Genomic DNA, 56070 nt, shown 5'->3' on the forward strand with positions numbered 1-56070 from the left:
GCCCGATGATCGAGTTCATCTCGCTCATGCCGTTGATCATTCCGCCTGTGGTTCTCGTCTTCGGTTATATCCGGCTGTTCGGCTCCAATTCGTTCCTGCCGTTGACGATGTCTGAAACAGGTACGAACGTACTGCTGGTCATCGGCTACGTCGTCTTGTCATTGCCCTACATGTTCCGGGCGGTCGACAACGGCATGGCGGCAATCGACATCAAGACGCTGACGGAAGCCGCCGAAAGTCTTGGCGCATCCCGCTTGCGCACAGTTGCGCAGGTGATTTTCCCGAACATCCGGTCTGCCATCCTGTCCGGGGCTTTCCTGACATTTTCCATCTCGCTCGGCGAGTTCGTGCTTGCCAGCCTTCTGAACAGGCCGGCCTTCGGTCCCTACCTTGTGCAGACCGGGCAGGATCGCGCCTATGAACCAGCAGCACTCGCCATCATGTCTTTCGGGATCATCTGGTTCTGCATGGTGCTGATGCAGTTATTTGCCACGAAAAGACCGGGACAGCGCTGGTTGCCGCGCCTGTCACAAAAAACTGCAAGGAGTGTAGAGCCATGAGCTTCCTCAGGATCGATTCGGTCAGCAAAAGTTTCGGCCCGAACACCGTTGTAAAAGACTTCAGCATGGGCATCGAAAAGGGCGAGTTCGTCTCGTTCCTCGGGCCGTCCGGCTGCGGCAAGACGACGGTTCTGCGGATGATCGCCGGCTTCGAGACGCCGACATCGGGCTCGATCCTGATCGGCGGCAAGGAGCAGCGGGACCTGAAGCCGAACAAGCGCAACATTGGCATGGTCTTCCAGGCCTACGCCCTGTTCCCCAACATGTCGGTGTTCGACAATGTCGCCTTCGGCCTGAAAGTTGCCGGCGCGCCCAAGGCGGAGATCGCAAGTCGGGTCAAGGAGATGCTGGCGCTGATCCGGCTCGATCACCTCTCCGACCGTTTCCCCTATCAGATGTCCGGCGGCCAGCAGCAGCGCGTCGCGCTCGCCCGTGCCCTGGCTGTCAAGCCGCAGGTGCTGCTGCTCGACGAACCGCTGTCGGCGCTGGACGCCAAGATCCGCGTGTCGCTGCGGGAGGAAATCCGCCTCATCCAGCAGAAACTCGGCATCACCACCGTCTTCGTCACCCACGACCAGGAAGAGGCGCTGTCGATCTCCGACCGCATCGTCGTCATGAACGCCGGCCGCGCTGACCAGATCGGTACGCCCTTCGAGATCTACAATCATCCGGCAACGCGCTTCGTCGCCTCCTTCGTCGGCACGCTGAACCTGATCGAGGCGAAGGTCGTCGATCCCGCCACCAACCGGATTTCGATCGGCGATCAAGGCGTGACGCTGAAGCAGTCGGTCACCGCCTTCAAGGCAGGCGACACGGTGTCGCTGGCGTTGCGGCCGGAGGCGGGATCGCTGTCCGAAGGTGCCACGGGCGATACCTCGCTCACCGGCGACGTCACCTCGGCACATTTTCTGGGCTCGGTCATCCGCACCCGCATGAATGTCGGCGGCAACACGATTTCCTTCGACATGTTCAACGCCCCCGGCAAACTGCCGCCGGCCGTCGGCGAACGCGTCACCCTGCGCTTTGCCGCGGAAGACCTCCTGGTCATCAACGACTGATCTCCCTGTCAAGATACAGTGTTCACAAACGCCGGGTATTTCCCGGCGTTTTTGCTTTGATTTAAGTGCTGCAGCGCGGCATATTGGCGACGTTCTCAGGGCGGGGTGCAATTCCCCACCGGCGGTATCAGGATCTGCGCCAATGCAGCGAATGGAGCCCGCGAGCGCCTTTTGCCGAAGAAAGCGGAAGGGTCAGCAGATCCGGTGCGATGCCGGAGCCGACGGTCATAGTCCGGATGGAAGAGAGCAGGCCTGATCGACGACCTTTCCGCGCGAAAGGTCTCGGGATCGGGCGTGTTCGCCCAAGGGATATTTGAAACCCTTGAAAGGCAAGACAGACCATGACCATCTCCACACTACCGCAAAAAGGCAAGATCGCCCTCGTCCGCGCCCGCTGGCACGCCGAAATCGTCGATCAATGCATAGACAGCTTCATCGCCGAATGGAGCAAATACGACGATCGCGGCGCGGCCGCCGTCGAGGTCTTCGATGTGCCGGGCGCGCTCGAAATCCCGCTGCACGTCCAGACACTGGCCCGCACCGGCCGCTACTCCGCCGTGGTCGCCGCCGCCTTCGTCGTCGATGGTGGCATCTACCGCCACGATTTCGTGGCGGGCAGCGTGCTCGACGCGCTGATGCGAGTGCAGCTCGATACGGGCGTCCCCGTTCTCTCCGTCGTCCTGACGCCGCATCACTTCCAGGATACCGAGGCGCATCTCGGTTTCTTCAAGGAACATTTCGTCGTCAAGGGCCGGGAGGCAGCCAGCGCCTGCCAGCACATCCTCAGCGAACGCGCCCGCTTGATGACCTTTGCGGCCTGATAACAACAGGCGGCGTGCACTGCGCGCCGCCATCGCCCGCTGGGGTCATCGATCCGGATGTCGCGGATCCCATGGCTGGATGGACGTGCCATCAAATACCGCTTGAAATGCCCGCCGCGATCCCGCATGCAACCTGTGGAGTTGAGGCCCGAACATTTCAGCAGAGTGCATTGCCATGCCCCCAATGATGACGCCAGCAGCGGCGCCCCGCCGCCTGACCGCCCAGGATTTTCGAACGCTGGGCCTCGCAGCCCTCGGCGGTGCGCTGGAATTCTACGATTTCATCATCTTCGTCTTTTTCGCCACCGTCATCGGCAAGCTGTTCTTCCCGCCCGACCTGCCCGACTGGCTGGTGCTGATCCAGACTTTCGGCATCTTCGCAGCCGGCTATCTGGTCCGCCCCATCGGCGGCATCGTGCTCGCCCATTTCGGCGATCTCTACGGTCGCAAGCGGGTGTTCGCCTTTTCGCTGCTGCTGATGGCGCTGTCGACGCTCGGCATGGCCGCCATGCCGACCTATGCCTCCATCGGCATTGCCGCCCCCATCCTGCTCATCTGCCTGCGCATCCTGCAGGGGGCCGCCATCGGCGGCGAAGTACCGGGTGCCTGGACCTTCGTTGCCGAGCACGTCCCCTTCCGCCGCGTCGGCTTTGCCTGCGGCTTCCTCTGCTCCGGCCTGACGTTCGGCATCCTGCTCGGCTCGTTCATCGCCGCCATCATCAACACGGTCTTTACTCCTGATGAAGTCGCCTCATATGCCTGGCGGATCCCCTTCCTGATCGGCGGCATCTTCGGCCTGATCGCCGTCTACCTGCGCCGGTGGCTGCACGAAACGCCGATCTTTGCCGACATGAAGAAGAGCCGGGCGCTGGTATCGGAACTGCCGCTGAAAGCGGTGCTGCGCGACTACCCGAGGGGCATTGTCATCTCGATGCTGCTGACCTGGATCCTGTCGGCCGGCATCATCGTCACCACGCTGATGACTGCCACCTTCCTCCAAAAGCTCTACCACTACACCGCCCAGCAATCGCTGGCCGCCACCAGCTTCGGCACGCTGTTCCTGATCGTTGGCACGGCAGCCGCCGGCGCCATCGTCGACCGTGTCGGCTCCGGCAAATTCTTCACCGTCGCCAGCCTGTTCTTCGGCGCCGCCACCTTCGTCTTTTACAGCTACGCCGCCACTTCGCTGACAGTCATGTTCATCCTCTACGCAGTGATGGGCCTTTCGGTCGGCCTCGTCGGCGCCGTTCCCTATGTCATGGTCCGCGCCTTCCCGGCCCGCGTCCGCTTCACCGGCCTTTCCTTCTCCTACAATGTAGCCTACGCCATCTTCGGCGGCCTCACGCCGATCGCGGTCAGCACGCTGCTGGCAATCAATCCGATGGCGCATGCCTATTACCTGCTGTTCATCGCAGCCCTCGCCTTTTGCCTCGGGCTCTACCTGATCGCCAAGGGCGACGAGATCGAAGCACAAGCCGGCATCGAGGAACTGACGACGCGGCTGGCAGCAGGTTCCTGAACACCTCCAAACGACCGTCCGGAGACAGCCCATGATCACCTGCCACCTCCGCTACATCATCGATGCCTACAAGATTGCGGAATTCGAGGACTATGCACGGCGGTGGATCCCCATCGTCAACCGCATGGGCGGCACCCATCACGGCTACTTCCTGCCCTCTGAAGGCGCCAGCAACGTCGCCGTGGCGCTTTTCTCGTTCCCGAGCTTCACAGCCTACGAAGCCTACCGAAACCGCATGGCCGCAGACGCAGAATGCCAGGCGACGCTGGAACTAGAGGCGAAAAACCGAAGTATCATCAGCTACGAACGCAGCTTCATGCGGCCGGTGCTGGGGTAGCGACTGCGCGCCTTATTCACGACCACTGCGTGGCAGCAACAGAAGGCCGACAATCCGCCACGGCCGAAGACTATCACGCACCTCGTCGCGCGACATTCCGGCATCACGGAACAAATGATCGTTCTCCCTGCGCGCAATGACTTCCAGCGCGCTGTATCCGGCCAGCCACAACCGAAGTCTTTCCATCCGCGTCACTGGCGCTTTGTCTTCGTCCTTTTGACCCGCGCTCATCCACCGCCCCCCACCATGACAGGCCTTTGGTTTGAGCCGCTGATTGACATCGCACAAACGAATAGTAACGATACCTGACATTGAGAAATCTCATGGCTGGCGACAATGCATCTTCCCCTCGATAGCGATCTGCTGCGCATGTTCCTGGTGGTTGCCGACACCGGCAATCTCACCCGTGCGGCCAGTGATGTCGGAAGGACGCAATCTGCCATCAGCCTGCAACTGAAGCGGCTGGAAGAGAGTGTCGGCCAACCGCTGTTTGACCGGGGGCCGCGCGGTGTGGCGCTGACAGAAAGCGGGCGACAACTGCTGCCCTATGCCCGCCGGATTGTGGGCCTGATGAACGAGACGACCGCCGCTATGCGACGCAAGCCGCTGGACGGCGTCGTCAGAATCGGCATTCCGGAGGAATATGGCGACACCGTTCTTCCACGGGCACTGGCAGCCTTCGCCGAAAGCCATCCTTCGGTCGACGTGACAGTTTTATGCGGCTACACTTCACAGCAGATGGAGGCGCTGGAAAACGACCAACTCGATCTTGCCGTTGTGTTCGATTGGAGCTCCCAGACTCAAGGGGAAGTTCTGTATATCGACCCAACCGTCTGGGTGACCTCGACAGTCCACAGGCTTCATGAGCGCAATCCCATTCCGGTTGCCATCTACGGACGCTCAAACTGGTGCCGTGACTTTGCCATTCGCTCTCTGGAACAGCACAACCTGCCATTCCGCATCGCCTACAGCTGCGACACTTCAAGTGGCCTGAAGATCGCCGTGATTGCCGGTCTGGGCATCGCTCCGCTCTCGCGCAGCAACATACCGCCCGATTGCCGAGAGCTCGGTGTTGGAGATGGCTTCCCACCTATCGACGCCTCCCGCGTCGTGCTGAGGCGCAACGCTTACCATTCGAACCCCGCAGTGGAGAGCATGGCTGAAGTGATCCACCAGTCCTTCCGGCCGATGACGCGGCCCCGCTGATTGAGCCTCTTTAAATACTGCCCACCTTCCCTGCGGTTGAACTGAAGATGATATTCACCGCCTACCGGCTTGCCCGATCGTCCTTGCCGAACCGAACATTTGCGCCCAGTCCCGCGTCGCACAATGTCGCGTCGGAGGGGGTAACAGCGAGAGCGAGAGCTATGGGTAATATCCGCGTCCCTACCGGATAGCCTTATCATCGTCCCCAAACCGATGCATATGCGCCAGATCCGGCGTCGCGTAGACGGTCTCATCTGGCGAATACGGATGCTCGCCGAACAGACGGACGGTCAAAAGGCCAGTCTGGTCGGTTTCGAGGTAGAGGATGGTGTCGGCGCCGAGATGCTCGACATGGACGACCTTGGCAGGCCAGGTGCCGCTCTCGCGTGACAGGGTGATATGCTCGGGGCGTACGCCAATGGTTTTTGCGCTTTCGCCGAGCTTGGCGCCAGGGATCATGTTCATCTGCGGCGATCCGATGAAGCTGCCGACAAAGACGTTGGCGGGACGGTTGTAAAGCTCCATCGGGGTGCCGACCTGCTCGATGGCTCCGGCATTCAGCACAACGATGCGGTCGGCAAGCGTCATGGCCTCGACTTGGTCGTGGGTAACATAGATCATCGTCGCCTTCAGGCTGCGGTGAAGGCGGGCGATCTCGAGCCGCGTCTGGACGCGCAGCGCCGCATCGAGATTGGACAGCGGCTCGTCAAACAGGAACAGCGCCGGTTCGCGGACGATGGCACGTCCGATGGCGACGCGCTGGCGCTGGCCGCCGGACAACTCTGCCGGACGACGGGCCAGATAGGGCTCGAGGGAGAGCATGCCGGAGGCCTTGGCAACCCGCTCCTCGATGGCATCCTTCGGGGTGCCCGCCTGTTTCAGGCCAAGGCCCATATTGTCCTTCACCGTCAGGTGCGGGTAAAGCGCATAAGACTGGAACACCATGGCAATGCCGCGCTTGGCCGGCGGGGTCGTGGTGACGTCGACGCCGTTGATGATCACCGTTCCGTCGGTCACGTCCTCGAGGCCGGCGATGCTGCGCAGCAAGGTCGACTTGCCGCAGCCAGACGGGCCGACGAAGATGACGAATTCGCCGTCCTTGACCTCGAGGTCGATGCCCTTCAGCACCTCATGGGTGCCATAGGCCTTGCGGATGGATTTGAGTTGAAGCGATCCCAAAGCTTTTGTCCTTACAAAGTGACGGTCTTGCCAGTCCGGACGCTTTCGTCCGCGGCAAGGCAGATGCGCAGCGACTGCACGGCGTCGTGCATATGCCGCGTCAGGTCGATATCCTCGATGATGGCTTTCAGCACATAGGCCTGCTCGAAATTGCAGAGCTCCTGATGCCCGGGCTCGCCATCCATATGCAGGTCGCGATCCGGGCGGATGAACCTGCCATCCGGGCCGGTTTCGGCATTGTGCAGCCGGATGACGGATGTCTTGGTGTGCGTGTCGATGTCGTCGGACTTGGCGTTCGGGTCCATGACGATGGATACGGCGCCGTTCGGCGACATCACATCCTTCACGAAGAACGCCGTCTCCGAGATCATCGGCCCCCAGCCCGCTTCGTACCAGCCGACGGAGCCGTCCTCGAACTTCACCTGCAGATGGCCGTAATTATACATGTCGGGCGCGATCTCGTTGGACAGGCGCAGGCCCATGCCACGCACCTCGACCGCCCTGGCATCGGTAATCTGGCACATGACGTCGACATAATGCACGCCGCAGTCAACTATCGGTGAGGTCGTCTGCATCAGCGCCTTGTGCGTCTCCCAGGTCGGGCCGCTCGATTGCTGGTTGAGGTTCATGCGAAAGACATAGGGACCCCCAAGGTTGCGGGCCTCGGCAATCAGCCGCATCCACGACGGATGATGGCGGAGGATATAGCCGATGACCAGCTTCTTGCCCGCCGACTTTGCGGCTGCAACGACGCGCTCCGCATCGGCTACGGTCGTTGCCAGCGGCTTTTCGATGAAGACGTCGCAGCCGGCCTCGAACGCCATGACCGCATAGTCGGCATGGCTGTCGGAGTAGGTACAGATCGAGCAGAGGTCGGGCTTCAGTTCCGCGAGTGCGGTCTCGAAGTCGGGGTGGATCGTATAGCCGTGCAACGCTTCGTCCAGCACTGGCTTGGAGCGATTGACGAGGCCGACGATCTCGAAGCCTGCGTTATTGTGATAGGCGAGCGCGTGGCTGCGGCCCATGTTGCCAAGCCCGGCCACGAGCACGCGGATGGGCTGTGTGACTGCACTCATTTGACCGCTCCCGCAGTGATGCCGCGGATCAGCTGCCGCGAGAAGATGACGTAGAGGACCAGGATCGGAAGAATGGCCAGCGATAGCGCCGCCAGAACGGCATTCCAGTTGGTGACGAACTGGCCAATGAAGATCTGGCTGCCGAGCGTGACAGTCTTGGTCGCTTCACTCGGCGCAAGGATCAGCGGGAACCACAGGTCGTTCCAGATCGGGATCATTGTGAACACGGCGACGGTCGCCATGGCCGGACGGATCAGCGGCAATACCAGCCGGATGAAAATCGCATACTCGTTCAGACCATCGATGCGGCCGGCGTTCTTCAGGTCATCGGAGACTGTTCGCATGAACTCGGACAGGATAAAGATCGCCAGCGGCAGACCTTGGGCCGTATAGACGAGGATCAGTGCCGTCAGCGTGTTGACCAGACCCGCGGCGACCATGCCCTGCAGGATGGCGACGGTACCGAGCCGGATGGGGATCATGATGCCGATCGCCATGTAGAGCCCGACGACCATGTTGCCGCGAAAGCGATATTCGGACAGCGCAAACGCCGCCATCGCACCGAACAGCAGCACAAGCACGATAGAGACGATGGTGACGACGAAGCTATTCTGGAAATACATGGCGAAATTGCCCTGCCCCAGAACCGTCTGGTAGCCGATCAGGCTAAAGGTGGTCGGCGTCGGCACCAGCATCGGTGCGCGAAAGATCGCGCCGCGATCCTTGAACGAATTGATGACGGTCAGGAAGACCGGAAACAAGGCGATCAGCGTGTAGCTGATCAGGGCCAGATGGACGAGACCGGTGCGGATGGTGGATGAGCGTGCCTTGGACATCAGTGCCGCCTCAGAACTGGTAGCGGCGGATGCGCCGCTGAACGATGAAAAGGTAGAACGAGACGCCGGCAAGGATGATCAGGAACATAACGGTTGCGATCGTTGCGCCCATGGAGCGGTCGCCAAGCTGCAGCTGGAAGCCGAAGAAGGTGCGATAAAGAAGCGTGCCCAGAATATCGGTCGAGCCATCGGGCCCGGCGAGCGCACCCTGTACGGTATAAACCAGGTCGAAGGCGTTGAAATTGCCAACGAAAGTAAGAATCGAGATGATCCCGATCGCCGGCAGCACCAGCGGCAGCTTGATCTTCCAGAACTGGCTCCAGCCGGTGATGCCGTCGCATTCCGCAGCTTCGATCACTTCTTCTGGGATGTTGAGCAGGGCTGCGTAGATCAGCATCATAGGAATGCCGACATATTGCCAGACGGAGATCAGGGCGACCGCGATCAGCGCCGACCCCGGTTTGCCGAGCCACGGGCTGAACAATGCCTTGAGGCCAACGAGGTCCATCATCCACGGCGTGACGCCCCAGAGCGGCGACAGGATCAACTTCCAGATGAAGCCGACAATGACGAAGGACAGCAGCGTCGGCAGGAAGATTGCCGTGCGATAGAAGGTGACGAAGCGCAGCTTCGGCAACGACAGCATGGCGGCCAGCGCCACGCCGATCGGGTTCTGCACGCACATGTGGATTACGAAGAAGATGAAATTGTTGCGCAGCGCATTCCAGAAGTCATGCGCCCACCTGATATCGCCGAACAGCACCTTGAAGTTGGCAAGGCCGACGAAGGTCAGTTGCCCGTCGACCAGATTGTAAAAGGACTGCCGCAATGTCTCGATCAACGGCAGGATCATCACCACCGTGTAGACCAGGAACGCCGGAAACAGGAAAACGAGAATATGCCAGCGCCGCTGGCGCTTGATCGAAACCGGCTGCAAGGCCGCTGAAGTGGTGATGTCGCTCATGGCTTTGCCTGTTTTCTTGGGGCTTGCGCGGGCACAGCATGATCACGGCACCTCCCCCTTGAGGGGGGAGGTCGCAGCGAAGCTGCGGGTGGGGGTGACGCCACACGCGCAAGGATCACCCCACCCCGGCCCGTCGGGCCGACCCTCCCCCTCAAGGGGAGGGTAAACTTCTTACTTGGCAGGCTTGAACCAGCTGTCGAGACCGGTCTGGAGCTTCTTGGCAGCAACTTCCGGCGTATCCGTGCCGTTGATGACGTTGGCCGATTCCACCCAGGTTTCGTTCTCGAGGTTAGGCGTGCCACGCGACAGGATCTGGTAGGTCGAGCGAACCGTCGACTTGTACGGGCCGCGCCAGGAGACGAATTCCTGCGCCAGCGGATCGCTCATCTTCACCGGTGTCGAGTTCAGGCTGAAGAAGCCCGGCAGCGAGTTGGCGTAGATGTCTGCGAATTCCGACGAGGCAACCCAGGACAGGAACTTCTTGGCTTCTTCCGGATGCGCCGACTTGGCATTCAGGCCAACGCCGATATCCGGATGATCCGAGATGTAGCCCGTGTCGCCGGCCTTTGGCACCGGTGGCGGGAATGCGCCCATCTTGAACTGGGCTTGGGCTGTGAACAGCGCGATTTCCCAGGAGCCGGCTGGATAGATGGCGGCGCGGCCGAGAGTGAAGAGGTTCTGGCTGTCGGCATAGGTCTGCGCTTCGAAACCGTCGCCGAGGTATGGCTTCCACTTGGCCAGCTGCTTGAAAGGCTCGACCCAGTCGGCGTCGGTCAGCTTCTGCTTGCCTTCCATCAGCGCAACGCGGCCTTCTTCGCCCTTCCAGTAGTTGGGACCGATATTCTGGTAGCCCATGGTAGCTGCTTCCCAGAGATCCTTCGTGCCCATGGCCATCGGGATATAGGTGCCGTCAGCCTTGATCTTGTCGAGCGCGGCATAGAACTCGTCGGTGGTCTTCGGAACGGAGATGCCGAGCTTCGCGAAGGCATCCTTGTTGTAGATGAAGCCGTGGATGACCGAAGCCATCGGTACGCAGAAAGTCGACTTGCCGTCATCCGTCGACCAGGCAGCCTTGGCGACCGGCGAGAAATTGCTCATGCCCGGCAGCGTCGTCAGGTCGGCAAGGTGCTTCTTGTTGAACAGGTCCAGAGAAGCGTCGAACGGGCGGCAGGTGATGATATCGCCCGCAGAACCGGCATCAAGCTTGGCGTTCAGCGACGCGTTGTACTCGGTCGGGGCTGTCGGCGAGAAGGTGATCTTGATGCCCGGGTTTTTGGCTTCGAAAGCCGGGATGATCTTCGTCTGCCAGATCGACAGGTCGTCGTTGCGCCAGCTCTCGACGTTCAAAGTGACGTCGGCCGCATGAACGAACCCGGCTGAGCTCAAAAGGCTGGATGCGAGCAACAAGCCCTTCAGAATTTTCTGTGTCATTTTTTCCCTCTCCTGTTCCTGGCGTCTCAAGACGCCGTTTTCGATCTGAAACGAGCACCGGCCGGCGTAGGCCAGCGGCCACCCACATCCCCGCATGAAAACGCAGCAGGAATACATATCAATCAGGAAAACGCTGCAACGTCACGCCGCACGGATCGACATCGATCCGCCCTTTGCCGTGACATCTGCTGACGAATGTTGTCGTCCGCCTGGCGCTCCGGCTATTTTTGTTTGCCGCTTCCGCCGATGTCCGTCGATGCTGTTCCCTTGGCCGGAATTAAGTCCAAAAAAATACCAATTGTCCAGTCGAATTTAACCTTTTCGTCGCAAAAAATCCCATAAACGAAAATTTACCAACAAAAACAATCGAATAAAAACAAAGAACGCAGATCATCTTCGCACTTGGTAAATGGTATTTTTTTGGTATGGTAGCGAAAAACGCGGGAACAGACGGCATCCGGGGGCTCACATGACGAAGTATGCAATCGGCATAGATGGCGGCGGAACGAGTTGCCGTGCCGCCGTAGCAGATGCGACCGGCAGGATACTCGGGCGCGGCAAGGCTGGCCCTGCCAACATCATGTCGGACCGCACGATGGCACTTGAGAACATCGTTGCTTCCAGCCGCAGCGCCCTGGAGAATGCCGGGATTGATCCATCCTGCCTCGCAAGCAGCAGCGCCGTGCTTGGCGTTGCCGGTGCCAATGTCGGCCCTCACGGCAGCCTCATCCGCGAAGCGCTGCCATTTGCAAAAGCCGAGGTCGTCACTGACCAGCTGATCGCCCTGCAGGGAGCACTTGGCCCCTCGGACGGCGTCGTGGCTTCCTTCGGCACCGGTTCCGTCTATGGCGCAAGGCGTCACGGCAAGGTGACGGAAATTGGCGGTTGGGGGTTCGTCGTCGGCGATCAGGCCAGCGGCGCAAGGCTCGGCCGCGACCTCCTCGAGCTTGCGCTACTTTCCCATGACGGTGTCTGCGCGCCGACGCCGCTGACGCGCAACGTCATGGCGGCATTCAGCGACAATCCGCAAAACGTTGTAGAATTCGCGCACAGTGCCACGCCGGGGAATTTTGCCCGGTATGCGCCTCAGGTTTTCGAGCACGCCGCTGCTGGCGACGCCATCGCCACCCGGATCGTCCGCAAGGCGGCGTCTGACATCGACAACAGCCTAGACGCCCTGCTCTGGCCAGATTGCACCACCGTCTGCCTGCTCGGTGGTCTTGCTCTCGCCTATCGCACGTGGCTGAGCACCGCGCACCAGGCGCTGCTTGTCGACCCCCTCGGCGACGCGCTGCAGGGAGCCGTGTCGTTTGCGGTCGCCCTTGCCTGGAAAGACGAAAGGCGCAGCGCATGACCGGCGACCTGAACCTGATCTTTTCTCCCGCCCGCATGCAGGAAGCAGGCACTGGCCCGCTCTACGTCAAGCTGCGCAGAACGCTGGAAGAAGCCGTCAAGGCCGGTACGCTGAAGCAGGGCGACGCACTGCCACCGGAGCGCGACATTGCCGAATATGCCGCCGTCAGTCGGGTCACCGTCCGCAAGGCCATCGACAATCTGGTAACCGACGGCCTTCTGGTCCGCCGCCACGGTTCCGGCACCTTCGTCAGCAAGCCGGTCTCCAAGGTCGAGCAGAAGCTGTCGCAGCTGACCTCGTTCACCGAAGATATGGCCCGGCGCGGCATGACGGCGCGATCGCAATGGCTGCACAAGGGCATCCACACGCCCTCGCCCGACGAGATGATGATCCTCGGCCTTGCCGCCGACACCAAGGTTTCCCGCCTGAGCCGCCTGCGCATAGCCGACGACCAGCCGCTAGCGATCGAGCACGCCAGCGTCTCCGGCGAATTCCTGCCCGACCCGTCGACCGTTACCGCCTCGCTTTACGCCGAGCTTGAGAAGCGCCAGGTGCGGCCGGTGCGCGCCGTGCAGCGAATCTCTGCCACCAACATGAAGGAGACGGATGCGGAGTTGCTCGGAGTGTCGGCGGGAGCAGCGGGCCTGTCGATCGAGCGCATCTCCTACCTCGCCTCCGGCCGCGCAGTCGAATTTACCCGCTCGCTCTATCGCGGCGACGCCTACGATTTCGTCGCGGAACTGACGATCGGGCCGGTTTGACGTTTACAGATGCGAGCGATCCAGTCTCCGAGATCGTCGAGAGCATCGAACACCACGTCCGCCGAGATAATCGCGATGCGACTGTCCATGGCCGTTGCTGCAAGCAACCGGTCGAAGGGATCGCGGTGGCCCCATTTCATCATCGAAGCATTGACGCATATCGCAGGAGTAAGATCAGCGATTTCACCGCCCTGCTGCTGGAGAAGCGCCGGAAGTTCCTCGACAAACGGCTCCATCTCCGGCCATTTGCCGATGCGGACCTTCTGGCCGATTTCAAACAGGCTGATCGGGCTGACGAAAATATGCTCCGTCTGCTCTATCACTGCGACCGCTCGCGGTGAGAGCCGCTTGTCGCCCGTCAGCGACCATGCCCAAACATGGGTGTCGAGCAGGAATGAACTCACTGCGCGCCTTCCCAGAGCGCCAGTTCTTCCTCATCCATGTCGGTGAGAAAATCTGAAGCATCGCCTGTCAACTTGCCTTTGAGAATACCAATCTTGAACGACCGCTGCTCGATGGGCACAAGCTTCACGACCGGCTTGCTACCCTTGGCGATGATAACCTCTTCGCCGGAAAGCGCAGCATCGATGAGCTTGGACAGATCGGTCTTTGCGGCGTGGACAGTGAATTGCATCTTCTGGCCCTTAGCTAAGTTTCGCCACTATACCACTGGAGGCGCACGGGTTGCCATCGATTTTCCAGACGATCGCTTTGTGCTGCCGGATCAAACACTTAAGGCCGAAAGGTGAATCACCTTCCGGCCGCATCAACATGAATCAAATCGCCAGCTTCAAGCCATAACCACTTGGAAAGACAAACCGATCAAGCAGCCGCGTCGATCTTTTCCTCGCGCTTGTTCGGTACGTAGTTGAGCACCGGGCCGAGCCAGCGCTCGACGTCCTCGACCGGCATTCCCTTGCGGGCGGCGTAGTCCTGGACCTGATCCCGTTCGACCTTGGCCACACCGAAATAGTAGGAGCCGGGGTGGCCGATGTAGACGCCGGACACGGAGGAGCCCGGCCACATGGCATAGCTCTCGGTTAGCTTGACGCCGGTCGCCGCCTCGGCATCGAGCAGCCGGAACAGCGTCTCCTTTTCGGTATGGTCGGGCTGCGCGGGATAGCCAGGCGCCGGTCGGATACCGGCATAGGTCTCGCTGATCATCTCTTCGGGCAACAGCGCCTCTTCGGTCGCATAGCCCCAGAATTCGCGGCGCACCCGTTCATGCATGCGCTCGGCAAAAGCTTCCGCAAACCGGTCGGCCAGCGCCTTGACGAGGATCGACGAGTAATCGTCGTTGGCGCCGGCGAAACGTTCCGAAATCGCCACTTCCTCGACACCCGCCGTGACCACGAAGCCGCCGATATAATCCTTGGCGCCGCTGTCGACCGGGGCCACGAAATCCGACAGCGCCACATTCGGCCGGCCATCGCGCTTCGAGAGCTGCTGGCGAAGTGTGTAGAAAGTCTCAAGCTCCGCAGTGCGCGTCTCGTCGGTAAACAGCTTGATGTCGTCGCCGACGGCACCCGCTGGCCAGAAGCCGATGACGGCGCGCGGACGAAACCACTTTTCGTCGATGATCTTCTTCAGCATCGCCTGGGCATCGGCAAACAGTGCGCGTGCCGCCTCGCCCTGCTTTTCGTCCTCAAGGATGGCCGGATACCGGCCCTTAAGTTCCCAGGTCTGGAAGAACGGTGTCCAGTCGATGTATTTCGCCAGTTCGGCAAGATCGTAGTCCTCGAAGATCTTCGTGCCATAGAAAGACGGCTTCGTCGGCGTATAGTTCGACCAGTCGAGCTTCTCCGGATTTTCACGCGCACGCGACAGCGGCAGGCGCACCTTTTCCAGTTCGTTGCGTGCGTGGGCTGCAGCGACCTTGGCATACTCCTCGCGGATCGTATTCAGGTACCCCTGCTTGCCCTCCGGCGAAAGCAGCGCCGAGACGACGCCGACGGCGCGTGATGCATCCGTGACATAGACGGCCTGGCCGGCCGAATACCCGGGATGGATCTTCACGGCAGTGTGAACGCGGCTCGTGGTGGCGCCCCCGATAAGCAACGGAATATTGAACCCCTGGCGTTCCATTTCGGCCGCGACATGCACCATCTCGTCGAGCGACGGGGTGATGAGGCCGGACAGGCCGATAATGTCGACCTTCTCGCGGATCGCCGTCTCCAGGATCTTCGCCGCCGGAACCATGACGCCAAGATCGATGATGTCGTAGTTGTTGCAGGCGAGTACGACGCCGACGATGTTCTTGCCGATATCGTGCACGTCGCCCTTGACCGTCGCCATCAGCACCTTGCCGGCCGCCTCGCGTTCGCCGCTGCCGCCATTGGCGAGCTTTTCGGCTTCCATGTAGGGCAGCAGAACAGCCACGGCCTGCTTCATGACGCGAGCAGACTTCACCACCTGCGGCAGGAACATCTTGCCAGAGCCGAAGAGGTCGCCGACAACGTTCATGCCTGACATCAGCGGTCCTTCGATGACGTGCAGCGGCCGGGCAACGCCCTGGCGCGCCTCTTCCGTATCGGCCTCGATGAATTCCGTGACGCCGTTGACCAGCGCATGCTCGATGCGCTTTTCGACCGGCAGCTGCCGCCAGGACATATCCTGCACGCGGGCCTCGCGCACGCCGGTGCCGCGATAGCGCTCGGCGACGTCAAGCAGCCGCTCGGTGCCGTCAGGCCGGCGGTTGAGCACGACGTCCTCGCAGGCCTCGCGCAGAACAGGATCGATGGTGTCGTAGACGACCAGCTGGCCGGCATTGACGATACCCATGTCCATGCCCGCCTGGATGGCGTGGTACAGGAACACCGAATGCATGGCCTCGCGCACCGTCTCGTTGCCGCGGAACGAAAAGGACAGGTTCGACACGCCGCCGGAGATATGCACCAGCGGCATCGTCTGCCGGATGGTCCGTGTCGCCTCGATAAAGTCGACGCCGTAATTGTTGTGTTCCTCGATGCCCGTAGCCACCGCAAAGACGTTCGGATCGAAGATGATATCTTCCGGCAGGATGCCCGCCTGTTCCGTCAGGATCTTGTAGGCCCGGGTGCAGATGTCGACCTTGCGCTGGTAGGTGTCTGCCTGGCCTGTTTCGTCGAAGGCCATGACGACGACTGCCGCACCGTAGGCATGCACCAGCCGCGCCTGCTCCAGGAACTTCTCCTCGCCTTCCTTCAGCGAGATCGAGTTGACGATCGACTTGCCCTGGACGCATTTGAGGCCTGCCTCGATAATCGACCATTTGGAGCTGTCGATCATGACTGGCACGCGGGCGATATCCGGCTCGGCGGCGATCAGGTTCAAAAACTCGACCATCGCCTTTTCGGAATCGATCAGGCCTTCGTCCATGTTGATGTCGATGATCTGAGCGCCGGCCTCGACCTGGTCGCGAGCGACAACCAGTGCCGCATTGTAGTCGGCATTGGTGATCAGCTTGCGGAATTTCGCCGACCCGGTGACATTCGTGCGCTCGCCGACATTGACGAATGGGATGTCCTTGGTGAGCACGAACGGCTCAAGGCCCGACAGCGACATGAAGGGACGGTGCGCGGGAATGGCGCGCGGCTTGTATTTCGACACGGCTTCGGCGATGGCGCGGATGTGGTCTGGCGTCGAGCCGCAGCAGCCGCCGACGATGTTGACCAGACCCTCGGCGGCAAAGCCCTCGATCTGCGCCGCCATCATCTCGGGCGTCTCGTCGTACTGGCCGAATTCGTTCGGCAGGCCCGCATTCGGATAGGCGCAGACGAGCGTGTCGGCAGCGCCCGAGAGTTCCTGCAGGTGGGGCCGCATGGCATTTGCACCGAGCGCGCAATTGAGGCCGATGGTGAACGGATTGGAGTGACGAACCGCATTCCAGAAGGCCGACGGCGTCTGGCCGGACAGCGTGCGGCCGGACAGGTCGGTGATGGTGCCGGAGATCATCACAGGCAGGCGAACGCCCTTGGCGATGAAACGCTCCTCGCAGGCGAAAATTGCCGCCTTGGCATTCAGCGTGTCGAAAATCGTTTCGATGAGGATGATGTCTGCGCCGCCGTCGATCAGCCCATCGATCTGCTCGCCGTAGGCTATGCGCAACTCGTCGAAGGAGACAGCACGGAAACCGGGGTTGTTGACGTCGGGCGATATCGACGCCGTACGGTTTGTCGGGCCAATGGCGCCAGCGACAAAGCGACGACGGCCGTCTTCCCGCTCGGCACGGATGGCAGCCCTGCGCACGACGCGCGCGCCTTCCCTGTTGAGATCGTAGACAGCGCCTTCCATCTCGTAATCTGCCTGAGCGATGCGCGTCGAGGAAAACGTATTGGTCTCCATGATATCGGCACCGGCCATGGCGTAGCGATAGTGGATTTCCTCGATAGCGTCGGGCTGGCTCAAGATCAGAAGGTCGTTGTTGCCCTGCTGGTGACAGGCGCAGCCGATGAAGCGATCGCCACGGAACTGCTCCTCGTCGAAGCCAAGCCCCTGGATCTGCGTGCCCATGGCGCCATCGAGCACTAGAATGCGCTCGCTGGCTGCCTGCTTCAGCGCCGCGAACACATCGCTGCCGTCCCGTTTTGCCGCTTCCGGACCAAAAAGATCGTCAAACACCAGCATACTCCCTCGACCCTGCGACTTTCAACTCAATCACATAAAGATATCTTTATGTCAATATATGCGGTCGACTATAGTGATTTGCAATATAGCCGCTCTTTTTGCCAAACGGCAAAAAAGATCATGGCTTGACCAGTTCACAGGCCAAAGCATCAGCGCGATCGCCAGCCAAGCAGGGCCTGCTCGACCAGCGCGTCGCCATAGACTTCGGTCAACGGTTGCTGGCGCATCAGCAGTCGGAAATAGATAGGGCCAAAGATGGCATCGATCACCAGATCCGTATTCGTCTCCGGGAGAAACTCGCCTGTCGCCTTGGCGCGCTCGATATCGGCGGCAGTCGCCACGCGCCTCGGCCTCATATGCTCCTCGTAGAGATCGCGCAACACATCCGGCTCGCTTTGACCCTCGGCGATGAGATCGGCCATGACCTTGCCGAACAGGCCGTTGAACTCGCCAATCAAGCCGCGGGTCTTCAAACGGATACTCTCCTCGACGGTTGGCGTATCAGGTACAGAGGACTGACCGGCGATACGTTCATGAAACATCGCGAGTATCAGCGCCGCCTTGGTCGGCCACCACTTGTATAGGGTCGGCTTACCGACCCTGGCGCGGCGGGCCACCTCCTCCATGGTCAGCTCGCGCGCCGACTTTTCCTTCAGTAGCTCGTAGACCGCGTCGAGAATGGCCGCATGCGCCTGCGCCGACTCACGCGGCGGACGTCCGCGGCGGGTGTGGTTAGGGATCGGCTCTTCATTGTTCATTCGCGCAGAATAGCAAAACGCCGCGTAAAGACAATTGACAAACCCAACACAAGTCCAGATAACAAATATACGAAACGTTACGTAAAGTTATATACCTCTTCACTACGTCGATAAACGCCCCGCCAGATCATGCGGGAGCAATTTTCGGCGCCCGAAATCGAAAGTCGTGGCGCTGCCACTACGGAGCCTCTGATGTCCATGTCCAACCTGATCGAAACTTTCCACCCCCTGTCGGCAGATGAAAGGCCGGCGGAACAGGCGGCGCTTGCCGCCATCGGCGCCTATTTTGCCAACGCCACAGGCACAATGCGCGACGCCTATGACAATATGACCGCCCATACGCCTGTTGCCGCCGGCGTCACGACCGAGAGAGTAGACAGCCCCGAGACCCAGGGATGGTGGGTGCGCCCGGAAAAAGCGGCGAACGACCGGGCGGTTCTTTTCGTCCATGGCGGTGCCTACATGCTCGGTTCCGCCAAGGCCTATCGCGGGTTTGCAAGCCAGATCGCGGTGCGCTCAGGCGTCTCGGTCTTTGTCCTCGATTATCCGCTGGCCCCAGAACACCCCTTTCCGGCGGCCTTCGACGCAGCCGCAGCGGCACCGCAGTGGTTGAAAGCCCAAGGCTATCCCCAGATTGCGCTTGCAGGCGACTCCGCCGGTGGCGCGATGGTGCTCGCATCGCTTGCAGTCGAGCGATTGGAGTGGCCGAGCGTGTCTGCTGTTATTGTCTTCTCGCCGTGGGTTGACCTGACCCTGTCAGGACCTTCGCTGCTTGACCCAGATACTCATGACCCGGTGTTCAAACCGGAAATTCTGGCGGCAGCCGTTGATAAATACCTTGCAGGTGCCGATCCGAGGGATGATCGGGCCTCGCCGCTCTTCGCCATTCCCGATAGTCTTCCACCGTTGGCTATCCAGGTCGGCACCGATGAACTGCTGCTCGACGACGCCCGGCGCTATGCTGCAGCCGCAGCGACCAGGGGCGGTGAAGTGCGGCTTGATATCTATGACGGCCTGCACCACGTCTTCCAGCGATCGACCGAAGAGCTGCCCAGCGCCGGTAACGCACTTGACGCCGCAGCGCAGTTCTTGTCGGATCACTGGCACTAAGCATCACGGCCTAGGGCGCGCGCCGCGCTCGGCACCCCTTGAAGACACCTGGAGAAAACGCTTATGATCGCAGATGAACCCGCCACGCTGGGAAACTGGAGCAACCGCGACTATCATCGTCGCTGGCTGCTCGATCAAGCCAACGGCCTGTTCGATTTCTTCCAGTATCGCGCCGTCAATCCGAAGGGCGGGTTTTACGACATGGACGATGCGGGCAAGCCGCTCGATGCCGACAACCCTGTGCGCGGCATTCATTCGTCCGCCCGCATGGTGCACTGCTTTTCGATCGCCAGCCTGATGGGGCGGCCCGGGGCCGACGAGATCATTGATCACGGCATGAGCTACCTCTGGCATCGTCACCGGGACAAGACCCATGGCGGCTACTTCTGGACTGTCAACAATGACGGTCCCGTCGATGCCAGCAAGCAGGGTTACGGCCACGCCTTCGTGCTGCTCGCCGCATCGTCGGCAAAGACCGTCGGCCATCCGCTGGCGGACGACATGCTCGCCGACATCACCAATATAATCGACGAGAAATTCTGGGAAGACAGCCACGGCGCCATCGCCGAAGAGTTCAACCGGGATTGGTCACTGATCGGTGACTACCATGGCCAGAACTCCAACATGCATCTGACCGAGGCGCTGATGGCAGCGTTCGAGGCGACCGGCGACAGGTCATACCTCGACAAGGCCGAGCGTATCGCCGACCTCATCATCCGCCGGCAGGCAGGCGCCGTCGGTTTCCGTGTGCCCGAGCATTTCGATGCGCAGTGGCTTCTAGACAAGACCTATCGCGGCAACGAGATGTTCCGCCCGTCCGGCACCACGCCCGGCCACTGGCTGGAGTGGGCACGCCTCCTGCTGCAGCTCTGGACGCTGGGCGGCAAGCGCCACGACTGGATGCCGGAAGCGGCTCGCCACCTGTTTGCGCAGTCCATGTCACTAGGCTGGGACAAGGAGATCGGCGGCTTTTTCTACACGCTCGACTGGGAAGATGTACCCGCCAAGCGCAACAAGCTTTGGTGGCCAGCCTGCGAAGGAGCCGGTGCTGCGCACTATCTCAACGCGCATCTGCCTGATGACTTCCACGAGCAGAGCTATCGCAAGATCTGGGGTATCATCGGCAAGGCGTTTATAGATCGTCAGAACGGCGGTTGGCATGAGGAACTGACGGAAGATCTGGTCCCTGCCCATACCCTGTTTACCGGCAAGGGCGATATCTACCACGCCCTGCAGGCCTGCCTGATCCCCCTGTTTCCCGCGACCGGCAGCCTGACCAGGGTGATATCGGAAGCCGGCGGCAAGCTCTGATCGCTGTCCGATGACAACGCGGGGCGATGTCGTCCCGCGCCGCATTCCCGTTTGGCTATTCCGTCGCCAGGCTGAGATTGTGCAATTCGTGCCCGAGCGTCAGTGCCAGCGCCTCGACCACCAGGTTGTGGTCGTCGCGCTGTGGCAGGCCGGAGACGGTGACGGCGCCGATGCAGCCTGTGCCGATGACGTGGATCGGGAAGCTGCCGCCATGCGGCGCGTAGTCGGCCGCCGACAGTCCGTTGTTCTCGACAGTCTTGCCGGCCTTCTTCAATTCAAGACCGCTGGCATAACTGCTGCGGAAATAGCGCAGCACCATCGCCCGCTTGCGGCGGATCCAGTTGGCGTTATCCGGAGTCGAGCCGGCAAGCGCCACGTAGAATACCGGCATCGAATGCAGGGTGATGTCGATGGCCACGCCGAGATTGCGCTCGCGTGCCAGATCGTGCAGCAGGTTGCCAAGCACCCAGGCGGTGGAGAGATCGAACGAGTCGAAGCGCAGCACTTCTTCCTGCACCGCAATACGGCTGAGATCGTGTTCAATAGTCATGGTCGGAACTCCCTCGTCTTCTCTGAACGCAATCAAGCCCCAAGCGCGCTGTTTGTCCACCGGCTTGTCTTCGATTGTCCAATCACCGCCCCTTGCCGAGGCGCTGCGTTCACGTCAATGATGCAACAATCGAAATATGCCGGAGCCCCGACTTTATGCGCGCCAAGATCATCTTTCTGGCCATCCTGACTGCCATCTCGCGAATTGCCAGCGCCCGGGCGGAAGACGGCGGCCAGCAGGTGCTGCGTGACGGATTCGACGGGAAGGATTTTTCCCCGGCCGGTCACCTCTACTATCGCAATAACGCCGAGCAGAAGGCAGGCACCTACGAGTTCCAGTCGGCAGTCACCCGAAACGGCGGCGGCGCATTGAAACTCACCATCAAGCCGAATTGCGCAGCCGGCAAAGAAAATTGCAGCGAACGCGCCGAGATCTGGGAGAAAACCAAATATCGCGTCCCCTATGATCAAGGCGTCTGGTACGGGTTCGCGGTCAAGTTCGCCGATCCTATACCATCGGGAGACCATCGCTATCTGATCGCCCAGTGGAAGCGCGAGATCGGCCCGGAGGCCAAGGGCGACTTCAGCCCGTTTCTCGCCCTGCGCCTCAACAACGGCAAGCTGTTTGCGACCGTCGAGACGAACTACGTCGCGCCGCCGACGGGTGCGCCAACTGCGAACTCCGGATCCTGCGCTTCCGACCAGACGCCTGTCTGGTATCGCCCCGACACCAACCAGATGCGCGCCCTCGTCGCCACGGATGCCACCTGGGCCAAGGGCGACGGCGGCGAGTTCACCAGTTGCACGGATGCCATGACCATCACCGATCGCGGCAACAAGCTGCCGACGCCCGCCTCAGGCTGGATCGATTTCGCCATCTACACCCAGCCCGGACCCGACGGCACCGGCCGGATCGAGATTTTTGCCAACGACAAATGGATTGTCACCGTCAAGGGACATATCGGCCACGCGGACAAGGGGCTCGGCAGGAACCAGTACTTCAAGTTCGGCCCATACCGCGACGCGGACACAATTGAGTGGACAATGTACTACGATGATTTCCGCCGGTCGCCCCGTTGCAGGGATGTCTTGGCCGACGCATCGCTGTGTCCCGCAGACTAAAAGCGAACAACGACGAAATTGTTTGAAGGGGCGAACCATTGCGCGCATGGTGCGTTTAGTAAAGTTGTCATCAGGAGGCGATAGCTATGCTTAACACAACCCGTGACTGCGCTCGCGATAGCGCGAAAAATGCAATTCCGTCGCTGGGAGAAATCGAAGGTCGCCTCGCGGTGCTGGAGATTTTGGCTCAATGTGCCCTCACCCATGCCCTCAGTGAAGGCGATCAGAAGGTCGATAAGGCTCTTCTCGCCGAAATCCGCCGCGCCATGCATGAGAAATGCGGTGAACTGAAGCTCGGCAGTGAAGACGCAGAATCTGCCTTCAGCTTTGCCGAGGAACTGATCGGCGCATCCATAGAAGCATCGAGGCTCAATCGCCAGTGATCTCTCGTCGTGCAAAAATCATCCTCGCAGCCATGGTCGGGCTGGCCGTCATCCTGACTGTGCTGCTTCTCGTCGTTCCAAAAGTCCCGGAAATTCCGGGGACCGATCTGCCCCAGTCCGGGGCAGCAGCGCCTTCCAAATAGGAACAATGTATCGTTACGGCACGACGGGTGTGCCGTTTTCGGAAGATATTAACACCCTCGTACGGTCTCGCTTGAATATTAGCAAAATCGCGGCCTTATTGGATCGTCACCTGATCGCGGGTGCTTTCATCAAGAGGGTGGCGATATGACCATGTTGATCCAGACGCCGATCTGCTCCGACGAAGTCGACGTTCTCGCAGGCGCACTTTACGCCTGGTGTGCAGAACGGGAAATTAAACTTTCAAGCCAGGCCGGCCTTGCAGTCGCCAACAGGGCAATCGACCTTCTCCATGCGGGACATCGTACGCAGGAAGAACTGCTCAGCGCTTTGCACAACGCATGAACATCAAGGGCTGACTCGCATGCGCCGACGGGGTCTCGGCCTGACATGGGATATTAGCGCAACAGTCGCAAAAACAACCCATGCGACAGATTGATAAAAGTTAAATCAACCATGCAAATCTACGGGCTTGTCGTTACGTTTAGCCTAATATGACTTCAAAATCGACTTTCAATTCCATATCACAGACCCTGATCGACAACTGGCTGGATGCAACTAGCCCGATAGAAGATCCGGAGACGTTCTGCGGCAAGATAAGCGAGACCATGTCTCTGAAAATGTCGCTCAACTTCATCGACACCAGAAGCGATGATCCTCTCGACTGGTACTTCCGGCGCATCAAGCCCTACGGGATCAACAGTCGGATTCTTAATCTGAAAAAGATGTTTCCCGACGGTCCATTGAGGAACTTGCCAGATAGGACGTACCTTCTCGACGCCGTCATCCCCCATTACAGCTGCGCGCTTTCGCTGCGAAAGCCCTTGATCGATCTGGTCCTGACGAAAATCGCCGGCATCGATGTCGGCTACGACCGTTTGCTGATCCCTCAAAAGACCAATGGCCGGGCGGAATGGTGCGTATCGTTCACCGAAGGCCGTTTCCTTTTCAAGACACCCGTCGACGCCAAGTTAGACCCGGTTGAGGAAGTCATCATCCGGCTGCTGATGGAGGGTGAGACTGCCAAGGAAATCGCCGTGGAGCTCGGCTTGTCCCAACGGACCATTGAGCACCGGATCGACAAAATGAAGATCCGCTATGAGGCGCGCAACGTCGTCCATCTCACCGCCAAGCTTTTCTCCATCCACCTGGTTCGCCGCATGGCGGAAGACAGGATTATCAGTGCGGGTCAAAGGGAAGACTAGCGCGCCCTACCTCCTGCTCGCGGCCGCCTGAGCACGTGCCTTCAGCTGCGCCATCGAAAGACCGGTGGCAGCCGCAGCGACATTGTAAAGCGCCTTGTTCAGATCCTTCGTCTTGAATGCGATGCCGTCGACGCCGCGCTTGCGATCGAAACCCAGCGGATTACCGTCGCGGTCGACCACGACATGCACGCCAAACATCTGGTCGAATTCGCGGCTATTCGGCTTGTGGAAGGTTGAGCCGGCCGAGGTGTCGAATTCCCCGTCGAAATTGGCGATGAACAGCTGCAGTACCGAATAGCTCGCTGCCGTTTGGCCGACCACGACTTCGCCGAACTTGCAGCTGCCGAGATAGGGTATGGAAGGCAGCACGCTCGAGCGGTTCGCTTTTCTCATGCGGTTGTTGGCGGGCAGGCGGTCAGAAAAGAGATCATGTGCGTCGTTGCCAAGAATCGATAGGTTTTCACGCGTCGCGGAGGCGACCTCGATGGCGTCCATTGTCGGCAGGATCTTTCGGAAACGCGCTCGTGACGTCTCGGAAGGCTCAGGTATTACTTCGCCACTACTGAACCAGCGTGCGTATTTAGCTGCTGCAATTTCGGATTCGGAGGATTGGGAGGCGAGGCTGAGGGAGGCATTCGCCAGCTTTACGATGTCGTTTCCGAAGCGGTTTCCGTATTGTAGCTTTTCGGCGGCCTTCTTGTCAGACACTGCAATTCCCCTTTTTCCGAGCAGTCTCGTTGCGCTCTGTCGGGATGCTATGGACGAAATATTAATGCGACGGCTGATTGGCGCCGTAGATTTACCGCGCCAACTTCAAGTTGCGCCGCCACGTCGGTTCATGGTTAGTAAACTCTGACGACCAGGCGGGCATAGTGGATAGGCAGGCGCGGCCGGATTTGGCGAAAAACGATTAAAAAAAGGCGACCCCGAGGCCGCCTTCGTAGTCGCTAAAGCTGATATCGATTACTGTATCCGGATGCGGAACGCACCCGACGGATACCAGAAACCGTCGCTATGGCGGCGATAGCCGGGACGGCGCTGCTCGTAACCACGGTAACCGTTCCAGTTGCCACGACGATCACGCGGAGGTCCGTGGCGAAAACCAGGGCGGTCATCGTTGCGGTAGCCGTTATGGCCACGGCGATCACGGTTCATACGCCGCGGCGGGGGTGCATCCGGATCGTACTGGACGGTCGCAACATCAGCGCCGCCCACCATAGTCAGGGCAGGCATAGGCGTGGCGGATGCGGGTGCAACTCCGGAAAGGCCAACCATCGCAGCAAGCGCTGCTGCGGCAAAGCCTGTCAAAATCTTCTTCATCGGTACTCCAATTCGGCATCATCGCCACTCATCTCTCAAAGAGCGCGATCGGTATGACATAGGGTGCAGGCAACATCCGACAAGACTTAGGGTTGTGCAATCTGCAGGTATGCGCCCGACTATCCGTTACGAGGCTACTGATCGTCCTCCGGAACCTGGACCTCGCCCTGATCCTCGCCGTCCCAGTAGTGGACGCGTTCGGCATGGACATGGATCATCACAACGCCCGGGGTATCCACACCGTCCTGGAACCAGACGTCCAGCTCGCTCGTCCAGTGCTCGGCAAATCGTGCCTTGTCGCGGATCAGCGCTGCTTCGCCTTCGACAGCGACCGCGAAAGACTTCTCTCCTTGAAATGTCAGCGACACCTTCGGGTTGGCCTCGATGTTTGAGATCATCTTGGCCTCTTCCCAGGTGAAGTAGTAACTGTCGCCGTCGTAATCGACATCGCCGTTGTTGCTCATCGGCCGTCCGGCAATCGTGCCGTTTTCAGCATGCGTCAAAAGCATCGCGACATCGATATCGCGCATCTTTTCAGCCAGATCTTTCAATGTCATTTCGCTCATCCCGACAGTCCTCCAGATTGCATGAACACGTTGAACGTGTTCATGCGTGGAAGGTTCAGACGTTCGGAGGCGCTAAATGCCGATCTGCCGCCGGTTCAGACTTTTTCAGTCTTCTTGACCGGCGCCTTCTTCTGAGGCTCGACGGGGGCATCGGGTGTCGGTGCCAACAGCTTGCGCAGCGAGCTGATCTTGTCTTCCACCAGCGGCCGGAAACGTGAGGCGCGATAAGGCATGTCGGCAGCGCCATAGCCTTCCGGACCGGCATCGTCCCCACGGAAGATCTCGGCTACCTTGATGCCGAGAAATTCGCCGTCAATGTAGTGCGAATACATGCCAACCCAGCGAATCGTGTAAATCTCGTCCTTGCGGATCAGCTGGTCGATCGACACGTTCTTGAACTTGTCGTCGATACAGACGACCTTCTGGCCGACGTAAAAATCGTTCATCTCATCCTCATGCAAGAAAACTGTCGCCGCCGTGCGCTGCCGGTCGAGAAAACCCGCAGCTGCAAGTTTACAGCCTTATCGCATAATTTACGGCATTTTGCCGACCGGCGCAAACATTGCGCTTAAAATTTGGCCGCCGTCGGCTGTTAGTGAATGCTCTCGGAGGGCACGTCCTCGCCAAGAATACGAAAGGCTTCGCTGAGGGCCGCAACCAGAATATCGGTCAGCTTGTCTGCGTCATTGTCCATCAGGAAAAGAGCGACAGTGGAATCCTTGGGGTCGTGGTAAGTCTCTGTTTCATTCGACATGTCATTGTCCTTTTTCCCGCCGCGTCACATCCCGGCGTCTTGAAGAGTCATAGGTGGCATGGCTTGCGCAAAGCTTGTTGAGGTTTGGCGCATGGGGTATCAGCGACGGTCAGTGGCGACCTCCCGTCCAGCCCGTCATCACGGTGTCGTTGACGTCGAGGTCGATCCAGCAGTGATAGTCTTCGTCCCTCGAGCTCCCCGACGCACTGACTTTCCGCTGGCACCGCGAGGCTCCGGGCCCTCCCTCGCTCCCGAAGCGGCGCGTGATCAGCGTGACGCCGCCGGCGGCCGTATCGCTGGTCTCGGCCCCGAGGGTTTCGAGCGCATCGTAGAAATATCTGGCTCCGTCGTCATCGCAGGCAATTTGTGCCACGGGCTTGTCCTTGCCGAGAACGACGGGCCTGTTTTCTTCGGCGGCCTGCACGATGCATGCCGTCAGCGCCTTGCCGATGCTGTGCGGTTGGGCGGAAGCAGCCATGGGAGCGGCCGCAAGCGCACACAACGCCAGGAAAAGCCGTCTTTCCATTTCTTTTCTCCCATATTTCGGCCGCACGGATTGCCTATGCAGCGTGTCGTCATCGTACCGTCATATTAACCACCGGGTCCGGAATGGCGCAACGGTCAAGACGGTCGAACTGTTCCAAAAACGAACGCCTGGGTGCAGCTCACGAGCTGAGACGAACAGAAATTTGCGGCAGGCGCTTCTAATATTCACCGCGTAAAGGGTTTAGTTACCAAGATTCTTCATTCTTTGAGATAAGCGGCGGGAAGCAGCGGAGACGACCATCGTCTTGCTGACCAACATCACAGGCTCCGGCAATCCGGATCGTCTGGCCGCCTTTGTGTATCAGTGTGGAACGAGTATCATGGCGTTTGCGATCGAGACGTTTAGGGACGTCAGTCCCAGGGCAGGAAAGGCCGGCAAGAGAGGCTCGTCCCGCGTCGTGACGGTCGGCACCGTGATGATCGGCACCGGCGTGGTCGCCTTTTCATGGGTAGTAGCCACCGCATTCGCTCTCCAGGGCGTCGTCGGTCCCTACGCATCAGGCTCCCCTATCCTGCAGAAATCCGGCCCGTCGCTGGTGGCACGAGCGTCGCAGCCTGTCGCCCATCAAAGCCTGCGACTTGCGACCCTCGACCCAGCCGGCGTCAACGCTCTCGCGCTCGCCAAGGCCCATCGCTCGGCAATTGCTGCCGAAATGGCCGCGCTCGCCCCGAGCTACTCCGTCATTGCCAAGAGCGACCGCGTCGTACATGCACCGACCGCGATCGCCGATGCAGGCCAGTCTTCCCATGCGCTCGCAAAGTCGGGACGCCCGTTGCCTGCCGACGTCATGGCAGCCTTGAAAGTGGCATTGGCCGCTGTGCCGGCCGGAACAGCCGATGCCGCCGCCGTCCGCACGGCAAGCGTCGATCTCGACCGCGCCGCAGCGACCAGCGAACGCGCATTGTCAGCCTCGGCTCCTGCCCTCCCCGTGGCCTCACGCGACGACAGGCTGTCGCTTGCCAGCGCCGCGCCGACAGGCTCTGGTTCGCAAATTCCGACACCGATGCCCAACCCGACGATGGCAGCGACGGCGTCAGCCGCAGATCGCCCTGTCCAGATGGCCATGATCGACCCGACGCCTGCTACCACGCGGGACGTGACGGCCCTCGTGCCGGCACAGCGCCCGCAGGCCGCCGCAAAGCCTGCCCGTCCGACGGCGGTCTCCACCCGTGAAATCGTGCCGCAGCAGCGCCCTGCTGACAACGATGACGGCCTCCCGTCCAGCGCCGCTGCCATGGTCGAGCCCGATGCACGGCGCGCAAACGTCGCTGTCGAACAGACCTTCGGACTGGTCATGCCAACCGCTTCCGGGGATTCGTCTGGCACGTCCTCCGCTGATGACATGCTGATGTCGAGCATTCCGCTGCCGACCATGCGCCCGGCCCCCTCGCCGGATGCGGCAACGACGCCGGCCGCAAAGCTCACTCGCCCCTCCAAGGCGCTGCTCGCATACGCCCGTCCTGACGATGCCGGTATGGACAACGAGCCGGTCTTCAAGGCGCCGACCTCGCTGCCGAACGCCCGCACCCGCGTCGCGATCTACGATATCTCGGCGGCCCGCGTGTACCTGCCGAACGGCGAGCAGCTCGAGGCCCATTCCGGGCTCGGCCAGATGATCGACAACCCGCGCTACGTTAACCAGAAGAACCGCGGCCCGACGCCCCCGCACACCTACGATCTGACGATGCGCGAATCGCTGTTCCACGGCGTCGAGGCGATCCGCCTCAATCCCGTCGACGCCCGCGCCATCTACGGCCGCGACGGGCTTCTGGCTCACACCTACATGCTGGGCCGGCGCGGCGATTCCAACGGCTGCGTCTCTTTCAAGGACTACCGCCGCTTTCTCGCAGCCTTCAAGCGCGGCGAAGTCAACCGCCTGCTGGTGGTTCCGCACCTCTCGGTCGCCCCCGGCCGCATAGCCTCGCGCTAACCGCTTAGTCCCGGCTGATCCGAGCGACAGCCGGGACGACTGCGTTCGGGCCGCGCGGCACTTCCTTTGCATTTAATTAAACATGTCCTGATATACCTTCGATGCGCCTGTATCGAAATCCAAGTACCTGCGTTTAGATCGAGACAGAGCAGCGGACAGGAGCCAGGAATGGCAAACGACAGAATGACAGTCTTGGTCGTCGAGGACGAAGCACTGATCCGCCTCGACATCGCCTGCGCACTCGAGGATGCCGGTTTCGAGGTTCTCGAAGCCGCAAATGTCGCAAAGGCGGTTGCTGTATTGACCGCACATCCCGAAATATGCGCGGTGTTTACGGATGTCGACATGCCGGGGTCGATGGACGGGCTGAAACTTGCAGCCGTCGTCTCGATGCAATGGCCGAACACCAAGATCATCGTCACCTCCGGTCGCCGCAACGTCCAGCCATCAGACCTGCCTGCAGCCAGCCGTTTCGTCGGCAAGCCCTATCACCCCGCGACGATCATCAACAACCTCAGCCAGATGCTGGCCGCTTAGCAACAGCGCGCCTCCGAGCAATCGGCAGGTTGAACCATTCAACGCCGGACGTACGCTTGGCGGTCTGCTGCCAGAGCCAAGCACTCACATCGTGATTTGCGCCGCCCTATCCCGGACAATGGTGCTCTGCGCATGGGGTTGTATCCATGCGCAGGCTATTGAACCTCAGACCTTGCTTCCTTAGGCGCGCCGCAGATGGCGCTTGCCCGCCAGGGCGAAGTCATCCGCCTCGGTACCTTCGTGGTGGAGGGTGGTTGTGCGGTTGAGCTTGAAGCGGCCGACCAACTCCGTCAGTACGCTGGATCCGGAGAACAGTTCATTGCTGAGAGCGGTCGTCTCTTCGGCCATGGCGGCGTTTCTCTGTGTCATCTGGTCCAGCGCGTTGACGGCCGAACTGATTTCCTGGAGGCCTGTCGCCTGTTCGACGCTGGAGGTGGCGATTGCCTCCACCTTGGCGTCGATGTCGGCGACGAAACCTTCGATCTTGCGCAACGCTATGCCAGTCTCACCGACCAGACGGACGCCGGTCGAGACCTCGTTGGATGAGTTGACGATGAGCGTCTTGATCTCTTTCGCTGCCTTGGCCGAGCGCTGCGCGAGTTCGCGCACCTCATGGGCAACGACAGCAAAACCCTTGCCCTGATCTCCCGCCCGCGCTGCCTCGACGCCTGCATTCAGGGCCAGCAGGTTCGTCTGGAAGGCGATTTCGTCAATGACGCCGATGATCTGCGTAATTTCTCCCGATGCCGCCTGGATACGGTTCATAGCAGCAACGGATTCCTGCACGGTCGTGATCGAGGCCTGTGCGCACTGCTTGGCATCTGCAACGAGGTTCCTGGTCTCAAGGCTTCGCTCCGACGAAGACCGCACCGTCGCAGTCACTTCCTCAAGTGCTGCGGATGTTTCTTCCAGTGCCGATGCCTGCTCTTCCGTACGCTTCGACAGGCTGTGCGCTGCCTCCTGCATCTCGGTTCCGTTGCCATGCACCAGCCGGGTCTTCTGCAGCACTTCTTCAAGCGTTGTCTGGAAGTTTGCCAGCGAATTGTTGAAGTCGGCACGCAGCGGCTCGAACTGCTCGCTGAAGCTCGCGTCGATCGTCGTCTGCATGTTGCATTGGGCAAGCCGACCAAGCCCCGCGCCAAGGGCGTCGATCACCATCTTGACTTGCCTGGCTTCTTCCAGCCGCTCGGCCTCGCGACCGCGCCGCTCGGTTTCGGTCTGGGCTCTCGAGGCCTCGGCCTGATCGTGCAAGCTGCGATTTTCGAGACCTGCCGTCCGGAAGACATTGAGCGCCGCGGACATCGCGCCGATTTCGTCGGTCCGGTCGGCGTATGGAGCAGCCTCGTCGAGATTGCCGCCCGCCATCTTCGACATGGCTGTCGTCATTTTCGTAATCGGCCGGATCGCTCGCTGCCTGATGGTGACGAGGCCAGCAAGAAACACCACCACCGACAGACCACCGGCACCCAGCGCAAGCGACATCAGGCTGAACGACATGCGGGCGGTTTCCGCCTCCTGCGCTGCCGACAGCGCGTCCGACATCTTTACCAGTTCGAGCACTGCCGCCTCATGTGTGTGGAACGCGTCTTTCAGCTCCATCAGAGCCACATGCCTGTCAACAGAGCTGTCGGTGGACAGGAAGCGCTCGTCCATGACCTTCCAGAAAAGGTCCCCCTTGGCGAGAACATCGTTCTCGAGTTCGTTCTTGATTCCATCGGGAAGCCCGGACGCGCGCCAGTAGGCGCGACGCTCGTCGTAGTCCTTTCTCAGAGACCGTATCTTTCCGGCATTGACCGCATAGAGATCTGGGTTGCTGCCGATCTCGTTTGCCAGCATGTAGGTCTCGATCAGGTAGAGAGGCGGCGGCAGGATATCTGCAACCAGATCCTTCCCCTCGACGATCGATTTGTAGATAGGTCCGTTCACCTTGAGCTTCTCTATCGCATAAGTCTGGAGACCGATGGACACGAGCAGGCCGGCGCCGACGACCAGCCCGAACAGCAGCAAGGTGCGGGAAAGATTGATTTTCATTTAGAGAGTCCTCATTTAGCTGAAGACTGGCATTCAAATCTCAATAAATTATGCACTTAGAGCAGTCATGCCACGGGATCGTTAACGATTCCGGTAAATTCGACGACTGATGGATGGGAATACAGCCACGCATTGAGGATGGCAGGATGCAACTGCACGCGCCGATATACGGGCGTCAATACGCTGGAAACGAGTGCATCTTGGCACGGAGCAATCTTCGCGAGCACATCGGCCTTGATCCCTGCCGTGACGATCCGTTGTTCAACGGATTGCCGGAGGATGGAGCAGATCGCTGCTCCATCCTCCAGTTCCGAAATCCGGGACATGGAAGTACGATGCGCTTAAAACTCTTCCCAGGTGGCGCCTGAATTACCGCCGCCTGCAGCCATCTTGCGTGGTGCGGAGAACTGCGCGGTCGGGCGCGACTGACGCGCCGGGGCAGCCATCGCCTGCGCCGTCTGCCTGAGCGCCGATGACTGTGTGTTCCTGGCCCCCTCAAGCTTGAACTGGCTGACCAGTTCGAGCAGCGAATTGGCTTCATTGGCGAGCGTATTCGACGCGGCGGTCGACTGCTCGACCATGGCGGCATTCTGCTGTGTCGTCTGGTCCATCGAGTTCACGGCCTGGTTGACTTCGTGGAGCCCGGTGGCCTGCTCCTTTGCAGACGTGGCAATCGAGTCCATGTGGCCATTAATCTCGACGATGAACTGTCCGATGGTCTTCAGCGCATCGCCAGCATCGCGCACCAGCTTGACGCCATTTGCGACTTCGGACGAAGAGCTGTGGATGAGGCCCTTGATTTCCTTGGCTGCCTGCGCCGAACGCTGGGCAAGCTCGCGAACCTCCTGCGCCACCACGGCAAACCCCTTGCCGGCCTCGCCTGCGCGGGCTGCCTCGACGCCAGCATTCAATGCCAGCAGGTTGGTCTGGAAGGCGATTTCGTCGATGACGCCGATAATGTTGGAAATCTGCTGCGACGAGGTTTCTATCTTCCCCATCGCTTCTTCGGCCCGCGATACCACTTCAGCCGACTTTCCAGCGGACTCGTTGGCACGAGATGCCACGTCGCGTGCATCTTCGGTGCGCTTGGCGGAGTTTGCCACGTTGACGGTAATTTCCTCGACTGCTGCAGCTGTCTCCTCGATCGCGGCAGCCTGTTGTTCCGTGCGCTTCGACAGATCGTTGGCGCCGGCTGCAATCTCGCGAGTGCCGTTGCCCATGCTGGATACGCTGGTGGTGATGGACGACAGGGCGCCGCCGAGCTGCTCGACCGATCGGTTGAAATCGTGGCGCAATGCATCGAAATCCGGAGAAAATGCTTCCGTCAGCTGGAACGACAGATCGCCTGCCGCCAGGCGCTTCAGACCATCGGCAAGGCCCGAGGTTGCGATGCGCAAACGCTCGGCGGCTTCTTCCTCAGCCCGGCGCTGTCCATCAATCCGGTCGATTTCAGCCTGACGCCGGTTGTCTTCCGCCTCGCGTTCCAGGCGATTGTTGGAAATCGCCGCCTGGCGGAAGATTTCGACTGCGCCGGCCATCTGGCCGATTTCATCGGCCCGGCGGGCGAAGGGAATTTCCGAAGCCGTGTCGCCTTCCGAAAGCTTTCGCATCGATGTGTTGATACCACCGAGCGGCCGCGAGACGTTCAGAACGGCAAAGAGCGCGGAGGCAATACCGAGAAGGAGTGCCAGCCCCAGGCACATGTAGGTCACATCCGACGCGAAGGAGATCGTTTGCAGGGTTGCAGCGCCTTCATCCTTCGTGTTCTTGGCAATGTCATCGACAGCTGCCTGTACGGAGTCGCTGGCCAAATTGTAGTCGGTGAGCGCCTTACCGTAGAATAGTGCCGTCGCCTCGTCAGTTTTCGCATTCTTTGCCAGATTGCCCACTTCACCCCACGACTGCAGGCCTGCGCTCCAGTTGCGCTTCAGCGTGGCAAACAGCTCGATGTCTTCCTTGTCTACCAGAAGCGGCTCGTAAGAGCGGATATCGTCATCGACCTTGCCGATTGCAGTCTTCAGTACATCCGAGAGTTTCTGGCGCTGATCGACAGGAGCATTCAGTACGGCGCCTTGATAGATGCGAACATCGCCGATGTCAGCGTTCATCTGCCCAAGAAGAATGAAGCCCGGAATGCGCTTTTCAATAATGACATGATTTTTCGATTGAATAGAATCGAGAGAATAAACGGCAAAAAAACCTAGTCCGGCGGTCATGGCCACAGACACCGAAAATATGCCTAAAAGCTTCGTTGCGACAGAAAGATTCATAATATTGACCCCGATTCGCTGCTGCTGGAAATACCAACTGTCAAGGAAATATCGGAAAATCGTTAATTATAATATAAACTACTTGTAAAGTATAAATGCGTTCCTGCACCGCCGTTCGCAGAGACAAATCGATACTCCAGCTATTCTGCGTTCGGGTTCAGGCGTTGGTCGGGGCCGGGCGCCGGCCCCGATGCCGGCTCAGCCAGGCCTTACCCAGGGACGCACGGTCGTGCCGCCGAAAATCACCTTTCTCGGCAGATCGAAGATGAAATACGGGTTGAACGCCGGCGGCGCACCGATCGCATCGAGGCGGCCAAGGTGCTCCGTCGTTAGCACGATCTCGAGCGAGGCGATATTCTCGGCAAGCTGCGCGACGCGGCTCGCCCCGACAAGCACGGAGCCAACGCCCGGACGTTGCATGAGCCAGGCGAGAGCAACCGCCGCCATCGGTCGGTCCATTTCGGCCGCCACCGCCCTCAGCACGTCGACGACCGCAAAGTTCTGCTCTGTAAACAGAAGACCCCCGAACGGATTGTCACCGTTGAGGCGGCCATCGCTCTCGACCTCGCCGCTATCGCCGGCGGTGTCAGGAAGCCCCCCTGCCGGCCCGGCACGGCTCAGCATGTCGCGGCCGTATTTGCCGGTCAGCAGACCCGCGGCAAGCGGGCTCCACGGCACGAGGTCCATTCCGAGTTCGGCTGCGGCGGGAAGAATGTCGAGTTCGACGCCGCGATCAACAAGCGAATAGGCATATTGCAGGCCGATAGGCACCGGCAGCCCATGGGCCGCGGCCAGCGTCGCAAGCTTTGCGACATACCAAGCCGGCGTGTTCGAAAAACCGTAATGCAGGATCTTCCCGCTCCGGACCGCATCAGTCAGCGACTGCAGCACCTCTTCTGCCGGGGTCGTGCGATCCCAGACATGAATCCAGTACATATCGATATAGTCGGTCTGCAGCCGTTTCAGCGATCCCTCGATGCCGAGCCGAATGTTCTTGGCACCATTGCCGCCGTGGAGTGGCGTGCCCTGGCTGCGGGAAAAGCCCGACTTCGTTGCGATCACCACGCGATCGCGCAATCCCGCTTCCGCGACGAAGTCCCCCAGCATCTCCTCGCTGCGCCCGCCGGAATAGACATCCGCCGTATCGAAGAAGTTGCCGCCGGCAGCGATGTAAGTATCGAAAAGCGCGCGCGATGCCTTGCTGCCCGACCCCCAGCGCCCGGCGCCGAACGTCATGGTGCCGAGCGCGAGGGGGCTGACGATCAGGCCCGAACGTCCGAGCGTGCGGTAGCTAGTGAGATCCATGGGAATGTCCTTCCGGTTTCGATGTCTTGCTTCGCTCACCCTACAGCACCGCGGAACGCTGGATTACCCGTTGCATGCCGCATGAACTTATGAATACAGTGCATCAATGGAACGCGGCGAACTGAATGATCTGATGGCCTTTGCCGCCGTGGCGCGTGAGCGAAGTTTTACGCGGGCAGCAGCGGCGCTGGGAATTTCGCCGTCGGCACTCAGCCATGCGATTAGGGGTCTGGAAGAGCGGCTTGGCGTCAGGCTGCTGGCGCGCACGACCCGCAGCGTCGCGCCGACGGACGCCGGCCTGCGGTTGTTGCAGCATATCCAGCCGGCCTTCAGCCAGATCGAAGCAGGGCTGGAAGCCCTTGGTGAATGGCGCGACAGCCCCTCCGGCAAGGTGAGGCTGACGACCTTCTCCTACCCGGCCAGGACCATTCTTCGCCTAAAACTCCCGGCATTTCTTCTCGACAATCCCGATGTCGAAGTCGAGGTTAATATCAATGATCGGCTGGTGGATATCGTCACCGACGGTTTCGATGCCGGCATTCGGTTCGGGGAAACTGTGGCGAAGGACATGATTGCAGTGCGCGTCGGCCGAGACCTCCGGACCGTTGTCGTCGGCACCCCCTCCTATTTCGAAAACCACAAGAAGCCCGAGGTGCCGGCCGACCTCGAAGGACACAATTGCATAGGCTATCGGCTCGCCAGCGCCGGCGGGCTCCTACCCTGGGAGTTCGAATCCGGAGGACGCGAAATCAAGATCAGGGCATCCGGTTCTTTCGTCGTCAACGATGGCGACCTTGCCGCTGCCGCGGTTCGCGCTGGCGCCGGCCTCGGCTACGTCATGGAAGACGACGTCGTCGACGACATCGCCACAGGCAGGCTGGTCCGCGTCCTCGATGCATGGTGCCCGCCCTTCCAGGGCTGCTACCTCTACCACCCCAGCCGCCGCCAGACCCCACCAGCCCTGCGCGCCCTGATTGCCGCGCTGAAGGTGGATGCGTGACGATGGTGCGGGCCAGCGAGCATCAAATCTTAACGCGGCCTGTCTGGCCGCACCACGCGGGCTTTACGACGCCGAGAATTTTACCGTGACGCCGCGCTGGCGAAAGTAGGCCTGCATCAGCTTCCTGCCTGAACGATTGTTCTGCACGAGCCGTGAAGGGTCGAATACGGCCTCTTTCAGGCCCGCTCGCGTCAACGCTGCCTTCAGATCCGCAATATGTACGTCGATGTCGGCATTGTTCGCCTGAAGCGATTCATAAACGCGGTTTGTTGCGTCTGCTACGGTTGGTTCGCTCACGATCACTCCGGTCGCCGTCTGTCTGGCGATTACTATGTTTTTCCGCCCCGATCCTATTGTGGGGAAAAGTACCCGCGTCAATAGGCGAACATGCATTGAAACATTGCGACCGGGTCGGAGAGGCGCGATACACGTCATATAGTGTGAAACCGGTCAGAGCCCCTGCCTGGCGGGCGATCCACCAGAAGCGCCAACAGACCGCGCCTCGGGATGTGTCCGAGCCGAATTCCAAACTGGATGGCGGCCACGGTCTTTTGCTGTCGGCCGGGCTTCAGATCGACACCGCCCTGTCCACGACAGTGGGACCAACCTTGCTGATGGCGGTGACCAGTCTCGGAAAGTCTAATCTGGCAACAAGCATGTGGCAAACCATCGACAACCCGTTCGGCAGGACGTTGTCACCTGTGTCTTAGGGACAAACTGTTATCTATGTCTCGGGGTCGGACACAGACACCGCGTCCCGCAAGCGCAGCAAGACGGCCCGCCATGTCGCGCTGTCTTGGCGGGCCTATCTATCCAAGGAGAACCGCATGGCGGGAATGAAAAAGGCCAAGACTCGCCTGACCAAGCAGCAGAAAAGCACGTCCTTAATGCTGTTCGATACAGGATATGAATATTCCGCGCTCAGCGAGCGCTTCGGCATGCCGACGCCCAATGTAGCGCATTTCGCACGCGAGATTCGCTCCGAGCGTCGGCGCATGGTATCCGCTAAGATTAACTGGGATGCTGAGTTTCGGAAGCACCAAGCTGTCAGCTAAATTAAACCAGTGTATTTCATTTTTTGTCACTATTCTGCTGAGCGAAAGACGCAATATCGAGGCAAAAATGATCAACGAAATAAAAGCGCAAGAAATGAGTCGGCTCAACAGTATATTCCACCCGTACGCCAACTCTCAGATTCAGGGTTTAGGTGGCAAGCGTTTTGTACATTATACAAATGCCGCCACCGCTTTCAGCATACTGAAAAACAAGCAAATGTGGTTGCGAAATGCGATGGCGATGAACGACTTCTCAGAAATTGAATGGGGGAAGTTTTGCGTAGATGCCGCATTAAATTCTGGAGCAGGCAAAGGGTTCGCCAACGCGATCAACTCAATTTCAGATGAGTTGTATGCCGAGAGCGTTAACGGCTTTTATGGAGACTTTCCTGAAATCCAGAAGAACTCATTCATCGCCTGTGTCGCTGAACATGAGGATGGCGAAGATCGGTTAGGTCGGCTGTCGATGTGGCGCGCGTACGGAAATGTGGCATTGGTTTTCCGGAATTCGACCTTGACCGAAAACTGGAATAGCGGCCTCGGAATTCAATCAACTCCCGTGGCCTATTTGACGCCCGACAAAGCAATTGGTCAAATTGCAGAAATTTCGCGCTCAGTGATAGCAAACTTGAGCTTTCTCCAAACTATTCCACGCGACATTCTGATTTCCGTATTGAAAAACCTGCTCAGGTTAGCTGTGCTCGCGATAAAACACCCCGGCTTTGAAGAGGAGCGGGAATGGCGGCTTATCTATACTGAAGGTATTAACATCTCGGTCGTCATCGAGCGGGAGCTTGAAGTAATCGCAGGGTGTCCTCAATTCGTCTGCAAACTTCCGCTGAAAAACAACGCGAGGTTCGGCATCACTGGGTCCGACCTCTCGCAGTTGATTGATCGAATAATCATCGGTCCAGCTGACCACTCGGCTCTCATGAGGCAGGCGTTCATTTGCCAATTAGAGGAGCTCGGGGTCTTAGAAGCCGCAGCGAAGGTGAGCGTTTCCGAAATCCCTCTTCGTAGGTAAGGCCGCCGATTGAGCAACTGGGAGAGCAATGGCTGATTCGAAAATTCTGAGCGTCCGTACCAAGCCACGTCATTTACTCTCGGCTAACCGCGCTCGCTCCTTCACGCGCCACAAAATCAAACATCGAGAATTGGATTTTGTAGCCCAAAATGTAGCCTCCTAACCAATAGTAGCCCACACCTTATTCAATATCTTCTTGTTATTAGAAAATGGTGGGCCCGGGAGGACTCGAACCCCCAACCAAGCGGTTATGAGCCGCCGGCTCTAACCATTGAGCTACAGGCCCTACCTTGCGCTCTGCGCAATATACCGGAGCAATGGTCCTCCGGTATGTCTTGCCTCTAGCCCAAAACTTGTGTCACGACAAGGGATTGCCGCATTGGCTACACAATCAATCGACACAAGGGTATTCCAGAAGAACAACGGAGGAAACCTATGACCCTGCCCCAGCCAGCCAGACTTGCCTGCAGCGCCTTTGCCGGCCTTGCCCTGCTGACGCTCACCAGCGCGACGGCCTTTGCAGCGGGCGAGCTTCGCCAGGCGCTGATCAGCGTTTCCGGCGAAGGCCAGGCGGCTGTCGCGCCCGACATGGCGGTCGTCACGCTGTCGGTCGTCAAGCAATCGAAGACCGCCCAGGATGCGCTCGACCAGGATAACAAGGCCATGGGCGCGGTGCTGGCGACCCTGAAGAACGGCGGTATCGCCGAGCGCGACCTGCAGACCTCCGGCTTTGCCATCCAGCCGCAGTATAATTATCCGCCTGCAAAGGACGGCCAGCAGCAACAGCCGGAACTGGTCGGCTACCAGGTGACGAACGGCCTGACGGTGCGGGTGCGCGATCTCGGCAAGCTGGGCGGCCTCATCGACCAGGCCGTCGGCCTCGGCATCAACCAGGGCGGCGACATCCAGTTCGTCAACGACAAGCCGGATGCGGCAATCGAGGCCGCCCGCAAGGACGCCATGGCCAATGCCGCCGCCAAGGCAAAGACGCTCGCCGAAGCCGCCGGAGTCAAGGTCGGCCGCGTCATCGAGATCACGGAAAATGCCGTGCGCGCGGCACCCCAGCCGATGATGCGCCCGGTCATGCTCAAAGCGGCTTCGGACACGGCAGTGCCGGTCGCCGGCGGTGAGAACAGCTATAACGTCACTGTCAATGTGACCTACGCGCTGGAGCCATAGACCGGGCCGCAGAGCTCACAGCAACGCTTCAAAAGTAAGCCGCCCCGGGTCCAAGAAACCGGGGCGGCTTTTTCGGTTGGCTACTCGAAACTTCAGCGGCCCATCATCGGGCAGCCGCGGACGTTGGCGAACATGATGGTATCAGGACCACGGCGGCTGAAACCGTTCACGACGACCCGGCGCGGCGTGACGTCGACGACGCGGGCGCGGCGCAGGCCGTAATCGCGGGCGATGCCTTCTGCCTGGCGCGGGTCGCAGCCGCGACCACGGAAGCCGGGTGGCGGCATTGGCGGACGGCCGTAATAATCCGGCGGCGGCGCACGGTGATATCCGGGACCGACATAGATGTCGAGGTTCTGCGCGGAGGCAGAGGTCACCGTGCCGGAAAAGGCGCCGGCAATCAGCGCCGCCGTCAGGGCGGCTTTGGCCAGAATAAGTTTCATGTCATCCTCCATGGAGCGGAAATACGATCAGCGCCAACCGCGCCTCCCACGCAAATCGGCGCTGGTTCAACGGCTGGAACCGCAAACGGTTCGGAATCAGCCAAAGGCATCTTCCAGTTAAAAGCAAGTCGCGCGAGACGCCAGATCAAATATCGCGGCGCGGTGCGGAAACCACGCCGCCCTATCGGCGCATCACGGGGCAATCGGACTGGTTGGCAAACACCATCCGTTCCATGCCATGGTGGCTACGGCCGACAACCACGACGCGGCGCGGCGTGATCTTGGCGATCTCGGCGCGGCGGATCCCGGAGGCACGCGCCTTGCGCACAGCCATCAGCGGCGAGCAGATATCGCGGCCATGATGTTCGTAGCGGACCGTCTCCACCTTGGACGAAAGACCGGCAGCAGAGACCGAGGGTGCCATGACCGACACTGCGCTTAAAGCAATCAGGCCGGTGGTTCCGAGTTTCGCAAACAGGTTCATCGCATTCACTCCATTTCCTGTAGTTCAATACCCGACGGAACGGGCATGGGGTCAAACCTAGTGGAGCAAGGTTGAACGACAAGCCAACGGCCCGTTCACTTCATATTCAGCGGCCGTTTCAGAGGCTTATGCGCCGAGATGCAGTATCACCTCGCGCTGATGCGGCCGGTCCCTGTGCTCAAAAAGGTAGATCCCCTGCCAGGTGCCGAGCAGCAGCCGACCGTTGTTGACGGGAATGCCGATGGACGTCTGCGTCAGCGCCGCCTTGATATGGGCCGGCATATCGTCGGCGCCCTCGGCAGTGTGGATCACCCAGCGCATGGACGGATCCGAGGATGGCGGCACGAGGCGGCGGAAGAAGGCATCGAGATCGGTCTTGACGTCGTCATCGGCATTTTCCTGGATGATCAGCGAGGCCGAGGTATGGCGCACGAAGACGGTGAGCAGCCCTTCCTGCGCACCGCTGCGACGCACGAACGCCGCCGCCGCATCCGTAAATTCGTAGAGCCCCTGGCCATGGGTCGACAGCTTGAGAACGGTCTGCGGCATGAAAACTCCCTCGCGCACGGTTTCTCGTCAGGTCGGTCGCGGCGGCGACAAAGTCAAGTGCAGCGAGACCGCCGGCCGGCTATTGACCAGCCGGCGGCCTTGTCAGGGCGGCAAGCCCGGCACGTGCGGTGGCGTACCCGCCGTTCAGTCGCCGTGGCTTTCGTGAAAGCCCGCGCTGCCATGGCGCCAGTAGCCGGCCGACTTTATCCAGCCGCGCGGCACACCGCGTTGCTCCACCAGCACCTTGCGCAAGGCCTTGGCAACGTCGGTCTCTCCGGCAATCCACACATAGCCGTCGCCATCAGGCAGGGTCAGGTCGGAAAGCGCGGCGAGCCACGCGGCTGTGTCGCTTGCAGCCGTCAGCGGCCGGTGAAGCCATCTGATGTCGAGGTCCGCGCTGCTGGCAAAGGCTTGCTCTTCGGCTGGGCCCGTCACGGCGGCGATGACGATGGCGCGCGCGCCAGTGCGCAGTTCTTCCAAGCGCCGGCCGATGGCTGGCAGCGCCGTCTCGTCGCCGACCAGCAGGTACCAGTCGAAATCGTCGGTGACGAGGAAGGAGCCGCGTGGACCGCCGACCCCCAGCCGGCTTCCCGGCACCGCGTTGACGGCCCAGTCGCTGGCCGGACCGGCTTCGTGCACGGCAAAGTCTATCGTCAGTTCCTGCCTTTCGGCATCGTATCGGCGCGGCGTGAAGTCACGCACCGGAGACGCGACGACGCCCTCTGCCAGCGGTGTCGCATCCGGTCCGATTGCCGGCCAAACCGGTAGCTCCTCGCCGGGTTTGGGAAAGCAAAGTTTGACATGGTCGTCATATCCGGCGCTGACGAAGCCGGCGAGATCCTCGCCTCCCAGCGTGATGCGCAGCATGTTGGGCGTCAGGCGCTCGGTTGACCTGACGGTCAGAAGGCGGCGGCGCAGTTCGTGGCGAACCCGGCCGATGGCGTGTTTTTCGGTCATGAAATCTCCTGTGGTGGAGGCGGTCTCTAGCCGCGATTGATTTCGGCGACGGCGCGGCGGAGGATGTCTGCCAGCCGGCTCGCCTCGTCGGTGGAACAGCCGCGCTTGTGGAACAGCGCCGTCTTGATCGCCAGCCGGGCCACTTCAAGCGCCTCGTGGCCATGAGCCTCCGGATCCTGCCCCGCTTGTGGACCGCGCCCCTCCATCACGTCGCGCACCGCATCCATCTTGGAACCGATATGGGCGAGATCGTCGAGAATGCGGTCGGCGCCGGCCCTGTCCGCCGACAGCGCGGAAAGACCGGTCTCGGTGATGCGAAACAGCTTTTTGTTGCCCTCGGCCTCGCAAACCGCATGACCGATCTCGTCGAGATAGGTGAGCGCCGGATAGATCATCCCAGGGCTCGGCGTATAGAAGCCGCCGGAGATCTCCTCGATCGTCTTTATCAGCTCGTAGCCATGGGCAGGCTGTCGGGCCAGCAGCGCCAAAATCAGCAGCTGCAGATCGCCCGAACTGAGCTTGCGGCCTGCCCGAAAGGCGCCGCTGGCGGCAAACCCACCCTCGAAACGACCATGCCCGCCCCTGCCACGTCCGTCTCGTCCATGATGATCTCGCATCGCATTTACCTTACGTAAGATACTACAAAAAACATATCTTAAGATATAGCGGCGCGGAGCTGTTGGCAAGTGGAGATCGACCGAGCCTTCCGATAAGAAAAAGGAAGGAAAATCCGCCTCCCGGATACAGTTGCGCCGGGCAACGCGATCCTGGGTGAATCGTATTGGCCGGCGCTTGTTCGGTAAAAAGCTTAGACTATTGAAGAGTGCGTCGCTGCGCCTCGGCGACGGCACTGGCTGCCATTTCGCTGTTGGTCTGGCTGCGGTCGAGGCCGGTGGCAACAACGGAGACACGGAAGGCGCCATCGAGATTGCGGTCGAAAATCGCACCGACGACGATATCGGCATCTTCGTAGACTTCATCGCGAATGCGGGTAGCGGCTTCGTCGACTTCGAACAATGTCATATCCATGCCGCCGGAGATCGACACAAGCACGCCCTTGGCGCCCTTCAGCGATACGTCGTCGAGCAGCGGATTGGCAATTGCCGCTTCGGCCGCCTTCATCGCACGGCCCTCGCCCGAAGCCTCGCCCGTGCCCATCATAGCCCGGCCCATGCCCTGCATGACGGATTTAACGTCGGCGAAATCGAGGTTGATCAGGCCTTCCTTGACGATAAGATCGGTGATGCAGCCGACACCGGAATAGAGCACGCGGTCGGCGATGACGAAGGCATCGGCGAAGGTGGTCTTGGCATCGGCAATGCGAAAGAGGTTCTGGTTAGGAATGACGATGACGGTATCGGCCGCCTCGCGCAGCCGCTCGATACCCTCTTCGGCAGCTTCCATGCGGCGCTTGCCTTCGAAGGTGAAGGGCTTCGTTACGACGGCAACGGTCAGGATACCGGCAGCACGGGCTGCAGCGGCGATCACCGGAGCTGCTCCCGTGCCGGTGCCACCGCCCATGCCGGCGGTGACGAAGCACATGTGCGTGCCCTGCAGATGGTCCATGATCTCGTCGATCGATTCTTCCGCAGCGGCGCGGCCGATTTCCGGCAGCGAACCGGCGCCGAGACCTTCGGTAACCTGCGCACCGAGTTGGATGAGACGGGTTGCCTTCGACATGGTCAAAGCCTGCGCGTCGGTGTTGGCGACGACAAATTCGGCGCCGCTCAGGCCTTCGGCAATCATGTTGTTGATGGCATTACCGCCGCCGCCACCGACGCCGATGACGGTGATTTTAGGCCGCATCTCGGCAATGTCGGGCTTTGTGATGATGGCCATGTGTCGTCTCCCGTGCCCACGGCGCGGTGGGCTTTGCTATCCTGGTGCGCGTCGGAACGGTCGCCTGCGACGACCGCTCCGAATCAATCGGCTCAATGTAGCGGGTTAAAAAGGCTAAGAGCAGGCATATATGCAAAAACAGGCGAAAGCCGTGCTGGATTTTTCAAGCCGCTCAAAGCATCGCGCCCGAAAGGTTGCTGGCCGCCGACGCGGACCACGTCCGGTCGTGCAGGCAGCGCGGGCCGGCCTTTCCGGACCGGCCGTGCTAAAGGTCAGGCCTCGACGGCGTGCGTCCAGCCATGCGGATCGTTGGTGGCGCCCTGCTGCATGCCGACCAGCGCAGTGCGCAATTCCGCCGTCAGCGGCCCGGTTTCGCCATCGCCAATAGTAAACTGGCCGTCCGAGTGCTTGATCAGGCCGATACCGGCCAGCACAGCTGCGGTGCCACAGGCAAAGGCTTCGCGGAGCTTGCCGCTCGCCGCATCCGCCTGAAACTCCTCGAACGAGTAGCGCTTCTCCTCGACGCGCAGACCCGTGGCCTCAGCCAGCGCGATCACCGATTTGCGGGTGATGCCGGGCAGGATCGTCCCGCCGAGCGGCGGGGTCACCATGCTGCCGTCCTTCATGACGAAGAACACGTTCATGCCGCCGAGTTCCTCGATCCAGCGATGCTCTGCGGCATCGAGGAACACCACCTGGTCGCAGCCTTGCTTGGCTGCCTCGGATTGCGCCACAAGGCTGGCCGCATAGTTGCCGCCGCACTTGGCGGCACCCGTGCCGCCGTTTGCAGCGCGCGTATAGTGCTTTTCGACCCAGACCGACACGGCCTTGCTACCGCCCTTGAAATAGGAGCCGACCGGCGAGGCGATGATGCAGAAGATATAGTCATGCGCCGGGCGGACGCCGAGAAAGGCTTCGTTGGCGAACATGAAGGGGCGAAGATAGAGGCTGGCGTCGCCCGACGGGATCCACGCCTTGTCGACCCGCACCAGCGTCTCGACAGCCTTGATGAACAGGTCCTCAGGCACTGGCGGCATTGCCATGCGGATGGCACTGTCGGAGAAGCGTCGTGCATTTTCTTCCGGACGGAACAGCAGGATGCGGCCATCTGCAGTCTTGTAGGCCTTCATCCCCTCGAAGATTTCCTGCGCATAATGCAGCACGGCGCTGGCCGGGTCGATCGACAACGGCTGGCGGGCGGTCACCTTGGCGTCGTGCCAGCCCTTTTCCGTGGTCCAGCGAGCCAGCACCATATGGTCGGTGAATACCTTGCCGAAACCTGGGGTCGACAGCGCCAGGGCACGGTCGGCGTCGGAGACCGGCGACGGGTGAAAATCGATCTTGATATCGGCCATCTTTGAAGTCGTGTCCATTCCATCCACCTTGTAACGCAGCGATCGACCCTGCCGCCCGCCAATGATTCACGGGACAATAACGGGGAATTCCGCAAATGGGCAGTGCTGCCTTGGCCAAAAACGTCGTCAAATCGCGTTATCCGCGTGGGCAGAGCGTCAATGACGCCCTCGCAACATTGCCCTCTGAGGCGAACCGGCGATAGATGGCGGAAAGAGCAAGGGAGTTGTGCATGCGATTGGGATTTGTCGGGACCGGCGCCATTGCCGAAGCGATCGTCACCGGCACGCTCGGTGCAGATCTCGCCATCGCATCCATCCTCGTGTCGCCGCGCAATGCCGACGTCGCAGCCAGGCTCGCTGCCGCCTCTCCCCTCGTCCGTGTCGCCAAAGACAACCAGGCGGTGGTCGATGGCGCCGACATAGTGTTTCTCGCCATCCGGCCGCAGATCGCCGAGACTGTGGTGCGGGCTTTGACATTCCGCGCCGACCAGCACGTCGTCAGCCTGATCGCCGCGACGGACCAGACAGCCCTTTCCGAGTGGATCGGTATGAACCTCCGGCTGACCCGGGCGATCCCGCTGCCCTTCGTCGCCGAGCGGAAGGGCGTGACAGCCATCTTTCCGCCGGACGAAGACGTCGCCGCCTTTTTCAACGCGCTGGGATCGACCGTCGAGGCAAGGACCGAGGAGGAATACCAGCTTCTCGGCTCAGCCAGCGCCCTGATGGGAACCTTCTTCGGCATTCTTGAGATCGGCGGCCGCTGGCTGGAAGCGCAGGGGATGCCCTACGACCAGGCGAAGAGCTACCTTGCGCCGCTGTTTGCCAGCCTCGCCGATACCGCCGCCCGGCCGCAAGCACCGGATTTCGACGTGCTGCGCGATGAATTCTCGACCAAGGGCGGCCTCAACGAGCAGGTCTTTTCCGATTTTACAGCCAGAGGCGGTGCGAAGGCCCTGACCGAAGCGCTCGATGGCGTTCTCGCCCGCATCAGGGGCAAGTAAACATCGGGAAAGCGATCACATTCAAGGCTGGCTGGATATCGCGCGGTATTCGGACTTCAAAAGCCCCATCATCGCCATATCCCATCTTTCATCGCCGACACGGGCGCAAGAGCGACGCACGCCTTCATGTACGAAACCGAGCTTTTCATAGGTGCGGATTGCGGCGCTGTTGAACGTGTAGACGTTCAGTTCCAGCCGCTCCATGCCTTCGACGGCAAAGGCATGTGCAACGACTGCCGAAAGCATGGACAGGCCAAAACCACGGCCACGGTCTTCAGGCGCTATGCCGACGCGGGCCGGGCGGCCAACGCCATTGCGATGATCCAGCGCCAGTTGCACATGACCGATGATGCGGCCATCCAGCGCCCGTGCCGTCCAGATCAGCCGCTCGGGCGCTTCGCCTTGCGTCTCGGCCAGCATCGCCTCGCACTGGGTGATATCGAGCGGAAATACCAGCGTCGGACCCGCCCACTGGATCAATTCGACCTCGGTAGCAAACCAGCCAATCAGTGCCTCGAAATGCCGCTGCGCAAATGCCTCGAGGGTTACTGCCTCAGCCATTCAAAGTCTCCACCTTGGCGAGCGCCGGGAACAGCCTCATCCACGCCAGCACCACAACGATCGTGCCGATACCGCCGATGACGCCTGTCGCCACCGGCCCGAGGGCCCCGGCCAGCATACCCGACTCGAATTCACCCAGCTGGTTCGACGTGCCGATGAACAGGGAATTCACTGCGTTGACGCGGCCGCGCATCGAATCCGGCGTCAGCAGTTGCACCAGCGAACTGCGTACGACGACGCTGACCGTATCGGACGCGCCGACCACCAGCAGCGCCAGCACGGAAAGCGCGATGTTGCTCGACAGCGAAAAAACGATGGTGGCAACCCCGAAAATGGCAACGGCAAGCAGCATCGTCTTGCCGACGCCGCTCTGCATCGGCCGGCGCGCCAGCACGATCGACATGGCAAGCGCGCCAACGGCCGGTGCCGCCCGGAGCAGGCCAAGTCCCCAGGGGCCGGCTCTGAGGATGTCATGGGCGAAGATCGGCAGCAGCGCCGTTGCCCCGCCGAGCAGCACGGCGAAAAGGTCGAGCGAGATGGTGCCGAGCATGATCGGCCTGCTACGGATGAAGGCGACGCCGGCAAACACCGAACTCAGCGTGACCGGTGCGCGGGCCACTGGCGCCCGGCGAGCCATGCGGATGGAGATGACGTTGAAGCTGGCGACGGCAAACAGCACCGACGCCATGATGAAAGGCGCCACCGCGTCGAGGCCGTAGAGCAGGCCGCCGACCGACGGGCCGATGATCAGCGCCGTCTGCATCATCGACGTCGAGGTGGCGATGGCTTTCTGCAACAGCGGCGCGGGCACGATATTCGGCAGAAGCGCTGCCATCGTCGGCCGCTCGAAGGCCTGCACGGCCCCCAGCACAGCAACGGCGGCTAGGATGCCGGCGGGCCCGAGCCAATCACGCAAGACGGCGATGGCAAGCACCACGGCCGTGACGGCCTCGACGATCTGGCAGGCAAGACCGATGCGACGCCTGTCGAAGCGGTCGGCAACATGGCCGACGACGAAGGTGAGGATGACCATCGGCAGGAACTGGCAGAAGCCGACAAGCCCGAGGGCATAGGCACTGTGGGTCTGGTCGTAGATCATCCAGCCAAGTGCAACGGTCACCGCCTGGAAGGAAAGTTGCGAACAGACCCTGGACGCGACAAAGGAGAGATAGGCAGGGTTGCGCAGAACGCTACCCCCGGCAGGTTGATCGCTGTCCATCGGATGTCCTCGGGAACACCGGCCGCCTGCTACAGGTCGGCACGGAGACTGCTATGGGAGACTTACTTCTCCTGCTCCGCTCGAAACGCCGATTTGTCAATTCACGAAATCCGGCATCGTTCCTAAAGACACGACGGCAACGTCTAGGAGCGCGGCTTTCGACAGCCTCTCAAGCCGCGCCCGAACCTCCGCATTCCGGTGGGCGCTCGGCGGAAGCACCCGGCAGGATGTCGTCGAGCGTTTCCAGCACTTTCCTCACATGGTCAGAGCGGCAGGAAAAATAATCCGTATCCGCCCGCCTGATGCAGGCCACCAGACCCGCACCGCGAAGTGCGCCGAGATGCTTGGAACAAGCAATAGCGCCGATCCCCGTTATCAGTGCAAGGGAGTTGAGCGACAGATCGCGCGTCAGCAGGATCCTGAGGATCAGCAGCCGGTCGCGATCGGCAAGCGCGGCCAGCAATGCCGCGCCTTGCTCGAAAAAAGCACTGTCTCTCAAGGGTCCATCTGAAGGCATTTAGGCTCCGCCATCATAACCTCTGCCGTACTCGTACGACCGATGTGAATGCCGGCCAGGGAACTGCATCGCGCCGACCGGAGTGATACGCAGACAACGGACGGAAAGTTTCACGAAATTGCGGACAACCAGCCGGGCGACCTGCTTTAGGGGCCGACGCGCTGACAGCGGTCAACGGGAAGCTGTCGTATCCAGCATGATTGCCATGCTGACGCTATCCACGAAGCGGCCGTCGATACAAACCGCGCGCCTGAGCACGCCCTCGGGTGCGAACCCGACCTTCTCGTAGAGAGCGATTGCCCGGCTGTTATCGGCATGCACCGATAATTCGACGCGGATCAAACCGAGCTGACGGGCATTCGCCAGCGCGGCATCGATCAGCAATCGTCCCAGCCCCTGGCCGCGAAACTCCGGCACGATCCCCATGGCGAGGCTGCCGCGATGGGCGTGTGCAGGAAAGAAATGACGGGTGATATCACACCATCCCAGCACGCGGTTTCCGGCCACCGCCACCACATGCGGGTTTCCCCGGGCGATCATGTCCATCACATGCTCACGGGTTTCCGCCAGCGGAAACGCTTCGAGCATCGTCAGATATCGCCGCTCCCGGGCAACGAGATCGAGAGCAGCATGAAAGCTCTCGATGTGCTCGCCTGCGGTGGCAACAATTCGGATTTTCCTACTCGATATCATCGCTCTTGAGTCCTTGCCGGAAACGTGAGGTGGCAGACTATCCTCGCTGGGAAAGCAGCTGCAAGCATCCTGTTTCTAGTTGTCGGGGAACCCACGGCTTCGCCATTCACTCCGTGGCACCGGCTCGCCTATGTCGAAGGAAAAGGACTGTACTTTTGTCGCCTCAGCATCCAGTTCACAGCGAAAGCGCAGATTGTACCACTTTCCATCGGCGCGAAACTGGCTACGCTTCACGTCGAGAACGTTGCCTGACGGCAGTCGGTAGGCCGGCAGCAGCTCGGGTCGATAGACTGGCGCTGCGTGCCGCAATTGTTCACGCAACTCGCTGGCGCACAACTCTCCGGCGCGAACCCCACGCGGGATATTGCCCATCGCCCGGGTCGAAGCGGCGTCTCCGGTCTCGCTGCGGGAAAACAGCGTCTTTGCCTTCGTCATTGCTGCTTCGCCGGGTTTTCCACCTGGCTTTGGCAGCGCGGGCTTGCCTTTCGGCAGATTGGAGGGCGGTGCCGGAGCCAGCTCGACCTTGGCACTATCGGGGCTGGTGGACGGCGGACCGTTCTTTTCGGCGGTGCTGTCGGGCACGTCTACCTGCGGAAGGTCGATGTTTGGCGGCAAAGGCCCTGCCCCGGCCGGCGCATCCATTGGCGGCGTATCGGCAAGAGGCGTCTCACTCGGTGGCTGTGCAGCCGGCGGCTGGTCGGTCGGGGGCACCTCCGGTGGCGTTTCCGGAGTTGCTGCGGCTTCCGGCGTTTGCGCCACCGCATCAGCTGGCCTGGCATTGTTCGCATCGGGCTTTGCTGTCTCGTCCGGCGTCGTCGGTTTGGTATCGCCCTCCGCGCTGTTGCCGTCTTCCGATTTCTTCGGCCCGGCATCCTTGTCGCCATAACGGAAAACCGGATCGAGCGCGCGGATCCGCGACTGCTCGGCCCCGGGAGGTTCGGCCTTCGGCGGCGTCTCGGGCGGCTTTTGCTCCGGCGGTGGCGGCGGCGGTGGTTTTTCCTCCGGCGCTTTCTCAGCCGCCGGCGGCGGCGGCGGGGGGGGCGGCGCCGGCTTTTCCTCCGGCGGCTTATCAGCGGCCGGCGGCGGCGGGGGCTCCGGGGGGGCCGGCGGTTGCTCGGCTTTCGCAGGTTCGGTTGGTTTTGCCGGCTCGGGCGGTTTTTCCGGCTCCGGCATTTTCAAAGGCTCGGGAGGCTTTTCAGCCTCCGGCTTCGGCTCCGGCGGTTTCGGCTCTTCTGGCGGCGGCACCAGCTCGACGCTGACGGTATCCTCCTTGGCGGGTTCCGGCATCTTCGCGGCGTCCGGCAGGAAGAACAACGCCACGACCAGCACATGCACGACAAGCGAGGCAAGCACCACCCAAAGCGTCTTCCGCCACCGCACAAGCCGTTCGTTCGCCATCCTTCAGTGCCGGTCCATCGACGCGTCGCCGCCTGGAAAATATGCCAGAATACCAATCATCCGAATTCCTTAACGCCTGCCGACTTGCGAAGATACCGGATTCGCGATCACCATCCCGTCAGCACACAGAGAGGGAGCAGAGATGGGGATTGCCGGACGCCGCGTCCACCCATGACCGGCAGAGCTCGTGAAATTGCCGCAAGATTGCGGGTCTTCGAGGCCGCGGCACGCCTGTGTGATCGACATGAGCTCGGGATACGCGCCGCCGACGCGTTGCATCTGGCGATTGCCATGGACGCGTCCGCAACCCTGGTCACCTTCGACCACCTTCTCCAGACAGCCGCGTCGAGCCTTGGCCACCCCTGCCTTGCCCCATGAAAAAACCCGGCCAGTTAAAACTGACCGGGTTTCTATTGGTAACCTCTCGCAAAAACCTCAGCTGTCGAGGAACGAGCGCAGCTTGCGGCTGCGGCTTGGGTGCTTGAGCTTGCGGAGCGCCTTGGCTTCGATCTGGCGGATACGTTCGCGTGTGACCGAGAACTGCTGGCCGACTTCTTCCAGCGTGTGGTCCGTGTTCATGCCGATACCGAAGCGCATGCGCAACACGCGTTCCTCGCGCGGCGTCAGGGATGCCAGAACGCGGGTCGTGGTTTCGCGCAGGTTTGCCTGGATGGCGGCGTCGATCGGCAGCAGCGCGTTCTTGTCCTCGATAAAGTCGCCGAGATGGCTGTCTTCCTCGTCGCCGACCGGGGTCTCGAGCGAAATCGGCTCCTTGGCGATCTTCAGGACCTTGCGGACCTTTTCGAGCGGCATGGCCAGCTTCTCGGCCAGCTCTTCCGGGGTCGGCTCGCGGCCGATCTCGTGCAGCATCTGGCGCGACGTCCGGACGATCTTGTTGATCGTCTCGATCATGTGCACCGGGATGCGGATCGTGCGGGCCTGGTCGGCGATCGAGCGGGTGATCGCCTGGCGGATCCACCACGTCGCATAGGTCGAGAACTTGTAGCCGCGACGATACTCGAACTTGTCGACCGCCTTCATCAGGCCGATATTGCCTTCCTGGATGAGATCGAGGAACTGCAGGCCGCGGTTCGTGTACTTCTTGGCGATCGAGATGACGAGGCGCAGGTTTGCCTCGACCATTTCCTTCTTGGCGATGCGCGCCTCGCGCTCGCCCTTCTGGACCATGTGCACGATACGGCGGAATTCCGAGATGGAGATCCCGGTTTCCGTGGCAAGGCTCTGGATGTCACCGCGGATATCGGTGATCGTCCGGGCTTCGCCTTCGGCAAACTGCTTCCAGCCCCGACCGGTGAGGTTGGAGATGAAGGTCATCCAGTTCGGATCGAGCTCGGCACCGGAGTAATGTTCGAGAAAACTGTCGCGCTTGACGCCATAGGATTCCGACAGGCGCAGCAGCTTGCCCTCGTTCTGCACCAGACGCTTGTTGATGTCGTAGAGCTGCTCGACCAGCGCATCGATGCGGTTCTGGTTAAGCGACAGCGACTTGACCGACTTGATGAGCTCGTCCTTGAGCTCCTTGTAGCGGCGCTCCTGGGCCGACGAGAGCGCGCCGGCGGCAGCAAGACGCTGCTCGACCTGCTGGTCCTGCAGCTTGCGCAGCTTCTTGTAGGTTTCGGCAATGGTGTCGAGCGTCAGCATGACCTGCGGGCGCAGCTCGAGTTCCATCGCGGCAAGCGAAAGGCTGGACTCGTCGTCCTCCTCTTCCTCTTCCTCGCGCTGGCCTTCGCCGCCGACATTGGTGATGTCGTCGTCGCCGAAGCGGGCCTTGCGGGTCTTTTCCTTCTCTTCCGCAAGCTTGCGGTCGGCCTCGATCTTCTCCGGGCTCTGGAACTGCGGAGCGGCCTTCGCTTCCGGGCCGGAATAGGTGGTTTCGAGATCGATGATCTCGCGCAAAAGTGTCGTGCCCTCGTTGAGCTCGTCGCGCCAGATGATCAGCGCCTGGAACGTCAGCGGGCTTTCGCAGAGACCGCCGATCATCGTCTCGCGACCGGCCTCGATGCGCTTGGCAATGGCGATTTCGCCCTCGCGCGACAGAAGCTCGACAGAGCCCATTTCGCGCAGGTACATGCGCACCGGATCGTCGGTGCGGTCGGTCGGCTCTTTCTTCTTGGCAGTGGCCAAGGCGGTGCCGGCCGAAGGCGCAAGCTCGCCGCCTTCGCTCTCTTCCTCGTTATTGTTGTCATCGTCGTCGGAAGAAGCCGGCGTGCCGGGCTCCTCGACGTCCTCGTCTTCCACGACGTTGATGCCCATGTCCGAGAGCATGGCCATCGTATCTTCGATCTGCTCGGAGGTGACTTCCTCGGACGGGAGGACGGCATTGAGCTCGTCCATCGTCACGTAGCCGCGCTTCTTTGCGGCCTTGATCATCTTCTTGACCGCGTCATCGGAAAGATCGAGAAGCGGGCCGTCGGAGGCGCCGTCGCGTTCGACTTCAGCTTCTTCGTTTTCTTTGACTTTGGTTGCCATCTATATAGTCGCTTTCCCTGACGCTGCCCTGCCTGCGGTTGGGCTTGAGAGCCCCGGGCAAAAACTCGCCCGCCGCAATTGTTCACGAACACCTACGGAATGATCTTTAATTCCGAATTAACCACGCGCGCCCAAAAGCTCAAGGCCAGACGGTTCACCTGGCGAACTGCTGGACATTGCTGCCCCATGACGCGCGAGACCTTCTCTGCCTGAAATGGTGATTCCCACTATTTCCCTTCCCGTCAAGCTATTCCGCGAAGAATGATGCGGAAAACCCGGAAAAAGCCCGACATACATGGGCTGACTTGGCACGGAGGCCGGTATGGGTGGGATATGGGGAGGATTGGGGGGAAAGACAAGGGTGGGGTTTGGAAGGGATAAGGCACTTTGCGGAACTGGAGCGCAGATAAAATCTAGAAGTCGACTCTGGGCTCCATTCGAAGAACCCCCTGTTTAAAAAGAATGCCAGGTTCCCCGATAGTTTCGCCAGGCCGATAGGGTCTCTCCGTTCGGACAGCCTTGTTGGCTTCAACCACAAACGCGTCAAATTCAGCAACGATCAAATTAGTAAATACTTCTGGACGCTGCGCCTTCGCGCTCCAATAAGCGGAAATACCACAATATTTCAACGAACACTTAAGAACGTCTTCAATGATAGATACGTTGTCGCTTACCAAGCATAGAAAAATTGCGTCCGCCCAACACTCAACGTCATTTTCCAAATGAAATGTGAGTACCAAATGACTCCAGAAGGCAGCTTTATTATCACCACAATCCAGAAAGGACTGCCTGAATAGAAAAAGTTCGTCGTAGTTAAAGAGCCTGATATTGGGATCTATTCGCCCTAGCCAGGACGCCAATTTTAACTTGATCAACGCCTCGGAGCCAATTGAAGAGGGATGCAAAGAAGCGGGAATTAGAACACGTTCCGCGTCCGTGTATTTCTTTTGACTCAAGTAAGCGTCCGCGAGCAACAAACGCGCATTTGGTGTGTCTTCCATTCCTATGAGGCGTGAGTATGCCACAGATGCACATCGGTATCGGCCCGACATAAAAAGTATGCCACCTAGATCCCGATAGAAATATGTTCGCGATAGATAGCTTGAATCAGATTTACGTGCATCGTTGTAGCACCTTATAGCGAGCTTATATTTTTTTTGAGATCGAAGGTAGTTTCCGAGACTGTAGGAAAGTCCGGACGTATTAAATTTGCCTTTTTGGCAAGCTATCGATTCGTTAAAAAAAATTATAACTTCATTGGAAATATTATCAAAATTCCTGGTTGATAGGTTGAGCGCGGCGGCAAACAAACTCATATATTGATCCTGCTCTATCTGCAGGCCATTCATTAACGCCAAATCTACCGCCTTTGACGGCACTTCTAAGAGCGCTAAAGCTGCTACCGAAGAAAGCTCTCGGCTGGGTGCGATCAAACGTGCAGCATGACAATATTCTGCAGCGCGCTCGGCATGACGATCAAAGTTCAAATCAACTAGGAGCTTAATAAGAAGATAGCATAGGCACGCTGCTAAATCATTTTTGTCATCTGATGCAGAGACGACGGATGTCTCATAAAGAGTTGCTATTGAGAGAGTTAATATTCCTGAATCAAGGCCGAGGTGTATTGGAATGCCATCGCTTCCTCTTGCTTGATCGGTAAATGGTAACGCCATTAGAAGAGGCTCAATGAACGCATTGTAACGGTTCACTTCAGTAGGCGACGCAGCGTGCCAAGAAATCGGGAACCGCGTCCATTTTTCACGTTTTTTTAAGAGCCGTAGACAATTCAGAGCAAACGCAATTCGATCAGGTGTTTCATCATCCCAAACATTGTTTGGATCAAATTTTATTGTGACTGACCTTGTATCAGCTTTCGCTTTCCGCGAAGCATGTTCAGCCCACATCCAGTACGATCTATTAGTTACACTGCAATGCCTAAATATTATCGCAGGAACATCAAATGAATTTAGATATTTAAGAGTTTCGCTTCGAATTCTTACTTTATCAGAGACATTCTCATTTTCTGTGCCTTTTGATTGCACATTAAATATTAAACCCGTGTCCAAACCTTGCGGCGTGAATAACTCCACCTCCAAGTCAACGCCATAATCTGATCCCTTCTCACGGCTTACCCAAACACTAGGCTTTAGTGTGTTGAAACAGCGTATTGCCGCTTCCCCGATTTGGTGACTTTTAGGTCTTTTAGGCATCAGCGGTGACCACATCGATCTAAAAAGGATAAAATTCGAGGAAGTTGGAAATCTCCTAACAGTGATTAATCGTGGCGTTCACCCCCGCCCAATCACCGCCAAAAACGCATCCCCATAGCGCTCCAGCTTCGCCTGCCCCACGCCTGAGATCGCCAGCATCTCATCCGCGCTGCCCGGCCGTTCGCTGGCCATGGCGATCAGCGTCGTGTCCGGAAACACGACATAGGGCGGCACGCCCAGCGTCTTGGCGATCTTCATGCGCTCCGCCCGGAGGTCCTCGAACAGCGCTGCATCCGCTGCCGACAGGCCGGCCGTCCTCGGCGCGCCGCCGCCTGCGCCGCTCGCGCCGGCACCCCGCCGCGCGGACTTACCGGTCGCCGGGCGGTCCTTGCGGAACTGGATGCTGCGTTCCTTCTTGAACACGGCCTTGGCATCCGGCGTCAGTTTCAGCGCGCCATAGGCTGCATGATCTACGCTGACGAGGCCGGCGGCGAGCAGCTGGCGGAAGACGGATTGCCAGGTGCGGACGGGGATGTCCTTTCCGACCCCG

The 56070-nt window shown here is 60.2% G+C and carries 60 protein-coding genes, 1 tRNA gene and 1 riboswitch (2 of these 62 only partly in view); of the genes, 23 read left to right on the forward strand and 38 right to left on the reverse strand.

The features are described from left to right. The 5 genes from PR017_RS09470 to PR017_RS09490 all read left to right on the forward strand — a co-directional run. Positions 1–560: the 3' portion of an ABC transporter permease gene (locus PR017_RS09470; protein WP_111222807.1), read on the forward strand. Its footprint begins 268 nt before the window's first position; the window shows 560 of its 828 coding nt (coding positions 269–828); the start codon falls outside the window, past its left edge; the stop codon is at positions 558–560. Further along, positions 557–1618, forward strand: a complete 1062-nt coding sequence (locus tag PR017_RS09475) for an ABC transporter ATP-binding protein (protein WP_111222806.1) — start codon at positions 557–559, stop codon at positions 1616–1618. Before PR017_RS09470 ends, PR017_RS09475 begins: the two co-directional genes overlap by 4 nt. Positions 1619–1705: 87 nt before the next feature. Then, a riboswitch (FMN riboswitch) is annotated at positions 1706–1870 on the forward strand. A gap of 89 nt (positions 1871–1959) precedes the next feature. Next, a complete protein-coding gene (locus tag PR017_RS09480; RefSeq protein ID WP_111222805.1) occupies positions 1960–2439 on the forward strand; it encodes a 6,7-dimethyl-8-ribityllumazine synthase in 480 nt (159 codons plus the stop codon). A gap of 175 nt (positions 2440–2614) precedes the next feature. Then, a complete protein-coding gene (locus PR017_RS09485) occupies positions 2615–3958 on the forward strand; it encodes an MFS transporter (protein ID WP_111222804.1) in 1344 nt (447 codons plus the stop codon). 31 nt (positions 3959–3989) lie between these two features. Beyond that, positions 3990–4295 carry an NIPSNAP family protein gene (locus PR017_RS09490; RefSeq protein WP_111222803.1) on the forward strand — a complete coding sequence of 102 codons (306 nt, stop codon included), beginning with the start codon at positions 3990–3992 and terminating at the stop codon, positions 4293–4295. Between the two features lie 12 nt (positions 4296–4307). Here the strand turns inward: PR017_RS09490 and PR017_RS09495 are convergent, their stop codons facing one another. After that, a complete protein-coding gene (locus PR017_RS09495) occupies positions 4308–4607 on the reverse strand; it encodes a hypothetical protein (protein WP_111222802.1) in 300 nt (99 codons plus the stop codon). A gap of 24 nt (positions 4608–4631) precedes the next feature. On the opposite strand from PR017_RS09495, the gene PR017_RS09500 reads away from it, so the two are divergent. Continuing rightward, positions 4632–5501, forward strand: a complete 870-nt coding sequence (locus PR017_RS09500; protein ID WP_111222801.1) for a LysR substrate-binding domain-containing protein — start codon at positions 4632–4634, stop codon at positions 5499–5501. A 180-nt stretch (positions 5502–5681) separates the two neighbouring features. Here the strand turns inward: PR017_RS09500 and PR017_RS09505 are convergent, their stop codons facing one another. The 5 genes from PR017_RS09505 to PR017_RS09525 all read right to left on the reverse strand — a co-directional run bounded on the left by PR017_RS09505 (position 5682) and on the right by PR017_RS09525 (position 10987). Beyond that, on the reverse strand, positions 5682–6680 hold the full coding sequence (locus tag PR017_RS09505; protein WP_111222800.1) for an ABC transporter ATP-binding protein: 999 nt from the start codon (positions 6678–6680) through the stop codon (positions 5682–5684). An 11-nt stretch (positions 6681–6691) separates the two neighbouring features. After that, the gene (locus PR017_RS09510; protein WP_111222799.1) at positions 6692–7756 is read right to left on the reverse strand and encodes a Gfo/Idh/MocA family protein; all 1065 of its coding nucleotides are present in this window, start codon (positions 7754–7756) and stop codon (positions 6692–6694) included. Then, positions 7753–8592, reverse strand: a complete 840-nt coding sequence (locus PR017_RS09515) for a carbohydrate ABC transporter permease (RefSeq protein ID WP_111222798.1) — start codon at positions 8590–8592, stop codon at positions 7753–7755. The genes PR017_RS09510 and PR017_RS09515 overlap by 4 nt, the downstream gene beginning before the upstream one ends. Positions 8593–8602: 10 nt before the next feature. Beyond that, a complete protein-coding gene (locus tag PR017_RS09520) occupies positions 8603–9556 on the reverse strand; it encodes a carbohydrate ABC transporter permease (protein ID WP_111222797.1) in 954 nt (317 codons plus the stop codon). 171 nt (positions 9557–9727) lie between these two features. Then, complete coding sequence (locus PR017_RS09525) at positions 9728–10987, reverse strand: ABC transporter substrate-binding protein (protein ID WP_111222796.1); 1260 nt, start codon at positions 10985–10987, stop codon at positions 9728–9730. A 469-nt stretch (positions 10988–11456) separates the two neighbouring features. Here PR017_RS09525 and PR017_RS09530 point away from each other — a divergent pair, with 469 nt between their 5' ends. Beyond that, positions 11457–12341 carry a glucosamine kinase nucleotide-binding domain-containing protein gene (locus tag PR017_RS09530; RefSeq protein ID WP_111222795.1) on the forward strand — a complete coding sequence of 295 codons (885 nt, stop codon included), beginning with the start codon at positions 11457–11459 and terminating at the stop codon, positions 12339–12341. Beyond that, positions 12338–13102: a GntR family transcriptional regulator gene (locus tag PR017_RS09535; protein ID WP_111222794.1), complete on the forward strand. Its 765-nt coding sequence runs from the start codon at positions 12338–12340 to the stop codon at positions 13100–13102. Before PR017_RS09530 ends, PR017_RS09535 begins: the two co-directional genes overlap by 4 nt. On the opposite strand, the gene PR017_RS09540 is transcribed toward PR017_RS09535, so the two are convergent. The 4 genes from PR017_RS09540 to PR017_RS09555 all read right to left on the reverse strand — a co-directional run bounded on the left by PR017_RS09540 (position 13063) and on the right by PR017_RS09555 (position 18465). Next, complete coding sequence (locus tag PR017_RS09540) at positions 13063–13506, reverse strand: type II toxin-antitoxin system VapC family toxin (RefSeq protein ID WP_111222793.1); 444 nt, start codon at positions 13504–13506, stop codon at positions 13063–13065. The genes PR017_RS09535 and PR017_RS09540 overlap by 40 nt on opposite strands. Next, entirely contained in the window at positions 13503–13736 is a 234-nt protein-coding gene (locus tag PR017_RS09545; RefSeq protein ID WP_111222792.1) for a type II toxin-antitoxin system Phd/YefM family antitoxin, read from the reverse strand. The genes PR017_RS09540 and PR017_RS09545 overlap by 4 nt, the downstream gene beginning before the upstream one ends. 188 nt (positions 13737–13924) lie before the next feature. Continuing rightward, entirely contained in the window at positions 13925–17701 is a 3777-nt protein-coding gene (metH, locus tag PR017_RS09550; protein ID WP_111223014.1) for a methionine synthase, read from the reverse strand. A gap of 155 nt (positions 17702–17856) precedes the next feature. After that, positions 17857–18465, reverse strand: a complete 609-nt coding sequence (locus tag PR017_RS09555; RefSeq protein WP_111222791.1) for a TetR/AcrR family transcriptional regulator — start codon at positions 18463–18465, stop codon at positions 17857–17859. Positions 18466–18657: 192 nt separating this feature from the next. On the opposite strand from PR017_RS09555, the gene PR017_RS09560 reads away from it, so the two are divergent. Next, entirely contained in the window at positions 18658–19575 is a 918-nt protein-coding gene (locus tag PR017_RS09560; RefSeq protein ID WP_111222790.1) for an alpha/beta hydrolase fold domain-containing protein, read from the forward strand. A gap of 63 nt (positions 19576–19638) precedes the next feature. Continuing rightward, positions 19639–20886 carry an AGE family epimerase/isomerase gene (locus PR017_RS09565; RefSeq protein WP_111222789.1) on the forward strand — a complete coding sequence of 416 codons (1248 nt, stop codon included), beginning with the start codon at positions 19639–19641 and terminating at the stop codon, positions 20884–20886. Between the two features lie 55 nt (positions 20887–20941). On the opposite strand, the gene PR017_RS09570 is transcribed toward PR017_RS09565, so the two are convergent. Then, a complete protein-coding gene (locus tag PR017_RS09570; protein ID WP_111222788.1) occupies positions 20942–21436 on the reverse strand; it encodes a heme-degrading domain-containing protein in 495 nt (164 codons plus the stop codon). Between the two features lie 155 nt (positions 21437–21591). Between PR017_RS09570 and PR017_RS09575 the strand changes: the two genes are divergently transcribed. From PR017_RS09575 to PR017_RS09590, 4 genes are all read left to right on the forward strand, one after another. Next, positions 21592–22557 (forward strand): polysaccharide lyase family 20 protein, encoded by a 966-nt coding sequence (locus PR017_RS09575; protein ID WP_111222787.1) that lies wholly within the window; start codon positions 21592–21594, stop codon positions 22555–22557. 86 nt (positions 22558–22643) lie between these two features. Continuing rightward, positions 22644–22940: a hypothetical protein gene (locus tag PR017_RS09580; RefSeq protein ID WP_111222786.1), complete on the forward strand. Its 297-nt coding sequence runs from the start codon at positions 22644–22646 to the stop codon at positions 22938–22940. Between the two features lie 288 nt (positions 22941–23228). Next, positions 23229–23426, forward strand: coding sequence for a hypothetical protein (locus PR017_RS09585; RefSeq protein ID WP_111222785.1), 198 nt, complete (start codon positions 23229–23231; stop codon positions 23424–23426). A 149-nt stretch (positions 23427–23575) separates the two neighbouring features. Continuing rightward, complete coding sequence (locus tag PR017_RS09590) at positions 23576–24286, forward strand: helix-turn-helix transcriptional regulator (RefSeq protein ID WP_111222784.1); 711 nt, start codon at positions 23576–23578, stop codon at positions 24284–24286. Between the two features lie 6 nt (positions 24287–24292). Here the strand turns inward: PR017_RS09590 and PR017_RS09595 are convergent, their stop codons facing one another. The 6 genes from PR017_RS09595 to PR017_RS09620 form a co-directional block, all read right to left on the reverse strand. Beyond that, a complete protein-coding gene (locus PR017_RS09595) occupies positions 24293–24994 on the reverse strand; it encodes a hypothetical protein (RefSeq protein ID WP_111222783.1) in 702 nt (233 codons plus the stop codon). A 255-nt stretch (positions 24995–25249) separates the two neighbouring features. After that, positions 25250–25606: a hypothetical protein gene (locus PR017_RS09600; RefSeq protein WP_111222782.1), complete on the reverse strand. Its 357-nt coding sequence runs from the start codon at positions 25604–25606 to the stop codon at positions 25250–25252. Between the two features lie 134 nt (positions 25607–25740). Beyond that, positions 25741–26172, reverse strand: a complete 432-nt coding sequence (locus tag PR017_RS09605) for a pyridoxamine 5'-phosphate oxidase family protein (RefSeq protein ID WP_111222781.1) — start codon at positions 26170–26172, stop codon at positions 25741–25743. Between the two features lie 95 nt (positions 26173–26267). Beyond that, entirely contained in the window at positions 26268–26618 is a 351-nt protein-coding gene (locus PR017_RS09610) for a CAP-Gly domain protein (protein ID WP_111222780.1), read from the reverse strand. A gap of 146 nt (positions 26619–26764) precedes the next feature. Next, on the reverse strand, positions 26765–26926 hold the full coding sequence (locus tag PR017_RS09615) for a hypothetical protein (RefSeq protein ID WP_164498264.1): 162 nt from the start codon (positions 26924–26926) through the stop codon (positions 26765–26767). Positions 26927–27035: 109 nt separating this feature from the next. Continuing rightward, complete coding sequence (locus PR017_RS09620; protein ID WP_111222779.1) at positions 27036–27452, reverse strand: hypothetical protein; 417 nt, start codon at positions 27450–27452, stop codon at positions 27036–27038. 265 nt (positions 27453–27717) lie between these two features. Here PR017_RS09620 and PR017_RS09625 point away from each other — a divergent pair, with 265 nt between their 5' ends. Next, on the forward strand, positions 27718–29403 hold the full coding sequence (locus PR017_RS09625) for a tlde1 domain-containing protein (protein WP_240539156.1): 1686 nt from the start codon (positions 27718–27720) through the stop codon (positions 29401–29403). 168 nt (positions 29404–29571) lie between these two features. Beyond that, complete coding sequence (locus PR017_RS09630) at positions 29572–29940, forward strand: response regulator (RefSeq protein WP_111222778.1); 369 nt, start codon at positions 29572–29574, stop codon at positions 29938–29940. 180 nt (positions 29941–30120) lie between these two features. Here PR017_RS09630 and PR017_RS09635 read toward each other — a convergent pair whose 3' ends face one another. The 4 genes from PR017_RS09635 to PR017_RS09650 form a co-directional block, all read right to left on the reverse strand. Then, a complete protein-coding gene (locus tag PR017_RS09635; protein WP_111222777.1) occupies positions 30121–31971 on the reverse strand; it encodes a methyl-accepting chemotaxis protein in 1851 nt (616 codons plus the stop codon). A gap of 65 nt (positions 31972–32036) precedes the next feature. Next, complete coding sequence (locus PR017_RS09640; protein WP_111222776.1) at positions 32037–32297, reverse strand: hypothetical protein; 261 nt, start codon at positions 32295–32297, stop codon at positions 32037–32039. A 15-nt stretch (positions 32298–32312) separates the two neighbouring features. Continuing rightward, positions 32313–34241, reverse strand: coding sequence for a HAMP domain-containing methyl-accepting chemotaxis protein (locus PR017_RS09645; protein ID WP_111222775.1), 1929 nt, complete (start codon positions 34239–34241; stop codon positions 32313–32315). A gap of 198 nt (positions 34242–34439) precedes the next feature. Continuing rightward, on the reverse strand, positions 34440–35546 hold the full coding sequence (locus PR017_RS09650) for an aldo/keto reductase (RefSeq protein ID WP_111222774.1): 1107 nt from the start codon (positions 35544–35546) through the stop codon (positions 34440–34442). Positions 35547–35652: 106 nt separating this feature from the next. On the opposite strand from PR017_RS09650, the gene PR017_RS09655 reads away from it, so the two are divergent. Beyond that, positions 35653–36546 (forward strand): LysR family transcriptional regulator, encoded by an 894-nt coding sequence (locus tag PR017_RS09655; RefSeq protein ID WP_111222773.1) that lies wholly within the window; start codon positions 35653–35655, stop codon positions 36544–36546. A gap of 63 nt (positions 36547–36609) precedes the next feature. On the opposite strand, the gene PR017_RS09660 is transcribed toward PR017_RS09655, so the two are convergent. Beyond that, a complete protein-coding gene (locus tag PR017_RS09660; protein ID WP_111223012.1) occupies positions 36610–36846 on the reverse strand; it encodes a hypothetical protein in 237 nt (78 codons plus the stop codon). A gap of 140 nt (positions 36847–36986) precedes the next feature. Here PR017_RS09660 and PR017_RS09665 point away from each other — a divergent pair, with 140 nt between their 5' ends. The 3 genes from PR017_RS09665 to PR017_RS09675 all read left to right on the forward strand — a co-directional run bounded on the left by PR017_RS09665 (position 36987) and on the right by PR017_RS09675 (position 38625). Next, positions 36987–37256, forward strand: a complete 270-nt coding sequence (locus tag PR017_RS09665; protein ID WP_133255667.1) for a hypothetical protein — start codon at positions 36987–36989, stop codon at positions 37254–37256. Between the two features lie 117 nt (positions 37257–37373). Beyond that, entirely contained in the window at positions 37374–37601 is a 228-nt protein-coding gene (locus PR017_RS09670) for a hypothetical protein (protein WP_111222771.1), read from the forward strand. After that, entirely contained in the window at positions 37567–38625 is a 1059-nt protein-coding gene (locus tag PR017_RS09675) for a DUF2971 domain-containing protein (RefSeq protein ID WP_111222770.1), read from the forward strand. The genes PR017_RS09670 and PR017_RS09675 overlap by 35 nt, the downstream gene beginning before the upstream one ends. 210 nt (positions 38626–38835) lie before the next feature. On the opposite strand, the gene PR017_RS09680 is transcribed toward PR017_RS09675, so the two are convergent. Next, positions 38836–38911 (reverse strand) — tRNA-Ile (locus PR017_RS09680). Positions 38912–39060: 149 nt separating this feature from the next. On the opposite strand from PR017_RS09680, the gene PR017_RS09685 reads away from it, so the two are divergent. Next, positions 39061–39804: an SIMPL domain-containing protein gene (locus PR017_RS09685; protein WP_111222769.1), complete on the forward strand. Its 744-nt coding sequence runs from the start codon at positions 39061–39063 to the stop codon at positions 39802–39804. A 92-nt stretch (positions 39805–39896) separates the two neighbouring features. On the opposite strand, the gene PR017_RS09690 is transcribed toward PR017_RS09685, so the two are convergent. The 7 genes from PR017_RS09690 to PR017_RS09720 all read right to left on the reverse strand — a co-directional run bounded on the left by PR017_RS09690 (position 39897) and on the right by PR017_RS09720 (position 45449). Next, a complete protein-coding gene (locus PR017_RS09690; RefSeq protein WP_111222768.1) occupies positions 39897–40247 on the reverse strand; it encodes a hypothetical protein in 351 nt (116 codons plus the stop codon). A gap of 181 nt (positions 40248–40428) precedes the next feature. Further along, the gene (locus tag PR017_RS09695) at positions 40429–40731 is read right to left on the reverse strand and encodes a hypothetical protein (RefSeq protein WP_111222767.1); all 303 of its coding nucleotides are present in this window, start codon (positions 40729–40731) and stop codon (positions 40429–40431) included. Positions 40732–40857: 126 nt separating this feature from the next. After that, positions 40858–41280 carry a secondary thiamine-phosphate synthase enzyme YjbQ gene (locus PR017_RS09700; RefSeq protein ID WP_111222766.1) on the reverse strand — a complete coding sequence of 141 codons (423 nt, stop codon included), beginning with the start codon at positions 41278–41280 and terminating at the stop codon, positions 40858–40860. A 144-nt stretch (positions 41281–41424) separates the two neighbouring features. Further along, positions 41425–42237, reverse strand: a complete 813-nt coding sequence (locus PR017_RS09705) for a siderophore-interacting protein (protein ID WP_111222765.1) — start codon at positions 42235–42237, stop codon at positions 41425–41427. Between the two features lie 26 nt (positions 42238–42263). Then, positions 42264–42854 carry a PadR family transcriptional regulator gene (locus PR017_RS09710; RefSeq protein ID WP_111222764.1) on the reverse strand — a complete coding sequence of 197 codons (591 nt, stop codon included), beginning with the start codon at positions 42852–42854 and terminating at the stop codon, positions 42264–42266. A 196-nt stretch (positions 42855–43050) separates the two neighbouring features. Beyond that, a complete protein-coding gene (ftsZ, locus tag PR017_RS09715; protein ID WP_111222763.1) occupies positions 43051–44076 on the reverse strand; it encodes a cell division protein FtsZ in 1026 nt (341 codons plus the stop codon). Between the two features lie 272 nt (positions 44077–44348). Continuing rightward, a complete protein-coding gene (locus PR017_RS09720) occupies positions 44349–45449 on the reverse strand; it encodes a branched-chain amino acid aminotransferase (protein ID WP_111222762.1) in 1101 nt (366 codons plus the stop codon). Positions 45450–45661: 212 nt separating this feature from the next. On the opposite strand from PR017_RS09720, the gene PR017_RS09725 reads away from it, so the two are divergent. After that, entirely contained in the window at positions 45662–46432 is a 771-nt protein-coding gene (locus PR017_RS09725) for a pyrroline-5-carboxylate reductase (RefSeq protein ID WP_111222761.1), read from the forward strand. Positions 46433–46453: 21 nt separating this feature from the next. Here the strand turns inward: PR017_RS09725 and PR017_RS09730 are convergent, their stop codons facing one another. The 5 genes from PR017_RS09730 to PR017_RS09750 form a co-directional block, all read right to left on the reverse strand. Then, on the reverse strand, positions 46454–46993 hold the full coding sequence (locus tag PR017_RS09730; RefSeq protein WP_111222760.1) for a GNAT family N-acetyltransferase: 540 nt from the start codon (positions 46991–46993) through the stop codon (positions 46454–46456). Continuing rightward, complete coding sequence (locus PR017_RS09735; RefSeq protein WP_111222759.1) at positions 46986–48212, reverse strand: MFS transporter; 1227 nt, start codon at positions 48210–48212, stop codon at positions 46986–46988. The genes PR017_RS09730 and PR017_RS09735 overlap by 8 nt, the downstream gene beginning before the upstream one ends. Before the next feature lie 169 nt (positions 48213–48381). Next, complete coding sequence (locus PR017_RS09740; RefSeq protein WP_111222758.1) at positions 48382–48729, reverse strand: helix-turn-helix domain-containing protein; 348 nt, start codon at positions 48727–48729, stop codon at positions 48382–48384. Positions 48730–48900: 171 nt separating this feature from the next. Next, the gene (locus PR017_RS09745) at positions 48901–49422 is read right to left on the reverse strand and encodes a GNAT family N-acetyltransferase (protein WP_111222757.1); all 522 of its coding nucleotides are present in this window, start codon (positions 49420–49422) and stop codon (positions 48901–48903) included. Positions 49423–49497: 75 nt separating this feature from the next. After that, on the reverse strand, positions 49498–50820 hold the full coding sequence (locus PR017_RS09750) for a DUF930 domain-containing protein (protein WP_111222756.1): 1323 nt from the start codon (positions 50818–50820) through the stop codon (positions 49498–49500). A 171-nt stretch (positions 50821–50991) separates the two neighbouring features. Between PR017_RS09750 and PR017_RS09755 the strand changes: the two genes are divergently transcribed. Beyond that, complete coding sequence (locus tag PR017_RS09755; RefSeq protein ID WP_133255666.1) at positions 50992–51198, forward strand: PIN domain-containing protein; 207 nt, start codon at positions 50992–50994, stop codon at positions 51196–51198. A gap of 57 nt (positions 51199–51255) precedes the next feature. On the opposite strand, the gene rpoD is transcribed toward PR017_RS09755, so the two are convergent. From rpoD to recQ, 3 genes are all read right to left on the reverse strand, one after another. Next, positions 51256–53310, reverse strand: coding sequence for an RNA polymerase sigma factor RpoD (gene rpoD / locus PR017_RS09760; RefSeq protein ID WP_111222755.1), 2055 nt, complete (start codon positions 53308–53310; stop codon positions 51256–51258). Positions 53311–53723: 413 nt separating this feature from the next. Then, positions 53724–55520 carry a DUF4365 domain-containing protein gene (locus PR017_RS09765; protein WP_161959392.1) on the reverse strand — a complete coding sequence of 599 codons (1797 nt, stop codon included), beginning with the start codon at positions 55518–55520 and terminating at the stop codon, positions 53724–53726. 78 nt (positions 55521–55598) lie between these two features. Continuing rightward, on the reverse strand, positions 55599–56070 hold the 3' portion of the coding sequence (gene recQ, locus PR017_RS09770; protein WP_111222753.1) for a DNA helicase RecQ. Its footprint extends 1523 nt past the window's final position; only the last 472 of its 1995 coding nucleotides appear in the window; its start codon lies off the right edge, out of view — the gene reads right to left on this strand; its stop codon occupies positions 55599–55601.

The organism is Rhizobium tumorigenes, assembly GCF_003240565.2.
In the GTDB taxonomy this organism is placed as follows: domain Bacteria; phylum Pseudomonadota; class Alphaproteobacteria; order Rhizobiales; family Rhizobiaceae; genus Rhizobium; species Rhizobium tumorigenes.

Coding starts and splice junctions, on each gene's coding strand:
- PR017_RS09475 (WP_111222806.1), top strand. CDS start 557: ATGAGCTTCCTCAGGATCGATTCGGTCAGCAAAAGTTTCGGCCCGAAC.
- PR017_RS09480 (WP_111222805.1), top strand. CDS start 1,960: ATGACCATCTCCACACTACCGCAAAAAGGCAAGATCGCCCTCGTCCGC.
- PR017_RS09485 (WP_111222804.1), top strand. CDS start 2,615: ATGCCCCCAATGATGACGCCAGCAGCGGCGCCCCGCCGCCTGACCGCC.
- PR017_RS09490 (WP_111222803.1), top strand. CDS start 3,990: ATGATCACCTGCCACCTCCGCTACATCATCGATGCCTACAAGATTGCG.
- PR017_RS09495 (WP_111222802.1), bottom strand. CDS start 4,607: ATGTCAGGTATCGTTACTATTCGTTTGTGCGATGTCAATCAGCGGCTC.
- PR017_RS09500 (WP_111222801.1), top strand. CDS start 4,632: ATGCATCTTCCCCTCGATAGCGATCTGCTGCGCATGTTCCTGGTGGTT.
- PR017_RS09510 (WP_111222799.1), bottom strand. CDS start 7,756: ATGAGTGCAGTCACACAGCCCATCCGCGTGCTCGTGGCCGGGCTTGGC.
- PR017_RS09515 (WP_111222798.1), bottom strand. CDS start 8,592: ATGTCCAAGGCACGCTCATCCACCATCCGCACCGGTCTCGTCCATCTG.
- PR017_RS09520 (WP_111222797.1), bottom strand. CDS start 9,556: ATGAGCGACATCACCACTTCAGCGGCCTTGCAGCCGGTTTCGATCAAG.
- PR017_RS09525 (WP_111222796.1), bottom strand. CDS start 10,987: ATGACACAGAAAATTCTGAAGGGCTTGTTGCTCGCATCCAGCCTTTTG.
- PR017_RS09530 (WP_111222795.1), top strand. CDS start 11,457: ATGACGAAGTATGCAATCGGCATAGATGGCGGCGGAACGAGTTGCCGT.
- PR017_RS09535 (WP_111222794.1), top strand. CDS start 12,338: ATGACCGGCGACCTGAACCTGATCTTTTCTCCCGCCCGCATGCAGGAA.
- PR017_RS09545 (WP_111222792.1), bottom strand. CDS start 13,736: ATGCAATTCACTGTCCACGCCGCAAAGACCGATCTGTCCAAGCTCATC.
- PR017_RS09555 (WP_111222791.1), bottom strand. CDS start 18,465: ATGAACAATGAAGAGCCGATCCCTAACCACACCCGCCGCGGACGTCCG.
- PR017_RS09560 (WP_111222790.1), top strand. CDS start 18,658: ATGTCCATGTCCAACCTGATCGAAACTTTCCACCCCCTGTCGGCAGAT.
- PR017_RS09565 (WP_111222789.1), top strand. CDS start 19,639: ATGATCGCAGATGAACCCGCCACGCTGGGAAACTGGAGCAACCGCGAC.
- PR017_RS09570 (WP_111222788.1), bottom strand. CDS start 21,436: ATGACTATTGAACACGATCTCAGCCGTATTGCGGTGCAGGAAGAAGTG.
- PR017_RS09575 (WP_111222787.1), top strand. CDS start 21,592: ATGCGCGCCAAGATCATCTTTCTGGCCATCCTGACTGCCATCTCGCGA.
- PR017_RS09580 (WP_111222786.1), top strand. CDS start 22,644: ATGCTTAACACAACCCGTGACTGCGCTCGCGATAGCGCGAAAAATGCA.
- PR017_RS09585 (WP_111222785.1), top strand. CDS start 23,229: ATGACCATGTTGATCCAGACGCCGATCTGCTCCGACGAAGTCGACGTT.
- PR017_RS09590 (WP_111222784.1), top strand. CDS start 23,576: ATGACTTCAAAATCGACTTTCAATTCCATATCACAGACCCTGATCGAC.
- PR017_RS09600 (WP_111222782.1), bottom strand. CDS start 25,606: ATGAAGAAGATTTTGACAGGCTTTGCCGCAGCAGCGCTTGCTGCGATG.
- PR017_RS09605 (WP_111222781.1), bottom strand. CDS start 26,172: ATGAGCGAAATGACATTGAAAGATCTGGCTGAAAAGATGCGCGATATC.
- PR017_RS09610 (WP_111222780.1), bottom strand. CDS start 26,618: ATGAACGATTTTTACGTCGGCCAGAAGGTCGTCTGTATCGACGACAAG.
- PR017_RS09615 (WP_164498264.1), bottom strand. CDS start 26,926: ATGTCGAATGAAACAGAGACTTACCACGACCCCAAGGATTCCACTGTC.
- PR017_RS09620 (WP_111222779.1), bottom strand. CDS start 27,452: ATGGAAAGACGGCTTTTCCTGGCGTTGTGTGCGCTTGCGGCCGCTCCC.
- PR017_RS09630 (WP_111222778.1), top strand. CDS start 29,572: ATGGCAAACGACAGAATGACAGTCTTGGTCGTCGAGGACGAAGCACTG.
- PR017_RS09635 (WP_111222777.1), bottom strand. CDS start 31,971: ATGAAAATCAATCTTTCCCGCACCTTGCTGCTGTTCGGGCTGGTCGTC.
- PR017_RS09640 (WP_111222776.1), bottom strand. CDS start 32,297: ATGTCCCGGATTTCGGAACTGGAGGATGGAGCAGCGATCTGCTCCATC.
- PR017_RS09645 (WP_111222775.1), bottom strand. CDS start 34,241: ATGAATCTTTCTGTCGCAACGAAGCTTTTAGGCATATTTTCGGTGTCT.
- PR017_RS09650 (WP_111222774.1), bottom strand. CDS start 35,546: ATGGATCTCACTAGCTACCGCACGCTCGGACGTTCGGGCCTGATCGTC.
- PR017_RS09655 (WP_111222773.1), top strand. CDS start 35,653: ATGGAACGCGGCGAACTGAATGATCTGATGGCCTTTGCCGCCGTGGCG.
- PR017_RS09670 (WP_111222771.1), top strand. CDS start 37,374: ATGGCGGGAATGAAAAAGGCCAAGACTCGCCTGACCAAGCAGCAGAAA.
- PR017_RS09675 (WP_111222770.1), top strand. CDS start 37,567: ATGCTGAGTTTCGGAAGCACCAAGCTGTCAGCTAAATTAAACCAGTGT.
- PR017_RS09685 (WP_111222769.1), top strand. CDS start 39,061: ATGACCCTGCCCCAGCCAGCCAGACTTGCCTGCAGCGCCTTTGCCGGC.
- PR017_RS09690 (WP_111222768.1), bottom strand. CDS start 40,247: ATGAAACTTATTCTGGCCAAAGCCGCCCTGACGGCGGCGCTGATTGCC.
- PR017_RS09695 (WP_111222767.1), bottom strand. CDS start 40,731: ATGAACCTGTTTGCGAAACTCGGAACCACCGGCCTGATTGCTTTAAGC.
- PR017_RS09700 (WP_111222766.1), bottom strand. CDS start 41,280: ATGCCGCAGACCGTTCTCAAGCTGTCGACCCATGGCCAGGGGCTCTAC.
- PR017_RS09705 (WP_111222765.1), bottom strand. CDS start 42,237: ATGACCGAAAAACACGCCATCGGCCGGGTTCGCCACGAACTGCGCCGC.
- PR017_RS09710 (WP_111222764.1), bottom strand. CDS start 42,854: ATGCGAGATCATCATGGACGAGACGGACGTGGCAGGGGCGGGCATGGT.
- ftsZ (WP_111222763.1), bottom strand. CDS start 44,076: ATGGCCATCATCACAAAGCCCGACATTGCCGAGATGCGGCCTAAAATC.
- PR017_RS09720 (WP_111222762.1), bottom strand. CDS start 45,449: ATGGACACGACTTCAAAGATGGCCGATATCAAGATCGATTTTCACCCG.
- PR017_RS09725 (WP_111222761.1), top strand. CDS start 45,662: ATGCGATTGGGATTTGTCGGGACCGGCGCCATTGCCGAAGCGATCGTC.
- PR017_RS09730 (WP_111222760.1), bottom strand. CDS start 46,993: ATGGCTGAGGCAGTAACCCTCGAGGCATTTGCGCAGCGGCATTTCGAG.
- PR017_RS09735 (WP_111222759.1), bottom strand. CDS start 48,212: ATGGACAGCGATCAACCTGCCGGGGGTAGCGTTCTGCGCAACCCTGCC.
- PR017_RS09740 (WP_111222758.1), bottom strand. CDS start 48,729: ATGCCTTCAGATGGACCCTTGAGAGACAGTGCTTTTTTCGAGCAAGGC.
- PR017_RS09745 (WP_111222757.1), bottom strand. CDS start 49,422: ATGATATCGAGTAGGAAAATCCGAATTGTTGCCACCGCAGGCGAGCAC.
- PR017_RS09750 (WP_111222756.1), bottom strand. CDS start 50,820: ATGGCGAACGAACGGCTTGTGCGGTGGCGGAAGACGCTTTGGGTGGTG.
- PR017_RS09755 (WP_133255666.1), top strand. CDS start 50,992: ATGACCGGCAGAGCTCGTGAAATTGCCGCAAGATTGCGGGTCTTCGAG.
- rpoD (WP_111222755.1), bottom strand. CDS start 53,310: ATGGCAACCAAAGTCAAAGAAAACGAAGAAGCTGAAGTCGAACGCGAC.
- PR017_RS09765 (WP_161959392.1), bottom strand. CDS start 55,520: ATGCCTAAAAGACCTAAAAGTCACCAAATCGGGGAAGCGGCAATACGC.